Raw genomic sequence first — 57,671 nt, 5'->3', positions numbered from 1 at the left:
GAACCGTAAAGGTGCCGACGAGAGACACCGGGATCGCAATCACCGGAATGATCGCGGCTCGCCAACTCTGAAGAAAGAGGAAGACCACGCCCACAACCAATAGGATCGCAACGAAGATGGTCGTGATGACTTCGTCAACGGATTTGCCGACAAATATGGTCGGATCGTAGATAACTTTATGGGCGACGCCGGGCGGAAACTCCTTTGAAAGCGTCTCCATGCTCGACAGGACCTCGTGCTCCACCGTCAGAGAATTGGCGCCAGGCTGGGCGAAGATGAGCAGCGGCAGGCCCGGCCCGCGGTCCAAAAAAGCCGTCGAGCCATAGTCCGCCGCACCGACTTCAACACGACCTACGTCGCGGATGCGGGTAACGCGCCCCTCAGAATCAGCTTTGAGCACGATGGCGCCGAATTGCTCCGGCGTAGCGAGCCGCCCTAGCGTCTGTACGTTGAGCTGATACGCCTGATCCGAGGCGACCGGCGGCTGGTTGAGGATGCCGGCCGAGACCTGAACATTCTGCGCTCGCAGTGCCGCAAGGACTTCGCCCGCGCTCAATTTGTGGGCCGCGACCTTGTCCGGATCGAGCCAAATGCGCATCGCGTATTCGCGCGCGCCGTGGAATTGGACGTCGCCCACGCCGGGCAGCCGCGCCAGCACGTCCTTTACGTGCAGCGTCGCATAGTTCGATAAATACAGGGTGTCGCGCGAACTGTCCGGCGAATAGAGGTGGACCGCCAAAAGAATGTTGGGCGTCGCCTTTCTCACCTGCACCCCAAGGCGCTGGACGTCTTCCGGCAACCGAGGGAGGGCGTCCTGAACGCGATTTTGCGTCAGCATCTGCGCGACGTTGAGGTCGGTCCCGATCCGGAACGTCACGGTTACCGTGAGTTTGCCGTCACCGGTCGATTGGCTAGTCAAGTAGAGCATGTTCTCGACGCCATTGATTTGTTGCTCAAGCGGCGTCGCAACGGTCCGCGAGACCGTCTCCGCGGAAGCGCCCGGATAGGTGGTCGTCACCTGAACCGTGGGAGGCACGATTTCCGGATATTGAGCGACAGGCAAAATGGCGAGCGCGCCAAGCCCGATCAGAGTGACGAAGACGCTCAGTACGGTCGCGAATATAGGCCTATCGATGAAAATGTGTGCGAGGCGCATGGGATCGTTCCAGTCTCAGTTTTTACTCAGTCTTGGCCATCGGCGATTGCGTCGTAATGGATCGCACCATCCTGCGGCACGACTTTCGTGCCTGGCCTAGCGCGCACCAGTCCGTCGATGACGACCCGGTCGTTCGGTTCAAGCCCCGATCGGATCACCCGCAGGCCGCCTCTAAGATCTCCCGGTTGCACGACCTTCGGCACCACGGTCGCGTCCGGAGAAACCGTCATCACCAGATGTTGCGACTGATCGAGCACCAGCGCCGAATCGGGCAGCAGGAGAGCCGGCGTCGGCGCCGCAACAGCCACACGAAGCCGCGCGAATTGACCGGGCGCGAGAAACAGATCCGGATTTGGCACGGTAGCGCGGGCGTGGATCGTTCCGCTCGAGCGATCAAGAGCATTGTCGAGGAAATCGAGGGTTCCGTGCCGTTTGAAATTGGTCTCGTCGCTCAGGCCAAACGCGATCGTGTCGGCGAGCGGGCCTGCAATGGGTGCGCGTTCGCGTGAAAACGCCAGGTAGTCGGATTCACTCATGTCAAAGTCGAGATAGAGCGGATCGAGTGAAACCAGCGTTGCGAGCAAGGTGGTCGGGCTGACGGCCGCTCGGCTGCCGGCGATCAGGTCGCCGATCGAAACCTGGCGGGCGCCGATTCGTCCGGTAAAAGGCGCCGTGACCCGGCAATATTCGAGGTCGAGCTGGGCATCTCGGATGCGGGCTCTGGCGTCCTCCACCGCGGCCTGCGAGGCATGCTGCTCATTGGTGCGTTGGTCGACCGTTTCCTGGGTCGCAAAATCATCACGCCGGAGCGATTGTGAGCGTGAGAGCTGATTGTTTGCCAGCGCGAGACGCGCTACTGCGGTGTGGAGCTGGGCATTCGCCTGCGCAAGTTTGATCTCGTAGGGGCGCGGGTCAATCACGAAAAGCAGGTCGCCCTTGTGTACGATTTGCCCATCCTTGAAATGAATTTCGGTGAGGACACCTCCAACCTGGGCGCGCAACTCCACGCGGTCGATGGCCGAGAACTGTCCAAGGAATCCGAACCGGGAATCGACGTCTCGCCGCAAGGGTTCGCTTACTGTTACCGGAAGTGCTCCGGCTTGTCGCGGCGCCGCGTGATCATCTTTGTAGCGGGAGAATGGGAAGTAACTGAGCGCTAGGGCTACAAGAGCCGCGCCTGTGCTCAAGAACTTCCACCGTCGTTGCGGGGGCGAGGAGCCGAGTGACTTTTCGAGCTCCGAGCGATTGCTAATTTGATCCATTGACCGTCCATATCTCTCTGCATGACGTTTCTCGTTTTGGAGAACCCTTTCGGTAAGAGCCAATCCGATTCTCGGCAGGAGCGGCACCCGGAAACATCTCAACGCAGAGGCGCTATCAACGAAAGAGATGTGCCCCATCAGATCGTTTGACAGTACCAAGATCGGTGATTCTGATTGCACCGTACTGTGCTGCGGCGGCGCCGGTCGGATATCCGGACCCCCGTGAGCCCAAATGTTGTCTCCCTACTGAATAGAAAGTCCAACGTCTGGTCTCCGCAGGACCGAAGACAAGGGCTGACGTGAACGCGCGTTTGCCATGGTCGGGTTCGGCATCAATGTGAAACGAGCGCGCCAACGCCGCAGGCGCTGCGCAATGCGGTTAGGCGTGTCCTCGACACGCACAGCTATCGTGTGCGTGCACTGCCCATGTGCCGAAGGAGTTCGCGCGGATCGACACCCGCGCGGAGATTCTCAGCATTGTGAGCAGTCATCGCATAATGCAGTTGATGTTTCATCCGCTGCGATGAGGCAGCCAGCGTAGCTCTGCCGAACGATTTCACGCGCCCAATTTCGCGAGTTGCAAGCAACGATCTGGGCGTCGTCGTCGCATCTAGCGCTCTAGGGTTCACTCGATCAGCCTGCCAGCTGGCGGCTAGGAGGAGAGCGCCGCTGCCCGCCGCTCAGGGCAGCAGCAGGTCTTGGCCGGCCGGTCGGTGCGCTGGTGGTGAAGGGCTCGGAAAGAGCGAGTGAGAGATGCCAGACCCTTCCAGATCCACGGCGTCGGCTCGCCAAACACCCAGACCGCTTGCAACTTTATTCGTTCCCGACGCCAACGCCCTCAACGTCTCGATCATGTTGGAGGAGATTGGCCTGACGTACGAAGTGCATCTGGTCGACTCCAGCACGACTAGCAGCAGACGTGGGAATTTCCTCGTTGAATCCTGCCGTTAGAGTCCGGCGATCCGCGGCCCGACGCTGGGCCGCGGCGGCCGCGCCACAAAACGGTCGATGGGGAGCGCAGTCATAGCGCGATGGTACACGCACAATTGCAAATCTTGGTACTGCTTTATGGCTAGGACGATACGCATCTGCTCGCCATGACCAGCGGCCTGAGCGACTCCGATCCAACTTCAATCTCTTGTGTCAAGGTTGTCCAAAGCGGAAGGCGTCGCTCGCCAGAGCTTCGATGCTTGCTGAGGAGAATGCAGATGACGAACGACATTTTCGGCGTAAGGATTCCCGATAGCAAAATGGCGCGCGACGTAACGCGGCTCATTCGCAACGCAGAGGACGACCTTCTGTTTTACCATTCCACTCGGGTCTATTTTTGGGGCGCCCTGATTGGAACGCGGAAGCGCTTAACGTTTGATCCAGAACTTCTCTACACAGCAGCGATGTTCCATGACATCGGCCTTACCGACGGCTATCGGGAGAGCCAGCTTCCCTTTGAAGTGGACGGCGCGAATGCCGCGCGCGAATTTCTTGAGAACTATAGTATCTCTGAAAGAGATATCCAGAAAGTCTGGACCGCAGTGGCCCTTCACGCGACTCCGGACATCCCGGAATACATGCATCCAGAGATCGCCCTGGTTCAGGAGGGGTATGAAATGGATGTTGTGGGTCGGGGCTCTGACTATTTTCAAAGCGAACAACGCGAGGCAGTGATTGCCGCCTATCCGCGTAGCAAAGACTTCAATCGTGAGATCATCGAGGCATTCTATCAGGGGGTGAAGCGGAGACCCGACAGCACATTTGATATTGTTGCATTGAAGGAGCCGAACTTTCGGCGCGCGAGCTTATGCAGCATTTTTTTGGGCTCCCACTGGAAACACTGACTATTCGTCCAAACCTCTGAACTGTCCCGAGCATAACCGTTGCTATATGCAGCGCCGAGAAACATCGGTGCTGCGCCGGCACCCAGGCGCTAACAAACCAAGAAGGCCAATCATGGATCGTCGACTACTTGTTCTCGCCGTTGGAATGTTCGCTGTTGGAACGGATAATTTTGTGATCGCTGGTATATTACCGAGCATTTCGATGTCGCTGAATACTTCCGCCAGCGCTGCGGGACAAATGGTGTCGATTTATGCATTGTCATTCGCAATTCTGGCCCCAGTCATAGCCGCTCTCGCGGGCGGATGGTCACGCAAATTCTTGCTAATGTCCGCGCTCGGAATCTTCGTGGTCGGCAACGCGCTTAGCGCGGTTGCGACCGACCTCAATACCGTCCTTGTCAGCCGCGCCCTGGCCGGACTCGGCGCGGCGATGTTTGCTCCCACAGCGCTCGGCGCAGCAGCCTCGCTCGTTGCGCATGAAAAAAGGGGGCGCGCCCTTGCAATCGTCACAGCGGGACTTGCCGGTGCAACCGCACTGGGAGCGCCGATCGGCACGTTTATCGGAGGCTTGGGCGGGTGGCGTGGCACACTCTGGTCCGTCGCTGGGCTTGGCCTGATAGCGATGATCGGCGTCTCACTAATGCTTCGGACCATCCCGACACCTCCGCGTATCACCCTGCGTGAAAGGCTCCGTCCGCTCCACGATAGTCGCATCGCGCTGACATTGCTGACCACTTTATTTGCTTACGGCGGCTTGTTGATGGTCTACACGTATATTGGGCTGACGCTCGATCACATCACCAAGGGTAACATCGGTGTCCTGGCCGGAATACTGTTTCTTTGGGGCGTGGCGGCAACCGCTGGCAATCTTCTGTCAGGCAGGTTAGTCGACCGTTTTGGTAGTCGTGAGATCATCAATGGCGCGCTTATCGTCGCTGCGATCAACTTCGCGGCTCTGCCGTGGACCTCCGCGCATATAGGCACGGGTCTAGTGAGCGTCGCGATCTGGGGCATCTCCGGCTGGGGGCTGAACGTTCCGCAGCAACATCGGCTGGTGACGCTTGCGCCGCACGTCGCGCCCCTGTTGCTGGCCCTCAACAACACCGCACTATATGCGGGGCTTGCCTGCTCAGGCTTGCTGGGCGGCATCGTCATTCTCGTTATCGACGTGCACTATCTAAGTCTGGTCGGTTCAGCGTCAATATTCGTTGCGCTTGTTATGGCTGAGTTGGCACATATCCGGATCATCCGGCGAGCGTCGCTCGAGCCGCGCGAAACAGCGGATGCATAACCCGCCGCATCACGACGGAATGCTCCAAGGCGGTCATTTCAATGCGAATGAACGTGGATGCGAAGCAACCATCGCTCAATGGTACATCGAGATTTGCTAATCTTGGTTCTGTTCCAGATCAGGCGTCCCCCTATTTCTTCATCAGTAGCGCCGGTCGACGCTGATCCACCGTAACCATCGATCCTTGAACGTTCGATTGTCCACCGGGGAATGCGATCAAACGGATGTGGCCTGCAAAAATCATTTGATCGTGAAAGGCAAGGTGAATGGCGAGCTACGTGCTTATACATGGCGCTTGGCACACAGGTACCACCCTCCAGGGTGTGGCGTCCCTGATCCAGGCCATGGGACATGATGTCCACACCCCTACGATAAAAGGAAACCGACCTGGTGACTCGAAAGCGGTCGGCTTGTCAGAAGCCATAGAGTCGATCGTCGAATATTTGGAAGAAGCCGGCACCCAGGATGCAATACTTGTCGGACACAGTTACGGTGGAATGGTGATTACAGGAGTGGCCGATCGCATTCTGCACCGCATCCGGCGCCTGATCTATTGGAACGCCTACGTTCCCAATGATGGAGAGTCCATCCAAGATATGACCTCGCCACATCAAGTCGCCGCGATAGAGGCCCTCGCAGCAGAACGGAATGATGGCTCGGTCGTATTGCCGTTCCCTTTCTTTCGTGAAGCTTTCATCAATGATGGTGACCTTGAGACAGCGCAAAAAGCCTACGAAATGCTCAATCCGCACCCGATGCAGACATTCAGGGACAAGATCCGTCTATCCGCCAATCCGGCCGACATGAAAGTTGGAAAATCCTATATCAACTGCACCGAGGATACAGTGGCCCCGCATAGCCATCCCTGGCATCCGAGACTTTCGGAGAAGCTTGGGCTTTTCCGCCTCATCCAGATTCCGGGGTCTCATGAAATAAGCTTCACACATCCGGAGCGGATAGCGAGGGCCATCGTAGCGGCCGGCCGCGACTAAGTCAGATGTCAATGTCGGTAATCGAGTTTGTCGCTTCGGGGAGGACGCCGGCGGCTCGAGCCGCAACAGCTCGGCAGATCCTGTGACGAAAGACGATCCGGATGAACAAGAATCATGGGCCACCGACCAGCAGCGTGCCGCGCAAGGGCCACGATGGATCCCTCAATGGGCGCGTTCTTATTGCGGGAGGGGGAATCGGCGGACTGACGCTGGCATTGTCGCTGCATCAGTTGGGCGTTCCTTGCACCGTCTTTGAGGCCGCCACGGAAGTCCGGGAGCTCGGGGTGGGCATAAATATCCTCCCACACAGCGCCCGCGTGCTCATGTCACTCGGCCTGTTAAGGGAGCTCGACGATGTCGCCATCCGCACGCGCGAACTGCGGTATCTCAATCACCTCGGACAACAGATATGGGCTGGCGAGTGCGGCCTCTGGGGCGGGCACGATGTGCCCCAGCTCTCAATCCATCGTGGCAGGTTGCACGGCGTTCTGTGGCGAGCGGCGCAGGCGCGATTGCCGGTTGGCGGCTTGCGCAACGGTTATCGCCTGCACGGATTCACTCAGGGTAGCCATGGCGTCACGGCGCGCTTCACGCTAGCCGACGGCACGGAGGCGGAGGAGCGTGGCGATGTGCTGGTAGGTGCTGATGGCATCCACTCAGCGTTGCGGGCCCTGCTGCATCCTGGCGACGGCGGCATCCGCTGGCAAGGCAGTCAGCTGTGGCGAGGAGCAGTGGATTGGCCTGTTTTCGAGGGCGGCAATGTCATGCTGATTGCCGCCGACTCGATGGCTAAGCTGACCGTCTATCCGATCGCCGAGGGCAGATCGGCGGGAACGTGGCTGACCAATTGGGTGATGAACGGGAAGGTGGCGGACGGCGCATCGCCGCCGCCCCGGCGTGAGAACTGGTCTCGCCCCGGCAAGCTCGAGGAGGCGCTGCCGTTCGCAAGGCGCCTGCGGCTACCCTTCCTCGACATCGAGGCGCTGATCCGGGCCACGCCGCAGTTTTTTGAGTACCCGGAGTGTGATCGCGATCCGCTTCCCTGGTGGACGCGAGGTCGCGTGACGCTGCTGGGCGATGCGGCACATCCCATGTATCCCACTGGCTCGAACGGCTCAGCCCAGGCCATTCTCGATGCGACGTGCCTGGCGAGGCTTTTGTCCGAACTGGCGCCTGAGGCAGCGCTCAGCGCCTATGAGGCTGAGAGACGACCCAAGACTGCCGAGGTCGTATGCAACAATCGTAGAGGGGGGCCCGAGCGCGTGCTGGATCTGGTGGCCGAGCGGGCACCGAAAGGCTTCAACCGCTTGGAGGACGTGATCACGACCGCAGAGCTCGCTGACATAGTTGGCGGCTATGCGCGATTAACAGGGCTCGCCAGCCACTAGTAGCACTTGCAGGCAGCCTTATCGACGGCTTCGAGAAGACACGTGGTCTTCTGTCATGCCGCCGCGGCGCCCATAGCCTGCCATCGATTGGGCCCGACCTTTCAAGGGCGACCCAGACGGCTTGCACGAACACGACGCGCGGGTAGCGATTGCCACGCTTCGACATCTTGGCGAGATTTTGTGCGTCGCCGGTCGAGATCTGCATGGGAACCAGTTCAAGCCAAGCGGCGAAGCCGCGGCCATTGGCAAAGCTATCGCCGATTCCAATCGCCGCCACTATGGCACTCCAGATAATGGGTGCCCGGGATGCCCGTCAGTCGTTCACATCCGGCAGCTTGCCTGCTAAGCTCTCCGACCGATACTTGCTCGATCCGGACATCGAGTTGACGCCAATCCGAAGCCAGCCCTTACAAACGCACCATGCGCGGCGATAGCCTCGGGTGGCGCGGCCAGGACGGGCGGCAATTCCGTTCGCGAAAAGTGTTGTCCTTGTCAAACCGCAAATGCCGCGTTCCAGCATAAAGGCGCGGAGTGCTTGATGATGCCACTACGCTGCCTGACCATTCGCTCGCGGACCCGATGCAATGACTGCAGGTCGAGCACGGCGTTTATGAATGCGCCGGGCCACGCGATCGCGCGCCGACAACTCCGTCGGCCCACTCCAGTGTGCTGATGCTCGCAAATACAACTGGCACTAAAAGTTGGGCATATGCGTCAGATACTGATAGATCGCGGCCAGCTCGTCATCCTCCATTTTTCCGACAGAACGCCACGGCATTTGCTCGCTGATCTGGTGACCGTTGGGATCGATGCCGGTGCGCATGGCTGCAATGAAACCGGCCAGCGTCCAGTCCTTGACCAGATTGAGGTCCGGTCCGAGCGGCGCCAACTGCCCGGGCACGCCGCCGGTCAGGTTCTCGCCGTGGCATGCACGGCAGTCCTGATACGTCAGGATGTACTCGCCAAACTCAAAGGTCGGCCCTTTCAACGGCCCTGAGACATGTCCGGTGACGATCGGGTTGCCGCTTGGCAGCAGGTCTGCGCCGAGCATGGCAAGGCCGAGCAGATTCATGTGATCGGGCGGATCCGGCGTCGGATTTCCTGCCGCCGGCACACTACGGATATACGCGATCACAGCCTTGATGTCGTCGTCGCTCAGTCGGCCGGCCCTGACGTAGGACATCATTGTCAACCACCGGCCCTCCGCGTCAACGCCGTTGCGAATGGCGCGGAAGATCTCGCCATCCGACCAGTGCTTCAATGGCCCGGCCGGAGTAAGATTTGCAGCCACGAAGGACCCAATTGGAACCTGGAGTTCTACGGCGAGATCGTAGCCGCCGGTGAGCGTGCCAGTGTGTGAATGGCAGGCGCCACACAGACCGTCGGAGATATCCTTGCCACGCGCAACGAGTTCGGGGGTTACCGCAACCTTGATATCAGGGATGGGAGCCGAGCGGCTGTGCTGCTTGATCATCCCCAGCGACGTGAGCGCGCTGGCAGACAACACCGCAACGGACAGCAGCGCCAACAGGCTTGCGCCACCCCATTTGATGATGCGGTTTTTAACACGCCATGTGCGGAAACCAGACCAAGCCAATAACGCGGCGATGGCGATCAACGCCACCAGCGCAACGATGTTTTGCATTGCTACTCCTAGACAAATGATGCGCACGGGAAAGTGAACTGAGCAGAATGGAATCTGCCGGTCGTTCACGCTGACGACAAATCTCGCGACGCAGCCGTCGGCGTCGTGCCATCAAAGCTAGGCCACTGAGCAAGCGGCGTCGTGGGCCTAACGCGCCCTTTCGTGCCTTACGTCACGCACGGGGTTGAACGTTGTCGCCCTGCACATGAACGCCGGGTGCGTGACCGAAGCGTTGGCGGAATGCCCGGGCGAAGTTAGTGTAATCGCGATACCCGCAATCGTATGCGATCGTGCTCAGAGGCTGGCCCGACTTCGACCCCCGACGCCTAATAGCGCGGGCCGCTTGATCCAGGCGCACTGATTGAATGAAGCCGCTGCAGGTACAACCGTGGTTCGTGAACAGTTTTTGCAGGTAACGTAGCGAAATACCGACCTCGGCAGCAATCTCACTCGGACCGAAATCTGGGTCGGCAAAGCGATCCTTGATGACATCGCAGATGCGCTTAAACAACCGATCCGAATGAAGGGGGCCTGGTACTGGGTCCAGCGGCGCGAATACCGCTCCGAGCAGATCGTAAGCCGCTAACTGCATATAGTTGGCAGCCGAGGTTGGCATCGGTTGCTCGGCGTCGACGGCGTCCAGAACGAGTTGGAACAGCAGGCGTGATGCACGCGTTCCACAGTGGCCAGACTTTCGAACTTTGAAACTTTCGAACTTGGCCCAATCCGGACATTGCTTGTCGAGCGGTTCACTCCGTCTCGCGCGGCGCGGGTCGATCCTCCGGCGACTGCAAGCACAGGCCGAACGCGTCTGTCCAAATGCCGACCACCCAGCGCCGCAGTGAAGCCGTGATGAGAGCCGCACGTTTTGACGCGCTTCCTTGACGCGAACCAGTGCCGGTCGATGCGCGGCGGCAGCTTGATGCTGCCGTCATCTGTGCGCGGCCATCGAAGACGCGATTGTCGTGGCGTTTGATCACGACATCGTGCGTCCGGGCCGGCGCAACAGGGCATGGTGCAATTGGAATGATCAATCTTGGTACTGTTTCGATAAGCCGACAGCGCACATTTTTGCCTGATCGTCACCGGGATCGCGTCGGGTTACAGCGCTGTTGCGTCGTGTCGATGCGGGTCTCATGCAAACTCAAGCGGGGTAACAGTGGCCGAACTCGGGTCGCTGATCATCTGCGGCCAGTACAGCTTCCCGATTCAGCAGATGGCTTCGGCGTCCTGCCGTCTCCGTGATGGAGTTGGCGTTTGCTTTCACGATCGATGCGATCGAGCGCCGCTTCACACGCGCGCAACGTTGCAGGCACGACAACGTGAAAGTCGACATTGCGGCTCGATCTTGCACCACCATGCGCATTCACTGCACCCTCTCAACCCGGACGTTCTCGATGATTCAGGAGCAAGGAATGAACGACCCTCAGGCATCCTCAAGACCGGCTTCGCCCGATCTCAGTCGGCTCGCGCCGTTGTCGCGACGCAAGTTTGTCGGCTTCACAGGAGTGCTGGGTGCCGCTGCTCCGTTTGCTGTGTTGAAAGCGGCGAACGCGTTCCCCGGCTTTGGATCGACAGCCGCCGCAAACGGCATCGGCGACATCCCGATCTGCCGAGCATCCGAGAGCACTTACGCCGATCCAAAGGGGCCGCCACGACACATTCGCTTTGTGTACAATGGCACCGGGATCTGCACTGCGGCGGTGCCGGTCGCTTTGCATCACGGGTATTTTGGCAAGCATAACCTGGATGTCGAATTTATTCAGGTCGCCGGCGAGACCGACCAGATGCTGCAGGCGCTTGCGACGGACAAAGCCGACGCCGGTTCGAGCATGCTGCTGAATTGGCTCAAGCCGCTTGAGCAGGGCATCGATGTGAAGCTCACAGCGGGCCTGCACGGCGGCTGCACACGCCTGTTCGCCGGCAAGACATCGGGCATCACCGATATCACGAAACTCAAAGGCGGGACGATCGGCGTGTCCAGCATTTCCGGCTCGCCCCGCAATTTCTTCGCGATCTTGCTGTCCGACAATGGCATCAACCCGGAAAGCGACGTTCAATGGCGCGAGTTTCCGGCGGACCTGCTGCCGATCGCGCTAAAGCGCGGAGAAGTCCAGGCGATCGCCGACGCCGATCCGACAGCGTGGCTGATACAGCATCGCAGCAACGGCGAGCTGGTGGAGATCGCCTCGAATCTCTCCAGCGACTACGCCAACCTGTCCTGCTGCACGATGGGTGTCCGTGCCTCTCTATGGGCAAAAGATCCCGCGACTGTCACCGCCTTGACGAATGCCATCCACGATGCGGCCGTCTATGTCGCCACCAACCCCGATGACGCCGCTGAGGTCTTCGCACCATACACACCGAAAGTTCCGGTCGCAGACCTTGCGGCGATGCTGCGCAGCCACACGCATGGACACCATCCTGCGGGCGATGCGCTGCGTCGGGAAGTCGTCAGGATCACGAGCGACCTCAAACGGGCGTCGATCATCAAGCAGAGTACGGATCCCCAAAAGCTCGCCAACCGCGTGGTCGTCGACGTGACCGGTTGATCGAAGATGCCGAAAGACGCGACCACCGCATGGGCATCAATATGAGCTCACCGACCGACCAGCTTCTGGAGTGCATCGCTATGGGCAAGACCGATGCGAACGATCTAAAACGCGTCTCGGTCTTCAAGCCGGGCGCGGATACCGCGAAATTCGCCGAGCGGATTTATGTCGACGTATTCGACAGGGTCTAAGACGCCGGCACTGGCGCGATCTACCGGAGATAAAGCCGCCGCCGCGAGCCATTCGCTGTCGTTTCCGATATCGGTTGCGAAAAATGCGTCGGGTGCGTTGGCAGCCTTGGCGTGGACCGGCTTCGGACTTTCCTGCCTGCTGTGGCAAGACCTCGGCGATTGGTCGCGGACCCATGACGTGGCGGTCGCGTCATTCGTGTTCGCTGGTGGCATTCTCACCGCAACTCTGTTTGGCCGGTTTGGCAGCGGCCTACAGTCGCGGGCGCCATGGCTGCTGGCGTTTGGGCTGTTCCTGACCATATGGGAAATCGCGACCGCCAAGTTCGCATGGCTGCCATTGCCGTTCTTTCCGCCGCCGCAAGCCATTGTCGAAGTCTACACCGACGACTGGCCGAAGCTTCTGGCCAGCACCGTTGCATCGGTGAAGCTTCAGCTTGTCGGCTATGCGCTCGGGGCAGCGATCGGCTTTCTCGCCGGCGTATTGATTGGATGGTCGCGCGCCGTCGGCTATTGGGTACATCCTGCCCTGCGCTTCATCGGGCCGCTGCCCGCAACGGCATGGCTGCCATTTGCCTTGTTCACGTTTCCGTCGAGCTGGAGCGCGAGCACGTTCCTGATCGCACTGGCCACCGGGTTTCCGGTCACGGTGCTGACCTGGTCGGGCGTCGCAAGCGTCGGCAATGCCTATTACGATGTCGCGCGAACATTGGGGGCGAAGCCTTCCTTCCTGGTGCTCAAGGTCGCAATTCCAGCGGCGCTGCCGCACGTGTTCGTAGGCCTGTTTATGGGTCTTGGATCGTCCTTTGCCGTTCTGGTCGTTGCCGAAATGATGGGCGTCAAGGCCGGGCTCGGGTGGTATTTGCAATGGGCGCAGGGCTGGGCAGCTTACGCAAACATGTATGCGGCGCTGATCGTTATGTCGTTGTTGTGCTCCGGCGCGATCACCCTGCTGTTCAGGACGCGCGACCGGCTGCTGGTCTGGCAGAAAGGCGTCGTCAAATGGTAGCGGTTGCTATCGCTGAAACTGATCGGCCGGCTGCCGTCGGCGCGTCGCTGAATGTCGAGGGCGTCAGCCACGCCTTTGACATCGATGGCGCCGCGCTGCCGGTACTGAATGACGTTAGCTTCAACGTAAGACCGGGCGAATTCGTCGCGCTGCTCGGTCCCTCGGGATGCGGAAAGTCGACCTTGCTGCGTCTGGTGGCCGGGCTTGAACCGCCGCGATCGGGCGCGTTGTTCGAAGATAGTCGTCCGATCAATGGGCCGTTCCCGTCGCGGGTGGTGGTATTTCAGGATCCGACGCTGTTTCCGTGGCGAACCGTCTGGAAAAACGTTGCGCTCGGGCTCGAGGCCCAGGGTGTCTTAAAGAGCCAACGCCCCCGCGTCGATGCGGCGCTCGACCTCGTCGGGCTTTCTGCGTTTCGCAACGCCTACCCGCATCAGCTTTCGGGAGGAATGGCCCAGCGGGTCGCGCTGGCACGAGCGCTGGTGAACAACCCCAGGATACTTATTCTGGATGAGCCGCTCGGCAAGCTCGATTCGCTGACACGCATCTCCATGCAGGCGGAAATCGCCGCGCTCTGGCAGCGCAGCGGCTTCACCACGCTGATGGTGACGCACGACGTTGAAGAGGCGGTCTTCATGGCCAACCGCGTCATCGTATTCAGCGACCGCCCCGCGCGCGTCAAGGCCGACATGACGGTCGATCGTCCCTTCCCCAGGCACCGCGGCGATCCCAAGCTGGCGGAGTTACGGAGCAACATTCTGGGGCTGCTTGGATTGGATGCGAACTGGTGAGCAGCGGCCGGGCGTTGACGGCACGTGCGATGTCTCGTCGTGGGCGACAGCGCCTGCGCGAGGTACATCGAGACCGCGCTGGCGCGCCTGCGCGGTAACCGATAGGCGTCAGGTCGGACGATCGCGGACGACAGCATCGCATGGCAGAAGCCTATCGAGCTCATCGAGCTCCTTGGCGTGATGGGCTCCCCATTCTATGAGGGAATCCAATACGGGCCGCAGGCTTTCGCCGAGCGGGGTGAGCAGGTATTCGACCCCCTGACGATCGTCGGCGCTGGGCTGCCGGCTCACCGTTCCATGTTCCTCAAGCGCTCGCAGCTGCCCGATCAACACCTTCTGCGAGATGCCGGCAATGCGCTTTTCCAGCTCGCATGTGCGTTGCGGGCCGTCCAGCAACACGGAAAGGATGACCGCCTTCCAGCGTCCCGAAAAGACGCCTAGCGCGCGCTCGACCGGCAAGCCGGGTAGTCTCTTGATGATCTTCATCCGCCGACCACTGACCAATTCGTGTGTAGATCGGAACGACTACCGAAGAATAAACCTTCGGCAGAAATCTGATCGGAGGATGATCTATGGCCGACCTGTTCGAAACTCAACTGCTTGGCGGCACTGTTCCGCTGAAGAACCGCATCGTCATGCCACCCATGACCCGCACGCGAACGTCCGAAGGCGACCTCCCGACCGATGGTGACCTCCCGAACGAGATGATCGCCACCTATTACGGCCAGAGGGCCAGCGCCGGCCTGATCATTTCCGAGGTCAACGACGTGGATCAGTCCAGTCATGGTTACGCGAGGATACCCGGAATCCACTCGGAAGCCCAAATGCAGGGCTGGCGCCTGGTGACCGATGAGGTTCACCGGCATGGCGGCACGATCTTTATGCAGTTGTGGCACGTCGGCAGGTTGGCCCATTCCTCGCTTCTGCCGAACGGCCAGGCCCCGGTGGGCGTGACCGGCGAAAGGGCTGCGGGTTCAGAGGTGTTCGCCCATGGCCCGGACGGACGGTTGCGTTTTATGTCTGTGGAGACGCCGAGGCCTCTCAGCACGGATGAGGTGTCGGCCATGGTGGGCACCTTCGCCAAAGCCGCCGCCAATGCACGGGAGGTCGGATTCGATGGTGTCGAACTCCATGCGGCCAACGGCTATCTGATCGAGCAGTTCATGAACTCGGTGCTCAATACGCGCACCGACCGTTACGGCGGGGGCAGCATGGAAGATCGTACGCGCTTCCTGATGGAAGTCGTCGATGCGGTGGTGGCTGAATTCGGTCCGGGGCGCGTGGGTGTTCGCCTGTCTCCGTTCGGCAAGTACGGCTCCATGCCGGCGGACCCTCTTACGGAGGAAACGTTTCTGTACGTTGTCGAGCAGCTGGGGCGTCGCGGCGTGGCGTACATCCATCTGCTCTACGAGCTACTGCCCGAAGGAAACATGGAGGCGGCGGAGTTCAAGCCTCGGTACCTCGACCACGCGCTGCTTGCCAAGGCTCGGGCGGTGTTTCCTGGCGCCTTCATCTGGTGTGGCGGCTTCAATGACCGCGAGCGCGCCCAGGCTTCGCTCGACACCGGGTTGGTGGACCTGATCGCCTTCGGCAGACCATATATCGCAAACCCGGACCTTGTTGAGCGTCTCAAGCACGGCTGGCCGTTAGCCGTAGCGGACCGATCAACTTATTACACCCGACGCGGCGAGGTGGGTTTCACGGACTTCCCTGCTTATCCGATCGGTAGTGCTGCACGCGATGCAGCCTGACCGCGGCGGTGGGTCGAGGCGTCCGGTGCCGGGCGGTTTCTGCGGACGAACATTTCTCGTCACCGGTGCCAGCAAAGGCATTGGCGCGCACTCTCAACGCGGCTCGACGATGCCGATCATCATGTGGTCGGCATCGCCCGTGGCAGGCCAGTTGTATCACCGGGCAGACCCTATTCGTCGATGGCGGTGGATCGACCGGAAGGGTGGCCATCTGAACCGAAAGTACAGGGCGACAAGGACTACAATTCCGTCGTTCAGGCGCCCAGCACCCACACTTCAGCAAGGTGCTGTCGAGCTTGATCACTGAAAAGCAGGGCCAGCGCATCCAGCAGGCGCTTGCGACGCTGCAATAATCCAAACGTGAAGTCTAACCCAACCCAAGCAAAGGAGCCCCATGATGGGTGCACCAACGAAGACTGCCGACTCCACCGTCGTCAACGGCATCAATGTCGACGACCTGGTTGCGCTGATCGACGACGTCAAGCGCAAACCTGCCAAAGGCAAGACGAACTGGCACGCCGTCACGACCTGGCAGGGCCAGACGCGGAGCCGCGCCGAAATCGAGCGTTATGAGATGGGCGGAGAAAAGGTGCCGCGCCGGTTCTGCATCGACATCGACGAGCCTCGCGAACTCGGCGGAACGAACCGTTTCGCCAATCCGCAGGAGCATCTGATCGCGGCGCTCAACGCCTGCATGACCGTCGGATACGTGGCGCAGTGCGCGGTGCGTGGAATCACCCTCGAAAGCCTGTCGATCGAAACCGATGGCGAGATCGATCTTCGCGGCTTCCTCGGGATCGATCCTGCCGTGCCCCCAGGCTACGAGACCCTCAGATATACCGTCCGTATCAAGGGTAGCGGCACAAAAGAACAGTTCGTCGAGGTCCACGAGGCGGTCATGGCGACCTCGCCCAACTTCTACAATTTATCCGAGGCTGTGGCTCTCAAACCTGCCTTGATCGTCGAGTGATTGCACGCTGGTGCAACCCCGGACGAAATCTCGGCCGTACTGCAGCTGGCCGCCGCGCTCTCAAAGGCAAACTGGTCGATCCGATGCTCTTGACACGACCGCCGAACTGATCGCGGCGATCAAGGTGTCTTGGCTTCGGATATAGCAGTAACATCAGGATGTATGTCATGACTTTCAGCGATTCGTCCCTGCCGCCGGTATTGCCCGAGGATGCCGCGCCACTCGTGGCCACGGTCGCGGGGAAAATTTGACTGGCTCTGGATGGCACTCGTGGCCCAGGACAGACCATCTTCATACCATCCAGCAAAGAAATGAGCGTATGCCATCCAGGTTTGAATCAAAAACAAGCGAGGATCGAGAGGACTTAGGCGAATTGCCGCCGAAAATTGCTCAATCGCAGCGTCGTCATTTCCGAGATAAATATTTGTCCAGCCTTTCCAATTGCGCGCCAAAACCGAATTGGGATCGAGGGCAATGGCGCTTGCACAAAGAGCTTCCCCTTTCTCCGGCTCTTCGAGTACGTATGAGTACGCTTGTCCTGACAACGCAAGCACCAGAGGATCATCCTGGTCGAGCTGTATCGCTCGTTCGGCAAGCTGCCGGGTTTCAGCCCGCTCTTGGGCAGCATTCCTTGTCCACGCCCACGCTTTCTTCTGTCCAAAATTACTTGCTGCAAAAGCGTAGGCCCGGGCGAACGCAGATCGAGCGAGATTGCAATTTTCGTCAGCCTGAGAGCTTCAACATTTCCCTTTCGGGTTTGCTGGTAGGCGACAAACAGCGCGCGAAGATAGTAGTCATAAGCCTTCAGATTCTCCGTTGGCTTGCGCCGGACGCGCTCCATTTCGGCTCGCTCAAGCTGCGGAGAAATAGCGCCTATGACGCTGCTTGTTAAGCGATTCTGCAAATCAAAAATGTCTGCGAGATCTGTGTGTACCGAAAACCTTATCCGAGTTGATGAGGTGACGGAATCGCCTAAGCTGGAAGAATGATCGGGCTACTCTGTTTTGTTTTGGCGGTCTTGGCTTCGCCATTCAAGTCGAAGTTGCGGCTTGAAGCGGAGAACGCGGCGCTCCGACATCAATTGATTGCCTTAAGGCGTAAGCTGCATGGTCGCGTCCGGCTCACCAACGATGATCGCTGGTTCTTCATTCAGCTGTATCGCTGGTTTCCATCGATCTTGCAGGTCCTCACGATCATCCGGCCCGAGACGCTCGTGCGTTGGCATCGGGCCGGCTTTCGCCGCTACTGGCGTTGGAAGTCGTACCCACAGGGAGGGCGGCCGCAGATCGACGCCGAACTGCGCGCGCTGATCCGGCACATGAGCATGGAGAATCCGCTTTGGGGCGCGCCACGCATCCATGGCGAACTGCTCAAGCTCGGCTTTGAGCTGGCGCAGTCGAGTGTCGCCAAGTACATGGTTAAGCGGCGAGGCCCACCAAGCCAGGGATGGCGGACCTTCCTGCGTAACCACGCGCCGGACGTTGCCGCCATGGACTTGTTCGTTGTTCCCACCATCGGTTTCGACCTGCTCTATGCATTCGTCATCATCCGACTGGACCGCAGAGACTTGGTCTTGATCAACATCACAAGAAATCCGACGGCGGAATGGGTTGCACGTCAGATTACGGAGGCCTTTCCTTGGGATGAGGCCCTAAAATACCTCATTCGCGATCGCGATCGCATCTATGGCAGCCTCGTTACGCGCCGATTGCGCGCCATGGGCATCCGCGACAAGCCTGTTGCACCGGCCTCGCCGTGGCAGAATGGCCTTGCCGAACGGTTGATCGGATCGATCCGCCGCGAGTGTTTGGACCACATCATTGTCCTGGGCCAGGTGCATTTGCGTCGGGTTCTGCAATCCTACGCCGACTATTACAATCGTGTCAGAACGCATCGGTCGTTGGACAAAGATGCGCCGGTTTCTCGCCCGGTTCAGCGGACCGCAAGCATCAAATCGTTCCCCATTCTCCGCGGACTCCATCACCACTATGTCCGGCTTTAGGTTTTCGGTACACACAGGAGCTTAGCTCTGCTTCTATGGTCTCAACTCATCCCTCGCAACATAGTCTTCCGCTAAAATGCTAAGCTCTTTCGCACAGCCAAAGCATGAAGAAATCTCCAGCAACCATCTTTCGAAAAAGAATCGGGATTGCAGAATCGAACGCTGACGCACGTCGCTGTAGGTCCTTCAGCATGGCTCGCGTTCGTCGTCAGGATGCCCGTCTTGATCATCGCCCGCGCCTTGAGCTCCTCCGAGCGCGCCTTCGGTCCCCGCCTGAAAAGAAAATCGCCCGCCCGTAACTCCAGCGAGTCGCTCTGCCTTCGGCTCTCTATATTGATTTCAATACAGCACCGAGCAAGGCTTGGGCGGCCGCGCGGAATTATATCGAGCCCACCGAATTGAGAGTTCGTGTGACCGCCTATTCAGTAGCAGCTTCAGTAGCAGCCAAAATCGCCAGCTCGCCGTGATGCCGGGCGGCTTTGTCAAATCAGGTGGCCGGAATCACATTGTGGTTGAGCCGGAACATGTTGGCCGGGTCGTAGGTTTTCTTGATGGACGCCAAGCGCGCGTAGCGCTCCGGCCCGTAAATCGCCGCGCCGTCGGCCGCCTCATCCGGCGCGAGGTTGTTCACGAAACGCCGGTCGCCCTGCCAGGGCTTCATGCCGTCGAGCAGCTCGGCGACCGACCTCTTGAGTTGCTGCTCCTGCGACAGCGGACCGGCCGAGACGCCGAGCAGGCTGTACGGCAGGCCCCTTGTAGCTACGGCGTTGGGCATCGCCGGCTCCCGGTCCCACGCCCCGCCCAGGGCACGAAGCTCGGCGATCACCAGGGCGGTCTCGGAATCCGGACCGACCAGTTCGATCAGTTTGTCCTGCGCCTGCGCCGGAAACTCTCGCAGCATGATGCCCCGTTCGTAGTAGGGCAGCGGGTCGGTCGGCTCGCTGTGGATCGACGCGACTTCGGTGTACGGCATGTCCCGCACGGTGTCCAGGACTGCCGGAGCTACCGCCCGCAGCGGCGCTATCATCCGCTCGCCGTCCGCGGTCGTGCCGTTGTAGGCGATCCGCACGGACACCAGAAACTTCCCGCGTACAGGCTCGGGCACTCCGGGCACCGACGGCATCCGCATCACGGCGATCGACGTGACCATGCTCTCCGGGGTGCTCGGGTGCCAAGCGGTCCAGGCTCTCAGCACGTCCGCCGTACGCTCACCGGGGAAGTAGATGCCGCCGCCGTAAAGGCGGGTCACCGGGAACAAGTCGAATTCCAGCGCAGTGACCACTCCGAAGTTGCCCTTGCCGCCGCGCAGCGCCCAGAACAGGTCGGGCTCGGACTCGGCATCGACATGCCGCAGTTTGCCGTCCGCGGTCACCACGTCGAGCGAACGCACGTGGTCGGCGGCGTAGCCGTGGGAGCGGCCGAGGGTCGGGCTGAGGCCGCCGCCTAGCGTATAACCGGAGACTCCCACGGTGGGGTTTGACCCGTTCAGCGGGGCCAGCCCGGCTTTGGCCGCCTTTGCGATGACCTCCGACCATAGGGCTCCGGCGCCGACCCGAGCCGTGGGGCCGGCCACGTCGATCGTTATGTCGTTCATTCGATGAGTCGCGATCACGACGGCGCCGCGCGCCTGGCCGACAATCTGGTGGCCGGTTGTCTTCACCAGGACCGGCCGGTGCTGCTCCGCCGCGAAAGTAACGGCGGCCTGGACATCGCGCGCGCTCTCCGGCACCACGATCGCCGCAGGCACCAGCTCGTGATTCAGATTCCAGACGGCGCGTTCGTCATCGTATCCCGCCTCGCCCGGCAATAGAACCGAACCCGCGACCGCAGCCAGGAGGGGCGCGGCATCTTCCGGCAATACCGGCGGCAGCGACGCATCGTTAAAAGCCATGACATACATCCCTGTTTCTAGTGCCATACCCAAGCCAAGACGCGTGGACGGTCCGAAAAGCCTCTGTTGTTCTCCTCCGCCGTTCGTGATTACGGGTGTGTGGGTGGGGCCTGAATTAGTGCGGTTCCGAAACCAGACGCGCCTCACGTTAGGCCGCCGAGCGGGGCCGCGTCGTGGGTCGAACGCGCCCTTTCGTGCCTCGCGTCACGCACTGGCGTCGCCCGACGAATTCGACGATTGACTGGAGTATGCCAGCGGCATGCAAGTCGCCGGTGCAGAATGGTGTCGCTCGCGATCTCGGCGGCGAGGTCGAGGTCTCGGGGGGGCAAGCAGGACGAGAGCGTGATCCTCCGTCGATCTCGTCGAGGTGAAGGTCGCCGCGGACAAGACCGCGTAAGCCGCGGTGATCCGCTATCGGCGGGTTTGTAGAAGAACAGGGTGACGAAGAGCAGGGTGGTAAAGGAATCTGAAGGGATCACCAAGTCAACCCAGAACCAAACATACCAGGTGAGAACCGGACGTAGTAGGAATGTTGGATGCGGAGCATGTTGTCCGGCTCTGCCGGGAGATCAACGAATAAGTACGCGCTAACAACTAACCTATTGCCGGCGCCTCACAACCCGGTAGCCAGGGTTCGCGTTCCTGGTTGCGGTGCTGATCGGCCTCTCGGCGTGGCTTCATTTACCTGGGACCTGGGCCTTCATCTTTAAGCTGGCGACCCGATCGTCTCAGCGCTGCTCAGCTCATCACTGCCGGGTGTCACGATCGCGCGCTTCTCCAACATTTGATTGCGCGTGGCGTTGAAGAGTCGGATCGGAGCCCTCTTTTAGGAGCTTCAAACCACAGCCTTAAGGGATCTTGGTGACAATGCGGAGTGCTGACCGTCTGATGCGCAGTGCTGACCTTCTGCAGACGCCCGAGTTGAATTACGAACAGTGGAGGGATCTGTTGCGCCCGATTTGTGGGCTGCACACGATAGACAACCCTGAAGCCTTTGCCGGCCGAGTTCGACCCCGGGACATCTTCGGACTTAATGCGTCGGAGATTAGGAACAACAAATGCCGTTGCGAACGGACACAAAGGGATATTCGCCTTGACGGCCTTGATCACTGCTTTGCCGTATTTCAGGTCGCTGGACGATCAACGATCATTCAAGATGATCAGGCCGTAGCACTGGGGGTGGGAGATGTCGCGTTCGTAAATTGTGCCCGCCCGGTGACGTATCTTAATGATGGCCACGAACAGTGGATCACACTGCAGTTGCCTCGCCAGCGTCTGATTCGTGGCGTTGGATTCGAGCCGCGCGGCGGCCTTACTGGCTGCTCTGGAACGCCTGCATCACGCCTGCTATTCCAACTCGTTCTGGACGCCGTCAACGAAGAGGTATCTACGCCTACGTCGGCCGGCAACTATATGCAATTGGCGGTTTTTGATCTGCTCGGAGCGCTATTAGCGCCGGAAGATCCAGCACCGAGGTCCCTTCATTCGGATCGATTGTTCAGGCGCATCTGCTTTGTCGTCAAAGATCGCTTTGCCGATCCGGATTTCGGTCCATCTAAGATTGCGGCCGAGGTCGGTATTTCGCTACGTTATCTCCAAAAACTGTTCACGAACCGCGGTTGTAGCTGCAGCGGCTTCATTCAATCAGTGCGCCTGGATCAAGCTGCGCGCAGTATCAATCGTCGGGCATCGATGAAGTCGGGCCAGAGTCTGAACGAGATAGCCTACGCTTGTGGGTATCGCGACTACAACAATTTCGCCCGTGCGTTCCGCCAAAGGTTCGGTCACGCACCCAGCGTTCACCTACAGGGAACGACGCCAACCTAGTGCGTGGCGTAGCGGCCGCGGCGGCGCGTTAGACCCAGGACGCCGGCCGCGCGGTAGCCTGTCTGAGATGGCAGCTGGCGACGGCCGCGTCTCGAAATGTATCGTCAGCGTGGACCATCACAGATTCCATTCTGGTCAGTTCGCTTTTTCGCGCGCAGCATCAATTGGCGGCCTCTCAGTCTGGCGAGTACATCCCGACATATCAGGACTGCCGTGAGTCCTACGGCGAGAACCTAACGCCGTTGGTTGCGCCTTGACGGGCTATCAGCTTTTCGACTTAGGCGTCGACTCTTGGCCGAAACGATCTGGCTTCTGCAACGGTTTCTATGCGCAGCCCTTCGAGTTCTTGCATTGATGTCGCAGGACTTCGGCAGCCGGGCCAAGGACGTGCGGCAGAACAGCTGGCGCTGAACGAAGCAAGCTACACGGTCTCGCCGAAAGTTAATTGTCCTGCGCGCGAGCAGCCAGTTGCCGACGCCTCAGCATCCGCCGGTTGACCGCGGGAGAGCGTCGGCGTGAGCGGTCAATCGGCCGCGAACGTCAGTTCATTGATATCGAGGCTGCCAGTGCTAATGTTAGTGCGCCCTGTCGGAAACTGCTGGAAATCGTGCTAACAAGAAATATCGACGCTGGCTAAAGCTTGCGGAGAAAGCAGGGTACTCCCAACTCCTCGTTCGCGGTTGGATCGCCTACTGCATTGATAGCGTGAACCGCTTCCGTCCGACGACGCACGGAGAAGTCAAGCACCGCGTCGTGCGCAGCAGCAGCCCCTTAGGAGAACCAAGCATGGATTCCATTTCCCGTCGGCATCTATTGGCGGCAACCGCCGCCGGTGGTCTTCTTACGACTGCGGGTCTCGCGCATGCGCAAACCGGAGGCGCCGCTACTCCACAGCCACAGCGGCCTGGTCACGGCGGCACCGATCCCGGCCCGCGCAATCTGATGCGGGATCAGCAGAACCCGGATCTGTTGGTTCCGCCATCGACCGATCATGGCACGTTGCCGAACCTGCGCTTCTCGTTTTCCGATGCGCATGTGCGGCTCGAGCCGGGCGGCTGGACCCGCCAGGTCACGCGGCGCGAGCTCGGGGTTGCGACGTCCATCGCCGGCGTGAACATGCGTCTGAACGCCGGCGGCGTGCGCGAGCTGCATTGGCACAAGGCGTCGGAATGGGCCTACATGCTGTATGGCAAGGCGCGCGTGACGGCCGTCGATTCCGAGGGGCGCTATTTCGTCGACGATGTCGGTGTCGGCGACCTCTGGTTCTTCCCGGGCGGGACCCCGCACTCGATCCAGGGCCTCGGTCCCGACGGCTGCGAATTCCTTCTCGTCTTCGACGACGGCGACTTCGACGAAGACAACACTTTCCTGCTCAACGACTGGTTCCGGCGCGTGCCGCCCGACGTGCTGGGTAAGAATTTCGGCGTGCCTGCCGCGCTGTTCGGCCACACCCCCGAGGAAAGCGAACGCTATATTTTTCCCGCGCCGATACCGGGGCCGCTCGGCTCCGAAGCCATACCGGGCGCACAGGCGGCGGAGACGAACTACACGTGGCGGATGATGGAGCAGGTGCCGATCAAGACCAGAAGCGGATCGGTGCGGATCACCGATTCCCGTCTGTTCCCGATCAGCACCACGACCGCCGCGGCGCTCGTCGAAGTCGAGCCGGGCGGATTGCGCGAGGTGCACTGGCACCCCAATGGCGACGAGTGGCTCTACGTCATCGAGGGGCAGACGCGCATGGGCGTGTTCGCCGGCCAGGGGCAGGCCCGAACGTTCGATCTGCAGGCCGGCGATGTCGGGTACGTGCCGGTGGCGATGGGGCACTACCTCGAGAACACGGGGCCGAACACGCTGCGATTTCTCGAGACGTTCAAGAGCGACCGCTTTGTCGACTTTTCTCTAGACACCTGGATGGCAGCCACGCCGCCCGAACTGGTGCAGGCGCATCTGAACCTGGATCCACAAGTGATGAATGGGCTGCGCAAGGCCAAGGCTCTGGTCGTGCCCGAATAACGGCGTACGTCGGAGTGCGTCGCGGCGCACTCATCGGCCGCCGACGGTGAACCGGGGCTGGCGGGACCCGCCGCCAAGCTTGCGGTGGACAGAGGCTCCGTGGTTCGCCTCAGCGGCAAAGCCTCAGCCTCCTGCTCGCGAAAGCGGGCATGTAAGCAGGGGTAAGGGGCCGAATACCGCGGGTCACAGGAGCCACTCGAATGAACTGGAATTGTAGCGCGATCAGACAGGAGACGCTACGTCTCGGTACGTTTCCCACCCAGCAGTCAGCAGATCAGAGCCCGCATTCGCTTTCTGCTGTGACTTTGTTTGAACGCGAAGAGCTAACCCGAAAGCTGCACCCGATATCCTCGTCTTTCGATCCGACGCAAGCCGTGTATTTTGAAAAAACATTCGGATTATTGAAATACGACACGACCGGATGCTGCAACCTAATCGTGTTCGATGAAATGGATGAGGAAAAGGTCATGATCGGCTATCTCCGTTTCGTGCTTGAATGGATCGCGAACACCGACAAGGTAGGTATGCAGGTGATGCGCGTGGCGATTGCAATCGTCTTCCTGTGGATCGGCGCGCTCAAGTTCGCCCCCTACGAGGCCGACAGTATTACACTGTTCGTTGCAAACAGCCCGTTTTTGTCATTTTTTTACAAGCATCCCAATCAATACAAGGCCCACCTTACGAGGGAAGGAGAGTTGAAGCCGGCTGATAGAGCCTGGCAGACGGAAAACCATACCTATTCGTTCTCGGATGGATTGGGTTCAGTCGAGATCATAATCGGCCTGCTGACGTTGGTCGGGCTTTTCTCGCGTCGATACGGAATGTTGGGAGCGATACTGGCCTTTCTCACGCCATTCGTCACGTTGTCGTTCCTGATCACGACGCCCGAGGTTTGGGTCCCGGCGCTTGGCGATACGCCGCACGGCTTCCCTTGGCTCTCAGGCGCCGGTCGGCTGGTGATAAAGGACGTCATGCTGTTGGCCGGCGGCTGGCTCATCATGACCGACAGCGCCCGCGCCTTGCTCGAGGTCGGCCGGCAGCCTGCTTCTGATCTGGGAGGCGTCCGCCATTTTCTCGGCGTGGGGAAACTGTAAGTGGTGAAGCTCTGACTGGCGGAGCATCACTTGCTTCAAATCAACGCTTGCTCGTGGTGATCGGGCTGGTGCTCAGATTGATGGGGCTCGATGCCGGTTCACGCGGCGAGGCGACGAGGACACCTTTGGGCCCCAGCGGTGCGCCTCACCGGCTGATCACGCTGGTCTTCGGCTTCGTGCTATAGCCGATCGCGATGATCTGGCCTATCTCGATGTGCCCGCGAACTGGACGGCGGAGTCCCGGCCATGATGATCGCCCTCATGACGCTCAATCGGGCGCTGCCGTTCGCGCTGGTCTGGCTCGGCGCCATCCGCTTCGGGGCGTTTGCGAGGCTTCGCCCTTGATCACGAGCGCATTTGATGACCCTCTGGGCGACCAGCTGTCTACGCCGGTGAGCTGACGAGGCGATCTTCAATTCAGACTCTCAGGTCGGATCGACCAGTTTTCCACTTGATCGCGCCTTCTGCATTGAACAGTCAGCCCGACAAGAGCCTGAACTTATTCTCGGGAAGCTCACTCACTGAACTGTCGTGCCATGGCGGCCGGCGCCTCGGATCCTGCTCTTCCGGACGTTCACTGTCGGTTATATCGATCGCGAGGATGCCATCCGTGGCATCTTCGGTTAGCAATTGTTCCGTGAACGGCTGCATGACCAAGCATGAGTGACCTGGATTGGCTATAGCGACGCTCGCCAGTTTTTTGAGCGGCGATCGCAAGTGAGCCCAATGCTTGACAATCAGCGACCAATTGCAACCGTCCTTTAGCGCGCCGTTCAGAAGGCCGTTTGACAACGGATCGTGAGGTGCAAAGACACCCAGGCTGTTTGCGATGTCGATCACATGCAGGCCAGTGGGAAGAAGCACCAGGAGGCCGACTTTGTCCTTGCTCATCCTAACAAGTCTCATGACTTTCTCCGTTCGGCAGCAGTGCGGTTGCCGTACCGCTACCTCGTTCTAGCGAGTAAAGTTGTTCCGCCCCGAGCATAGAACAGTACCAAGATTAGTAATTCTGGCTGTACCATCGCGCGATGGCTGCCGTCATTGGCGGTTTTGACAGGTTTGGTCATCAGGGTTAAAGGCGGGAACAGACACGGCGCTGTCCGCCCGCGTCTTTCCGGCATCATAGGATTTTCTGGACATTGCACGGAAATCTTGGCCGATAGATTGACCGCCTTGATGAGGCGATCCCACGAAAGGGGGCGTCTGCTTGTCCTGCAACGTCCAAAGGCATCGGCCTCGAACACTTTCTCGAATTTCGCTTTTGGCATCGCGTTTCTACAAGACGTCGGTGAAGCCTTCGCCATACCAACCATCTAGTACCGAGCGCACCTCCGTCAGTGCGTCCGACGATCAATACAGAGCCATCAACCTGCTCGGCCCAGCATCTTTGGTGACCACAGACGTTGTCTGGATTGTCTGGAATGTCAGGTGGGTCGCAGATGACACGCGACCCCGACTCCAAACGTTGCAATAGAACCTGCGCAGGCGAAGGCCAAAGCCCGCGGCTACCGCCTGTCGCACAATCTGAGAGCTCGTGGCTTTCGAGATCGACGATCAGCGTAACAATCGGAAGTGAAGGAAAGCATACGCGATGGTCGCATATGCCCTTAGCACCGACGGAATGAGCCGATCCAAAGCGTGCGTTTCGACAAGGCTGCGTGCGGATCTAATAGCCAGTAGACCCATTCTCATCCACGCTGAATTAGTATGGGTCAGGGAAGGACATCATGCCGACAAACCTGCCTGCGATTCCATCGACCGCCGTATTCCTATGTTCGGCTCTTCTTGCTTTTGGATATGCTGCCGCCGCACTTGCCGCTGCGCCAGCACCCGTAAAAGGCGACTATTTCCATACCGGGGCCGGCGCGCGATATCTGGAGCGAGCCAAGGGCGACATCGTCACCGTGCCCTTGCGCGGCAATATCAATGTCCTGATGGGATCCGGGGCAAATATCGTGGTTCTGTCGGGAAGCGAGGGCAAGTTCCTCGTCGATGCCGGCATCAAGCCGTCGAAAGACAAGTTGGAGGCGGCTCTCAATAAGATCAGCCCGTCACCCTTGAAATATGTCGTAAACACCCATTGGCACTGGGATCATACCGACGGAAACGAGTGGATGCAGGCAGCCGGCGCCACGATCATTGCACAGAGAAATACGCTGAAGCATCTTTCCGATACCACTCGCATCGATGATTGGAATTGGACGTTCGCTCCCCTTCCGGCCGGCGCGCGCCCGACGATCATCGTGGAAAATGAGAGGGATTTCACCTTTGCGGGCGACTCCATAAAGGTGGAACATTTCGGCCCCGGCCATACTGACGGCGATGTGTTGGTGTACTTTGAAAAGGCCGATGTGATGGCCTTCGGCGACACGTTCTGGAACGGATACTATCCGTTCATCGACAACGAACACGGCGGCAGCGTCAATTCGGCCATCGCCTGGGCTAACAAGGCTATCGAACGCACCACGAATCAAACAATCCTGGTTCCTGGTCATGGGCCGGTCGGCAACCGCGCTCACTTGATCGAGTTTCGCGACATGCTGGTCGCGGTGCGCGATAAGATCGTTGCACTGAAGTCACAGGGGAAATCCCTCGAAGAAATCATTGCGGCGAAGCCGACCGCGGCCTTCGACGACAAATGGGGAAGATTTGTGATCGATCCGGAGTTCTTCACCAAACTTGTGTACGAAGGACTGTAGACGGTAGCCGTGGCCGTGCCGCCATCGACAAAAGGGCTGGGTTGGTGCCACGGCGCAATCCAGGCTGCAGTGATATTGAAACGCCGCCTCGCGAGCTGGAATATTGGCAAAGAGGCTTGGCCGGCCTCAGTGTGAACGTCTGAACCGCTGCAAGGGGTGACACATGACTGATAGCTTGATCGTCGTCGTTTCCTCCCGCCCTTTCGACGACACGCTGAATGCCCTGGTCGCCAGCGTGAAGCACAGGCAGGTAGAGGTGTTCGGCATTGTCGACCACGCCGCCAATGCGCGGGGCGCAGGCCTTACGCTTGGCCGCACCACGGTGGTGACGTTCGGCGGGGCGAACGCCGGCACGCCTCTGATGCAGGCGCACCAGACGCTGGGCCTTGACCTGCCGTTGCGCGTCTTAGTCTATGAGACCGCCGAAGGCCACGTCCGCATCGCGTATCGCGAACCCCGCGATATCCTGGCCGGACAGGGCGTGGCGCCGGACGCTTTCCCTTCGGTGGGCATCATGTCAGCCATGCTGGCGGCCGTCTCGGCCGAGGCCGCCGGTGGGAAACCCGAATAGACAGAGCGCCAGGGCAGTCATGAAATCGAAACGGATGAGGAGATCCGCCAACGGTTCGGTCACGCATCCGGTGTTCATGTGCGGGGCGACAACGCCAACTTGGTGCGTGACCTAAGGCACGAAAGGACGCGTTAGGCCTACGACGCCGCCGACTCGGTGGTCTAAGCCGATGACAGCGTGATGAAATATGCACGCCGCCATGCGTGATGAAGGTTTCGCTATCGCTTGATCTCAACCGACGATGTGGCTTTCGAACGGCAATCATCTTGCGGAACGCTTTGGCGCTTGCGGCGAGAGCTGAACGTCACTTGGACACAAGGCAACAGGAGGACCGCTGTGATCGACAGACGCACCTTTATACGCTCCGGAGTTATGCTTGCAGCATCCGGTGCCGTTCTGCCATTTTCATCAAATTCAGCTTTGGCTGAGACTGTGACGTTGCCGTTCGGCAATGGCGAGCGGCCGCTGGTCAGATACCCTCAGAAGCGTTTGATGATCGGCCTGACCAGCCGGCCCCCACAGTTGGAGACGCCGTTCTCGGTGTTCAATGAAGATGTGCTCACGCCGAACGATGCGTTCTTCGTGCGCTACCATCTCGCCGATATTCCTCTGGAGATCGATCCGGATACATTCTCCGTTGAGATCAAAGGAAAGGTCGCCAAGCCGTTGAAGCTGTCACTGGCCGAGATCAAGAAGATGCCGGCCATTGATCTCGTGGCAGTCAATCAATGTTCCGGCAATAGCCGGGGATTTTCGGATCCACGCGTCGCCGGTGGTCAGCTCGCCAACGGCGCCATGGGCAATGCACGTTGGCGCGGCGTGCCGCTGAAAGCGGTACTCGATAAGGCCGGCGTGCAGCAGGGCGCCAAGCAGGTGACGTTCGGCGGCCTCGATGGTCCGGTGAGCGATAGAACACCGGATTACGTCAAGGCGCTGGATATCGATCACGCCCGTGATGGCGAGGTGATGCTGGCCTATGCCATGAACGGGACTGACTTGCCGCTGCTGAACGGGTTCCCGCTGCGGCTCGTGGTGCCCGGCTATTTTGGGACCTATTGGGTCAAGCACCTGAACGAGATCACCGTGCTCGACTCGGTGTTCGATGGCTTCTGGATGAAAGGAGCATATCGGATCCCGGACAACAGCTGCGCCTGCGTCGATCCCGGCGCCGCACCGAAGTCGACAGTGCCGATCAATCGCCTCAACGTCCGTTCTTTCATCACCAACCTGACCAACGGCGCCAAGGTGAAGGCCGGGGGCCCCACAATAGTCAAAGGCATCGCCTTCGATGGCGGAACTGGTATCAAGGACGTCAGCCTGTCGCCCGACGGCGGCAAGACCTGGCAGGCGGCCAAGCTCGGCAAGGATCTTGGCAAGTATTCGTTCCGTGAATGGCAGCTCTCGGTCGGGTTGCCGCCCGGCGCGCATGACCTCAAGGTTCGCGCCACCAACCAGGCCGGGCAGACACAGCACGAAACTGCAACATGGAATCCGTCCGGCTACATGCGCAACGTGATTGAAACAACGTCTGTTACAGCAGCCTGAGGAGCCTAGTCATGACCTTGCACAGGACTGCGTTGAGAGCAGTATCGATGATGGCGAGTGTTGCTGCGATCGCCGGCATCAGCGTCGCAGTTCGGGCCAAACCGGTCTCTTACGAGCTCCCTCCGGAAACCGCCACGTTCAAGCCGGGGCCAAACCTTGAGGTGGCGCAAGGCAATTGCACCGCGTGTCATTCGTCCGACTACATAAAGACTCAGCCACAGGGCCCAAAGTTTAAGAAGGATTTCTGGCAGGCCGAGGTCATGAAGATGATCAAGGTGTACGGCGCACCGATCGACGAAGCGGACGTCGGCAAGATCGTCGAGTATCTGTCGCAGACGTATTAAAGCGACTGCCTGTCGATCCGGCCGAACTGGTCCCGCGCTGCCTCGGGGGCCTCACGGGTGGATCTCGGGACGGCTTCGAGGCGCTATATGGATCAGTCGGGCACCGGTGAAGATACTGGTCGACCAAATACTATCTGAAGTCAGGGAGCAGTTTGGCGCGTTCTCCGGGAAGGCGCTTGCCTTTTGCGGCAGCTCACGACGCGGGGAAGTCGCGCAGAAAAACGTAATGAGATGGTGAAAGTGGGTTCAGAGCCTCGCCCCTATCCCCTAAGTCGGGGCCGGCGGTTGGAAGAAATTCAGTCTTTGGAGCATGCCAAGCCGAGCGTAACATCGCTGCAGAGTGGCTTCGTTCGCGCATCGCGAACGGGCGTGGTGATCGGCTCGTGATCTGCCCGGGAACTCAGAACGCAATTTTCAATCTGCTTAAAACGCTGATGTCGCCGGGTGATGTGGTTCTCACTGAAGCGCTGACCTATCCCGGGATAAGGGCTGCGGCCGGATATGCGGGCGTTCGCCTGGTCGGGGTCCCGATGGACGAGCACGGCGTCGTTCCGACCGCGCTTGACGCGGCGTGTCGGCGACATGCCCCCAAGGCGGTGTATTTGGTTCCGACTATCCACAATCCGACGACGGCGACAATGCCGCCTTGTCGGCGTGAGGAGGTGGCCGAGATAGTGCGGAGAAACGACGTATTGCTGCTGGAAGACGACGCCTATGGCCCACTCGAGCCGGACGCGGTGCCGCTTGCTCATTGATTCCGGAGCGGACATACTTCATGGCGAGCCTATCAAAGTGTATCGCACCCGGCCTCCGTGTATCATTTGTCCTGACCCCCGGCCGCGCGTCCGCGGAGCTTCTGGCGACTGCGCTGCGCGCAAGCGTTCAGATGCCGACGCCACTAACCGTCGCGCTTGTCACGCGGTGGCTGCAGGACGGCAGCGCCAATGCGATCATCGGCGCCATTCGAGCCGAAGCGGCAGCAAGACAAAAGTTGGCCGCCAGCGTGCTCGCACCACACTGCTTTTTGGCACATCCCAACGGCCATCACATCTGGATCCCGTTGCCGGGTGACTGGACCAGCACCGAATGGGCGCCGCATGTTCAGAGACAAGGTCTTGCGGTCGCCAGCTCCGAGCCATTCACCGTCGATAGCGTTCCGCCTCACGCTGTTCGTATCTCGCTCGGCGCCGCCAGCAGTCGATCTGATCTCATCAGAGCATTGGATGTCGTCGCCACCGCATTAAATCATCGATTGACCAAATCCGTCTGAGCCAACGCAATCGAACCAACTGCGTTGCCGTTAACAGGGGCCGCTGAGTACCCATCCGGGTGACTGAAAATACCAGACGGCGGTTCTGATCTATCGAGGCAGTTTAACTGCGGTATGCCCAGGCCGAATCTAGCTTCCTTTCTGGCCTGTAGGTCCCCGGTCCATACAGCCTCATCGGGGCCAGGTTTATTTCCGGAAAGCGAGCGCTATTTCAGTCCGTGCAAACGCAAGAGGAAGAAAAAGGATGATAATTTCATTTTTACCTCTACTCCTGGCTTCGCAACTGATCGTCACGGTTGCGCATAACGTTCCAAACTTCGACATTGAACGGGGGTGCAAAATCGACAGTGCCTCCGTATTCGACCCAAATGTAGGTTTGAGCGCAGCGATCAAGAAATGTGTGGACGACGAGCAAAAGGCAAAGGATCAGCTTCAAAAGCAATGGACGCAATTTGCACCGTCCGAAAAGAAAATATGCATGGGGTTAACAGCTGACGACGCTTCGATCCCACCAAGCTACGTTGAGCTGGAGACGTGCTTTTATGGTCAACGGTTAGTACGACCGAAGGATTAGCAGGTAAGGCGAGTTTGTTATTCACATCAAGAGCGCAATAGAGCGCCCACTCGCGGACAAAAACCCGCAGCCTTCCGCCGGCGCCGTCTTGCCTTCGACAAGCTGCCGTTGGTGTCGAGGCGCGCTCCTGTCAATCGCACGCACGTTCATACAGGCGAGGCAATCCACTTCGTCTGATTCCATCCACTCCCGCGAATCATATCCATGCGCGCCGTCACTGCCTGCCTTGTTTGCCGCGCGATGGGTTTCACCGGCGGGCTCGCCGTCGCCCACCGGATATGGATTGAACGAAAGTTGAAAAAAGAAAAATGAAGCAATCGTCATTGCCGCGATGCCGTCGATCACGTCGGGTCTGCACGCCACGGCGGCGGACGCGCAGCTCATCATTTCCGGCTAGCCGCGGTCTATGCGGTCTTTCTCATCACCGGCGGACGGCTTGGCGATATTTATGGACGCAATTTATGGACGCAGGTCCGTCTTCCTGATCGGGCTTGCCGGCTTCGCCGTGGCTTCCGCCTTCTCCGGTCTCGCCTAGTCAGGGCGACGACGTTCAACCCCGTGCGTGGCGCAAGGCACGAACGGGCGCGTTAGGCCCACGACGCCACCCGCTCAGTGGCCTAGCTTTGACGGCACGCTGCCGACGGCTGCCTCGCGAGATTTGTCGTCGGCGTGAACGACCGGCAGATTCCATTCTGCTCAGTTCACGTCCGCGTGCGCAATCATTTGTCTAGGAGTAGCAATGCAAAACATCGTTGTGCTGGTGGTATTGATCGTCATTGCTGCGTTATTGGCCTGGTCTGGTTTCCGCACTTGGCGTGTTAAAAACCACATCGGCAAATGGGGCGGCGCAGGTCTGTTGGCGCTGCTGTCCGTCCCGGTGTTGTCTGCCAGCGCGCTCGCGTCGCTCGGGATGATCAAGCGGCACAGCCGCTCCGCGCCCATCCCCGATATCAAGGTTGCGGCTACGCCGGATCTCACTGCGCCTGGCAAGGATATAGCCGACCGTCTTTGTGGCGCCTGCCATTCACTCGCTGGCACGCTCACCGGCGGCTACGATCTCGCGGTAGAACTCCAGGTTCCAATCGGGTCCTTCGGGGCTGCAAATCTTACTCCGGCCGGGCCATTGAAGCACTGGTCCGATGGCGAGATTTTCCGCGCAATTCGTAACGGCGTCGACGCGGAGGGCCGGTGGCTGACATTGATGTCCTACGTCAGGGCCGGCCGACTGAGCGACGACGACATCAAGGCCGTGATCGCGTATATTCGTAGTGTACCGGCGGCAGGAAATCCGACGCCAAATCCACCCGATCACATGAATATGCTCGGCCTTGCCATGCTCGGTGCTGGCATGCTGCCAAGCGATCCGCTGCGCCGGCCGAGATCCGTGTGCTGCGGAAGGCGGTGCAGCGCAATTCCCGATAGCAGCATCGCGCACGCAGCCGCCGAACCCGTGCGAAAACGTGAAAGCCAGATGTTGTTCAACCACTCGGTTCGGGTGTTTGTGTTCGCTGCGATGAAAGGAATCCGCCAGAAGCTAAAATTCGAGGACGAGCTGCTCTACGTCTCCGCGTTGTTTCATGACTTGCATGACGCTCCGTGGAGCAGTTGAGCCATCGAGCTGGCGCGACAGGGCAGGGTGCAATCCGAATTACAAATCTCGGTACTATCTAATGAGCCGGATGAGCACATCGCTTCCGCGGAAGAAATGGAGCAGCGAGCAAATCCGGAGGCGCGATCAAGTTGATCGCGACCGGTACCGCGACGCCGACAGCTCAAAACCTTGTAAGGAATTCTCGGATGACGCAACGCATGAAGTACCGGAGCGTGACGCCGGCCGCTGGTCGCGAGAAGGATGTCATAGTCCGCGGCGGGTCCGCTATTTCACCGATCGAGATCGAAAGAGCGTTGCTGAGCCATCCGCTGGTGCGCGATGCGGCGGTCTTTGGCGCGCCGGATCCTGTGCTGGGCCAGCGCGTGGCGGCCGTTGTGCAGCTTGAGGGCGGTAGCGACGAGGCGGCAATCGATAACATTGTGGGCGCCACCAGGGAGCAGCTGGCGGATTACAAAGTGCCGGAGCTGCTGGTGGTCGTGGACGCTGTGCCGCGCAACCCGCTCGGGGAGATTGATCGCCAAACGTTGGCACAACTTATTCTCGGCATACCCGCTCACCAGCGTTTGCAGTGAGAACCGGCGCTAGAGCGGGGTGGGATTAGATTGAATCGATTGAGGATTCCGCGCTGGAAGCCGTGCGCCGCCAGTCTTGCGAAACAGCAGCAGCCGCCAGCACCTGTCCTCGCTGCCGCAGAGCCAGACTAGGTTTCTGAAGACCGCGGCTATTCGTCATGTCCCACGGTGAGTTCTTTGACTAATGCCAACATAAAAGTGGCAGTGGCAGGTTGCTGACGATACAGAACGGAAAATTGGCGAGAGAAGTTCAATGGGACGTTTTTCGAACCGTAGATTGGAGCAAATTCTCTCCACCAACTCTGCTCCACCAGGTCGCAGTGTCGTCGATCAATATAATTGCTGCATCCTAGAGATCCGCGCCAACTCGCCTATAATCCCCAGTCGATCCGCGCCGGTCGGACCATCTATGGAGATCAAGTCGATAAACTGCTGTTGGCTGGGAAAATTACCGGCGTACCCTACTAGACCCCACGCGAGCGCTAATTATCCTAACCTAGCGATCGGAGTAGATTGGAGGCTGACCACCAATTGACCACCGAAACACCGTGAATAAACGGCGATAATGGTGGCCAATCGCGAGCAAACTGCACTGTTTTTGTTGATCTTTCCGATTGCTACTTACGTTCGGGACGCAAGGGACGCCCACAGTCAGATCGCTACTTGAACCGAATGTCGGTATCGGTGGTTGCCCCGCAACCAACCAATACGGCCTTCATCACCACTACCCAGGGTTTAGTCTAGCTTCGGTACACACAGCTCGAACTCACGAGGCCGTCGCGTCGACGGGGCTGATCGCATTGCCAATCAATCTCATTGTCGTGAAACGGTAATATTCGCTCGTTAGCTTCCGCGGCATCGTCGGCGACGGGGCGGTTGCCGACGCATTATCTCGAGGCCGTCAGCAAGTGGATCGTCGAACACGTCGTGGACGGCAGTTGTTGTCCTGTCTACACGACGGACAGTCTATGCTTCAATAAGTCGAAGCGATAGCCAGGCCGGATCGAAGCGGGTTTCAAGTTGTTTTGTCTTGGGCATGGTCCCGTGCGGACTTGGGCGGCCGCGCTAGCGTTGACGGGAATTATTTCGACGACCGGATTGGGGTTGGCCCAGACCGCATCAATGGACGGGCCGATCGAATTCAGCATTCCGACGCAGCCCTTAGCTTCCTCGCTCGATCGTTATGGAGACGTGACCGGACGGGAGGCCTTTTACGATACGAGTCTTGCGCAAGGCCGTGTGTCCGGCGATGTCCATGGTGTATTCACACCACGCGAGGCCTTGCAGAAGCTGCTGACCGGAACGGGGCTGTCGGCGCGGTTCATGGCCGACAATTCGTTCGTGCTATTGCCGGCGTCGCAAATCGGCAAGCCAGCATCACGCCCGTCGGGCTCGGCGGCGTTGGATCGGCAGTACTATGGTCTCATTCAGGACCGACTTCGAGACGCATTCTGTCGAAGCAGCGACGCCCCTCCGGGCAACTATCGCTTTGTCGCAGTGTTCTGGATCGGTCCAAACGGCGCAAACGAACGGTCGCAACGTCTTGGCTCATCTGGCAATGTTGGCGTCGATCAGCGCATAGACGCAATCCTGCGCGATGTCAGATTTGATGAGCCGCCCGCAGGATTCCGGCAACCGGTCCTCATTATGGTCGTACCGCAAGCGGCCGGCGTGACCATGGGCTGCGACGCCCCGCTCCCGGTCGCGCGACAGACGAGAGGCGCACCTTGACGGACGCAGCTCTTTCGACCTTACGACGACTGTTCATCGATCGGTATGATGACCTCAAGGCACGACTGACGAAGCGGTTGGGCTCCGCGGACCTCGCTGGAGACGCGTTGCACGATACATGGGTACGACTGTCCCGTGCGGATTCCGTCGGCGTCGTCCAAAGCCCCGACAGCTATCTTTTCCGCGCCGTTCTCAATGCGGCAGAAGACCAGCGCCGTGCCGACAAACGCCATCTGACAGCCATCGAGATCGACAGCCTGTTCGATCTGGCTGACGAGACGCCTGGCCCCGAACAGGCTTTGCAGGCGCGCTCCGATCTGCAGACATTCGAGTCGGTGCTCGCTGAGCTTCCTCCGCGTCGCCGGGCCATCCTGCTGGCCCGGCGCCTCGACGGCCTGTCGCGGGAGGAGATCGCCGCCCGGCTTGGCGTTTCGATCCGCCTGGTGACAAAGGAATTGCGGCTCGCCCACGAGCATTGTGTTGCACGTTTCAGGAATTTGCAGGATTGATCGTGTCCATTTGGCCGTCGAGAATCGTCCTTGAAGCCAAAGGGCCATTGATGGCCGATAGCAGCAACGCGCCGGGCGGCGCGGGACCGAGATGACCACAATGCGCGACCATTCCGCCGAACTTAGGCCGGTGGAACGTGAGGCTGTCGCCTGGGCGCAGAAATTGCTGTCCGGGGACGTAACGTCGGACGATGCAGAGGCGTTGAAGCGCTGGTTGGCGCAAGGCCCCGATCGCGCCGCGGCATTTGCAGCGGCGCGTCGCGCTTGGCGCGACGTCGGACCGATCGGTGAAGTCCTGCGCCATCGCGGGGGCGAACTGGCCGTCGATCTCTCTGAACTGAGCTTGCGCCGTCAGGTCATGAACCGGCGCGTCCTGCTCGGCGGCGGATTGGCTGCAGCCGCCGGGGCGACGTATCTCGCTATCGATCCGCCGTTAGGCTTATGGCCGTCGCTATCCGAGGTGCGCGCTGATTTTCGCACCGGAACCGGTGAGCAGCGGGTCGTGACCTTTGCAGAGAATGTCTCGATCAACATGAATACGCAGACGAGTCTTGCGATTCGCCATCCCCAGGATGGTGTCGATCGAATCGAACTGATCGCGGGTGAGGCGTCGTTTGCGACGTCGTCCCACACGCGCGGAGCATTGGCGGTGCTGGCCGGAGGCGGCTCGGCCATCGCGAACACTGCCCGCTTTGACGTCCGCCACATAACGTCCGACCAGAAGGGGGCCGTGTGCGTCACCTGTTTCGATGGATCGGTTCACATTGTACACGGGGCAAACGCGGCGGAACTTCAGCGGGGGCAACAGATCCGCTACGACTTGAGCGGACTTAGCCAAATTGCGACGGTCGACATGGAGAGTGCGTCTGACTGGCAACGTGGCATTGTCGTCTTTCGCGCGACGCCGCTGGCGGAGGTGGTCGCGGAAATCAACCGTTATCGGCCGGGCCGCATCATCCTAACCAATGCAGTCCTTGGGAAGCGCGAGGTCAATGGCCGTTTCCGAATCAATCAGATGGACGATGTTCTGACGCGGTTGGAGCAGGCCTTCAACGCCAGGATCCGGAGGTTGCCCGGCGGCATCATGCTGTTGGGCTGATGGCAAAAAAAGACTCAAAAAAATTCTGGATTCTGTGCCCGTTTGCGATCGGGATTCCGTCTTGCTTCTGACATCACCCTGGAGACCGCCAGCCGGCGCGGCGAAGGTCGCACTGGTCGCGAGGGATTGCAAGGAGCCCCTGCGTGCCCCTCCATCACTTCGACTGCCGCTCATCCCATGCCCGTCGGTCGTTACTCCGCACCGTCAGCGTGCTTGCGCTCACATTAGTGGGCGTCCACAGCGCGCAGGCAAGGCCGCTCGGCGGCTCGTCGGGCGTTGCGGCGACGACGGCTGCGATCAACGCGGCCAGTGCGGCCTCGCAGCAGGCGCAGGAGGCGGCGAAGCAGAGCCAGGGCGCGCTGTCGCGGGCCGTCCAATCCATGCAGGCGGTGCAGGCGGCCGCGCGGGCCGCCGCGATGGTCTCGCAGCGCTCGACGACGTTGCCGCAGGTGAGCGTGCCGAACGGCCTTGCGGCCGGCGGGCTGCAGGTGGCGCCGGGCGGCGCCTGGCAGGGCGCCAATGCCCCGACGCAGTCGGTCAGTGGCAGCCAGACCAATGTCGGCATCCAGCAGACGGCCGCACAGGCCATCCTGGAGTGGAACAGCTTCAACGTGGGTGCCCAGACCACCTTGACGTTCAATCAGCGCGGCAATGCCAACTGGGTGGCGCTGAACCGCGTCACCGGCAGCAACAGCCCGAGCCAGATCCTCGGCAACGTCAAGGCCGACGGCCAAGTCTACATCATCAACCAGAACGGCATCATCTTCGGCGGCGCCAGCCAGATCAACGTCGGCTCGCTGATCGCATCAACCGCTGACATCACCAACGCCCAGTTCCAGACGAACGGGATCTACGCGACGCAGAGCGGCACCGACAGCAACAACCACCCCAACTACGTGCCGAGCTTCACCGGCGCCGGTGGCGTGGTCAGCGTGGAGGCCGGGGCGCAGATCACGACCCATGCGCCGGCCTCGGCGACCTCGGGCGGCGGCTATGTGCTGCTGATGGGCACACAGGTCAGCAACGCCGGCCTGATCCAGACCCCGAACGGGCAGGCCGCGCTCGCCGCCGGCGACAGCTTCGTGCTCCGCCCCGGCTACAGCACGATCGGCAACCCCAGCTCGACCACCCGCGGCACCGAGATCGCGCCGCTGTTCGGCAGCGGCAGCTTGAGCGGTGCGGTCGGTAACAGCGGCCTGATCTACAGCCAGCAGGGCGATATCACGCTGGCGGGCCATGCCGTGACCCAGGACGGCGTCTTGCTGTCGACCACCTCGGTGAACCAGCGCGGCACCATCCATCTTCTGAATTCCGCCAGCGACGGCACCGGCCGCGTCACCCTGACCGGCAATGCCTTCACCGCAATCGTGCCCGAGACCGACAGCGGCGCCATCGCGCTCAATTCCAAGCGCGACGCGCTGATCGCGGATTCGGCGACGCAGAACATCGCGCGGCCCGCTGCCGCCGCGGGGCAGTTCGACAACCTCTCGCTGCTGGCCGACCGCGAGGACCAGTCGCGGATCGAGATCGTCAGCGGCGGGATCGTCGATGTCCGGAACGGCTCGCTGACCCAGGCGCAGGGTGGCCAGATCGCGGTCGGCGCCGGCCAGCGGGTGTTCGTCGCAAATGGCGCCACGCTCGACGTCTCCGGCACCACCGGCACCGTGCTGCCGATGAGCGCCAACAACATCCAGGTCAACGTCCAGGGCAACGAGCTGCGCGACAGCCCGCAGAACCGCGACAGCCGCAATCTGTTCAACGCCAATGTCTGGATCGACGCCCGCGACCTGACGCTGGTGCCGGCCGGCACCGGCGGCTACGCCACCGATCGCTATTATACCGCGGGCGGCCTCCTGGAGGTCTCGGGCTATCTCAACAACACCGGGCACCGGATCGGCGAATGGACCGCGGTCGGCGGCAGCATCACGCTGGCGGCGCCGGAGGTGATCGCGCAGCCGGGCTCGACCTTCAACATCTCCGGCGGCTCGGTGAGCTATGCGCCGGGCTACATCATGACCAGCAATCTGCTTGGCGCCGATGGCCGCCTCTACAACATCGGCAATGCGCCGGCGGACGTAAAGTTCGCGGCGCTCGGCGGCAGCTTTAGGCGCCCGCATCGCGTCGAGGGCAAGGTTGACGATCGGCTGACCGAGATCTGGGCCTCGCCGTTCGGCAAGGGCGCCGTCAACCTGCGCTGGGAGGACGGCTACACCGCGGGCCGTGACGCCGGCAGCCTGATCCTGTCGACGCCGACCTCGCTCTTCGAAGGCCAGATCGTGGCCGGCGTGATCGACGGCGAGCGCCAGCGCAACGCCCGCCCGGCCGGCGTCACCGATGGCTACAAATTGACCCAGGACGTGGCGCCGCTCGCCGGCACCTTGGCGCTCGGCCAGTACACGGCCCTCGGGCTGGCCGGCGCCTACGGCACCGATGTGGTGTTCGGCAACGTGGCCGCCAATGTGGCCAGTTCGATGTCGGCGGCGAGCTCAGTGCCGACCGAGCGCGCCAACACCGCCTGGTTCGATGCGCCGACGCTCGACAGCTTCGGCCTAGGCGGCCTCAACATCAACACGACCAACAAAATTGCCGTCAACGCGCCGCTGAGCTTCGCGCCGGGCGCGCAGGTCAAGCTGGTCGCACCGACTGTCGACGTCGCGGCCGACATCACGGCGCGCTCCGGCACCGTCACCGTCAGCAACATGCTTACCAGCGCTGCTGTGGGCACCAAGACGCTGACGACCCCAGCCGGCGGCGTCGACCTCACGCTGAGGAGCGGCGTTACGATCGACGCCCGCGGATTGTGGGTCAACGAGTCGACCGATCCTGACAGCGCCGCCAACCTCGGCTTCCTGAACGGCGGCAGCGTCACCTTCGATTCGTCGCAGAATGTCGCCTTGGCGGCGGGCAGCACCATCGACGTGTCGTCTGGCGGCGCCGTCCTTGCCGACGGCAAGACCCAGGGCGGCAAGGGCGGCAATGTCACGATCATGGCCGGCCACGCACAGCAGGACGCCGGGACGCCCGGCGATGGGACTCTCGTTCTCGACGGCACCATCCGCGCCTATGGCGTCACCGGCGGCGGCACGCTGACGATCTCTTCGCCTGGCAACCTCCTGATCGGCGACAACGCAGCGCTGGCGGGCGGCGTGCTGCCAGCCGGCGCGCCGGCGCCCGTCGCGCTGAAGTTCAATCAGGCGCTGACCATTCCGGCGGGCCAGCCATTGCCCGTGGCGCTGACGCTGACCTTTACCTCAATCGCTTATGACGCGCCGCTCCCGGTTGACGTCCGGTCGGCGGGTGCGCCGAGCACGCCGACCGGCGCGGAATGGATTATTCCGACTGGGATATTGGTGCAGACACGGGTAAACGGCAGCACAGAGTATTACGAGGCAGGTCGCGTGTTGCCGGCGGGGTCGGTCATCTCTGGCTTTAGCCTGGGCGGATACACCGGTGATGTCTTTCCGGCCGGCACCGTCTTCCCTTCGAGCGTTTTTCTCAACGGCATTCCCGTCAAGCCCTATCAGATCACGTACGCCGCTGGATCGGTTCAATCCACGCCGATGACCTATCCGGTCGGCGCGATCATTCCGGCGGGAGCGGTGCTGCCCGTGACCGTGGCGATCACGCCGGCGCCCGCGCTCACTCCGTCGTTCTTCACCGCAGGATTCTCCAGCTACGACATCAATGGCGGGCAGGGGGTTCTCGTCGCGAACAACACCGTTCTTACGCCCTCGATGCCGGTCTACCGGTTTACCGCTGACAGCTATACGGCGCGCAGCGGCAGCGATCCGTCGTCGGCGATGTCGCTATGGCTGCCGCCGCTGTTCACCGAAAGCCCGACGAGCGCGACGCTGACGCAGCGCGCCGGCGCCAGCGTGACCTTGCGGTCGCTGATCAGATCCGGGGGCGGGGGGCTCGTCGATGGCGGCGCGATCGTCGTCAGCGACGGCGCGTCGATCAGCGTCGATCCCGGGCAGAGCATCAAGCTCGATGCCTTCGGCCAGATCACCGTGCTCGGCAATCTCACCGCGCGCGGCGGCAGCATCAACCTCGTCAACGACGCTGATGGCAGTTCCTTTGACCAGGGGCGCAACTTCGATGCGGCGGGTAACGGCCGCGGGGTTTCGATATGGATCGATGCCAATGCCAGGCTCGACGTGTCCGGGCTGGCTTACCGCGCGTTCGATTCAGCCGGTCACCCTTACGGCCAGGCAACCAATGGCGGCGCGATCGCCATCAACGGCGGCGGCGCCTTCGTGATCGTCCGTCCGGGCGCCGAACTCAATGCTGACGGGACGCAGGCCGCGATCGATCTCGCGGCGGGCGGCAATCCGCAGACAGCCAGCCAGCCGCTGACGCTTGCCAGCAACGGCGGCTCCATCAGGCTGTCCTCGCAGAGCGGGCTCTACCTCGACGGCGACATGCGCGCGTTCGCCGGTGGCGCGGGCGCCGCGGGCGGCAACCTCTCGATCGCGCTCACCACGCCGGTCTTCCAAACGCAGTCGTTCCCCTTTGACCTGACTACTAAGTCCGCCTCTATTCCAGCGACCGCAGTCCTCCCCAGCGTGATGACCGTGGTGCAGGAGCGCCAGCCGTCGTTGTTGCCGTCCGACATCGCGCCCGGCACCAAGGCCGCCTCCCTCATGTTCGGACGGACCACGGTGAGCGCCGACATGGTCAAAGCCGGCGGGTTCGACAGCCTGACCCTGATCTCCGGCGACTACATGCACTTCTCCGGCAACGTGTCGCTGGCGCTCGGCCGCAGCCTGACGCTGACCGCGGCGGCCTTCACGTCAGGGGCGCCCGTGTCCGGACCGATCGATTCCTCGATGCAGCCGACGACCGGCAGTGTGAAGCTGTCGGCGCCCTACATCCTCTTCAGTGAACCTGCGTCCGAGGTCAAGGATGGGTTCACCAGCGGCAGCATTCGCAATCCCGGCGGCGCGGCGGTGCCGACCATCGCGACCTTCGAAGCTGACGCTAACCAGATCGACATCCAGGGCCTCGTCCAGTTCTCGGCGCGCGTGCCGAACAACATGTTTGCGCCGGGGTTCCTGACGACGAAGCTGGTCAGCCAGGGCGACATCCGCTTCCTGTCGATGGCTGAGGTCATCACGACGCAGCTCGCCACCAGCGGCAATCTCGATCTCCTCGCCGCACAGCTCTATCCGGCGACCAACACCCTTGCCGCCGTGATCGCGGGCAGCGGCAATTCCGATCCCACCGTGACGCTAGCCATCGGGCGCACCACCGACACCATTCCGGACGCGCCGCTGTCGGTGTTCGGCAGCCTCGCATTCCAGGCACCGATCGTCGAACAGGGCGGCATCGTCCGCGCACCGTTCGGCTCGCTGACTTTCGGCATGGGCTATCCTGTCTTCACGCCACGCGTCGATCTGCTGCCCGGCAGCCTGACCTCGGTCTCCATGGCGGGCCTGACCATCCCCTATGGCGGCACCATCGACGGAGTCACCTACAGTTACAACGGGGCCAGCGTGCGCTCCGTCGCTCTGACCAACTATGGCAACACGGGGAATTGGTCCGGCATCACGCTGGATGGGCAATCGGTCAATGTCGCGAGCGGCGCAATATTGGACATGTCCGGCGGCGGTACGCTCAGCGGCGCGGGCTTCGTCTCCGGACGCGGCGGCTCGGTCAACGTGCTCGGCACCCCGCTCGCCAACGCCAATCCCGCGACCCCGGTCAGCAAGGCCAGCGACAAGGTCTACGCCATCGTGCCCGGCTATGCGTCCAGCTACGCACCGATCGCGCCCGAGAACGGCGCGGGCGATCCGGTGGTCGGCCAGCAGGTCACCATTCCGGCGGGCGTTCCGGGCCTGCCGGCCGGCACTTACACCTTGCTGCCGTCGAATTATGCGCTCTTGCCCGGCGCGTACCGCGTCGAGCTTGGCGGCAGCAGTACCAACTCGATCACGAGCCCTGCATCGGTGGGCAATGGCACCTACGTCGCATCGGTGTCGACGGGCATCGCCAACACCGCGATCAAAAGCAGCCTCCCGGTGACGGCCCTGATCACTTCAGGCGCTTCGGTTCGCAACTATTCGCAATACAACGAGCAGAGCTACAGCGATTTCCAGATTGCGAACGTGACGCAGTTCGGCGGCGTGCGTCCGCTGCTGCCGGCCGACGGCAAGGCGCTGCAGGTGAAAGTCGAGGCGCCGTCATCGCCGGCGACGCGATCGGCACTGACGTTCGACGGCACGGCCTTGTTCCAGGGCGCGCAGGGCGGCATTGCGGGACAAGCGTTGCTGCAGGGCGTCGGTGAAATCTATGCCGATGCGCCGACAGCCGGGTTCACCAGCGGCTCGGTGCGCGCAGCCGATCTCAATGCGCTCGGTGCACCGCGCCTGATGGTCAATGGCTACGATGGGATCGTCAACGGCGCGATCGTGTTCCAGGGGGGAAGCGACATCGTCATCCGTGACGGGGTCACGCTCAGAGCAGGTGAGATATTCCTGGTCGGCGGCAACATCAGCGTCGGCAACAATGTGACCTTGACCACGGTCGGGCGGGGCACCGCGCCGTTCGATTCAGACTCGATCGGCATGCGTTACAACACCGCCTACGGCGTCTCACTGCTGGCGTTGTCCAACGGCAACCTCAATTTCCTCGGTTCGCAGGGCAACGGCGCCATCACGATCGGAGCAGGAGCGCAGCTTTATTCCGAAGGCACGCTGGCGTTTGCGACCAACGGCGCGTCGAGCATCGACACCAGCGCTCATTTCGGATCGCGCAACATCGCGCTCGCGGTCGGCACCATCAATATCGGCGACGCCGCGACCGTCGCCGCGGCCGGCGCACCGACCGGGTTGCTGTTTGACCAGACGCTGTTCAACACGCTGGTCAACGGCGATCCGCTCCATGGGGCGCCAGCACTCAAGACCTTCACACTTAGCGCAGCCAGTGCCGTCAACCTGTTCGGCAGCGCCGCGCTCGACGCCACCGGCAGCGGCGTCGATCTCGTGCTCAACGCGTCAGCGATCTACGGATACGGTGCGGCAGGCGACCGCAACGTGATTGCCGCCAACAGGATCACCTGGAACGGGATCGCCGGCGCCACGCCGCCGGCCATCGCCGCGGGCGGGCCGGGCACCGGCACGGGCACGCTTGATCTCGTCGCCGACGTGGTCGATTTCGGCCGCTTCGTCTCGCTCGATACCAGCTCGGTGCGCCGCGTCGTCTACGGCTTCGACAACGTCAACATCACCGGTCGATCGCAGATCGTTTCGGCGGGCGACGGCAAGCTGTATGTCTACCAGTCCCCGAGTTCCGATCCTGCGGCCGTGTTCGGCCGGAGCGGAACAGGCGGCAACCTGGCGCTGACGACCCCCTTGCTGACCGGCGTGCAGAAGTCGGTCATGGCCTATGCTGCCGGCGGCGCGCTCAACGTCGTCGCACCCGCAGGTGCTAGCCCGAGCGCGGCAAAGACCACGGTGTCGGGCGCCGAGATCGATCTTACCGGCGACAGCGTCGCCATCGGCAGCACCATCCTGCTGCCGAGCGGCAAGCTCGTGGTCAACGCCACCAACAACATCGCGCTCAATGACGGCAGCCGCATCGATCTGAGCGGCCAGCCGTCTCAGATCCAGAAGGCCACGGTCTACGGCTTCGGCGGCACGGCGATCTTCAACAGCGCGCAGGGAGGCCTGACGCAGGCCGCGAGCGCGACGATCGACGTCTCCGCCACCAACGCCGATGCCGGATCGATCAGCATCAGCGCGGTCAATGGACCGGTCGCGCTCCACGGTGCGCTGAACGGCACGGCGGCGGGTGGCTACACCAGCGGCGACTTCAGCGTCACCACCGCCACGCTCTCCAACGCCGACTTCGCCGCGCTCAACGCGCTGTTGACCCAGGGCGGCTTCTTCGACGCGCGCAGCTTCGACATCCGGACCGGCGATCTTGTTATCACCGACGGCGTGAAAGCCCGCAGCGTCACGGTTTCCGTCGACGGCGGCAGCCTCACCGTCGCCGGCACCATCGATGCCTCCGGCGCCGCGCCGGGTACGATCCGGCTCTCCGCCGGCAACGGGTTGACGCTGGCCTCGAGCGCGGTGCTCGATGCTCACGGCACGGTGCTGCAGGCCGACAGCTACGGCCACGCCATCGAGGCGAAGAACCGCGGCCATATCGAATTGACCGCCGCGGGCAGCACGCTCACCCTGTCGCCGGGTGCAACGATGAACCTCACCACGCCGGATGGCGTGGCTTATGGTGACGTCCAACTGAACGCGCAGCGCACCGGCGAGACCTCGGGCGACATCGCCATCGCCGCCGCCGGTCCGCTCACCATCAAGGGCGCGTACAGCATCGCGCTCAACGCATTCTGGACCTATGACCTGCCGGGTGGCAGCGCCATCAGCCAGGCAACGCTTGACGGCTACGACGCCGCGAGCACAGCCTTCATCAATGCCGCGCTGACGAACGGCGCGCTGCAGGGCAGGATCGCAGGTTTGTCGTCCTACGGCCGCACCTTCCATTTGCGCCCGGGCGTCCAGATCACCTCGAGCGGGGACCTGTCGACCTCGGGCGATATCGACCTCGCGAAATATCGTTACGGCGCGAGCGCCGATCGTGACCCCAACTCCGCCACTTACGGGGCAGGCGAACCGATGGCGCTCGTGGTGCGCGCGGCAGGCGGCCTCACCGTCAAGGGAAGCATCTCGGACGGGTTCAAGTCAGCTCCGGGAACGCCAGCGGTCTACACTCCGATCGATATCCCGAACGATCCCAACGCGCAGTTGTGGTCGCCCAGCGACACCAGCCTGAACAATTCCAGTTACGTTTATTCCCGCAGCGTAACGCTGATGAATGACTGGACGATACCAGACGACCAGTTCTACCAGGATATGGTCTCGATCTATGGGGTCCCATTTGTCGATATCAATGGCCGTCAATATTGGCCGGGTAACACCATCCCGGCCGGCACCACGCTGGATCCCGGACCTTCGTTAGGGGGGAACAACTTCTTAGTCTTCGATATCGCCAATTTACCTCCCCTCGGAGCGGTGGTCACGCCCGGAATTCCCGGCGCGACCGGAACATCGGCGACAGCGCCAATGCTCGCGCCCGGTTCGCTCTCCGCGTCGGTTCGCCTCGTGGCAGGTGCAGATCTCGCCGCCGCCGATCAGCGCGCGCTGCAGACGGCACGGGCGCTCAACGGTCGCGGCAATCTCACGCTGAACGATCCCGCTTACGAATCCTCGCGCATGTTCAGTGTGGTCCGCACCGGTACCGGCAATCTCGACCTGCTCGCCGGTGGAAGCTTCAGCGAGGCCACGCCTTACGGCGTCTACACCGCCGGCACACAATCCGCGCCGGTCCTCGCGGCTGACGGCAGCAACCCTTACGACGTCGTTGGAGCCGCGAGCAGCGGCACTTGGCACGCATGGTATCCGGAGCATGGCGGCGACCTCCTGCTCACGGCTCAGCAGGATGTCACCGGCAACATCCAGATATCCAACAACAACAATCGCTGGGTCGACTCCGATCTCACCGGCAACTGGTTCGGCCGGCAGGGAGGCGGAGGCTTGTCCGCCGATCCGACCGCGTGGTGGGTCAACTTCGGCTCCTACGCAAAGACCTCTCCAGATCCCGACAAGAAGCAGTTCGTTGGTTTCCAGGGTATCGGCACCCTCGGCGGTGGCAACCTGACTGTGATTGCGGGCGGCAACGCCGGCGTGACAGGCAACGGCTCGACCGGTCTCGATCTCGCGGTGGCTTCGACCGGACGGGTGCTGGCGGACGGCACACTGCTGCAGACCGGCGGCGGCGATCTCACACTGAAAGTCGGCGGCAAGCTCAACTTCGTAATGCCGATCTTATCTTCGCAAGTGCCCGACTATTACGGCTCTATCACCGATCTGCGCGGCGATATTGTCGTGAAGGCTGGTTCTATCGGCGCGTTCGCGGTGAACAACAGCGGTGCCGCCTTCACCTCTGTCGATCCGCGCGCAACCGATCCCAATATCTTCAAACGCTCGCTGAAGACGCCTGGCCCGATCTTCACTCCGGGTGACGGCACCGTCAGCATCATGACGCGCGGCGACCTGGTGTTCGGCGGCGCCGGTGATGCCGGCATGGGAGCCCTGGTCGATCTCAACGGCATTCCCTACACGCTGCGCAATGCGGATGGCACGACCACGCTCGTCGCCAGCGGCGGACAATCGAGCTTCACGCTATGGAGGCCGGCGACTGCGATCAATCTGTATTCAGCCGGCGGCGACGTCGCACCGTTGACGGGGACCGCCTTCAACGCCGTCGAAAACAGCAACAGCTTCTATCCTGGTACGTTGATCGTCGCGGCGGCCGATGGCGATATCCGCTTTGCGGAGCCCGTGTCCGCCAATCAGACCTTCCCGGTTCTCGAACTGATCCCATCGCCCTCAGGCCAGCTCGAACTGCTCGCCGCAGGCTCGATCTACGGCTCGACCCAGGTGGTCGCAATGTCAGGGGCCGATATGAGCACGCTGGCAACGCCGTTCCGTCCCGTGTTTACCATGCCGGTAAGCAACGGCAGCATCACGCACGCCAGCCCGACCTCGGCCTACATGCTCAATCCGTTCAATCCGATCGCCTTCGGTGAGGACACGCCCATCTCCAATCTGCATGCCGGCGATACTCGGCCTGCGCTGGTCTATGCCGGCGTCGATATCGACGACCTGATCCTCGGGCAGCAGCAGAACGCCAGCAGCAACTTCCGAACCGCTCCGAACCGCGACACCTGGTACATCGCAGCCAAGCCGTTCGAGGTGATCGCCGGGCGCGATATCGTCGGCACTGGCACGACGCCAAGCGTGTTCCTGAACACGAGCGAAAACGATATCTCGCTCGTGCTGGCCGGCCGCGATATCATCTACCAGTCGGTCACCATCGCAGGCCCCGGCCTGCTTCAGGTGCAGGCCGGCCGCAACCTGTACCAGGGCTATTACGGGTCGCTGGTCAGTGTCGGCGATATCGTCAACCCGTTGAACAAAGCGGGTGGCGCCGGCATCACGGTGCTGGCGGGCGTCGGCCCGAGCGGTCCCGATTATGCTGCTTTCGCCAAGCTGTATTTCGATGCCGCCAACCAGTTGCCCAAGGACACGCCGCTCGCCGGCAGCGGCAAGGTGGTCCACAGCTATCACCAGGAGTTGCTGGCCTGGCTGCAGAAGCGCTTTGGCTACACCGGCACCGCAGCGGACGCGCTCGCCTTCTTCCTCGCTCTGCCCACGGCGCAGCAAGGCGTCTTCGTGCGTGACGTCTATTACAAGGAGCTCACCCAGAGCGGCCGCGAATACAGCGGTGCGATCACGAGCCCGCGCCTTGGCTCCTATTTGCGCGGCCGCGGCGCGATCGCGACGCTGTTCCCGGATCAGGATGCCAACGGCAAGCCGAGCGCCTATTCAGGCACGCTCACGATGTTCAGCGGCTTTACAAAGGATGTCTTGGGCAATCCCCACCTCGCCGATGCCGGCATCCAGACCCAGTTCGGCGGTGGCATCCAGATCCTCAATCCGGGCGGAAGGACGCTTATCGGCGTCGAAGGCGTGTCGCCGGGCGCCGGCGCGGGCCTGATCACGCAGGGCTCGGGCGACATCGACGTCTATTCGCTCGGCAGCGTGCTGCTCGGCCAAAGCCGCATCATGACGACCTACGGCGGCAACATCCTGGTGTGGTCGGCCACCGGCGACATCAACGCCGGCCGCGGCTCGAAGACGACGACGATCTTCACCCCGCCCAAACGCACCTACGACCCCTACGGCAACGTTTCGCTGTCGCCGGCCGTGCCGTCGGCCGGCGCCGGCATCGCAACGCTCAACCCGATCGCGGAAGTGCTGCCAGGCGACATCGATCTGATCGCGCCGCTCGGCACCATCGACGCGGGCGAGGCCGGCATCCGCCATTCCGGCAACGTCAACCTGGCCGCGCTTCAGGTCGTCAATGCCGCCAACATCTCCGGGCAGGGCACGGTCACGGGCGTGCCGACTGTGCAGGCGCCGAACATCAATGCCGCGCTGGCGGCGAACAGCACCGCCGGAGCAGCGCAAAAGACTACGGCGCCGACGCAGTCCACCACCAGTGACCAGCCGTCGATCATCATGGTCGAATTCCTGGGCTTCGGCGGAGGGAATGGCACGGAGCCTGATGCCAACAGGGAACCCGCGCGCAAGAAACAGAGCCAGAACTACGACTCCAACGGCATGTTCCGGGTGCTCGGCAACGGCACCTTTACGGCGGAGCAGACCAAGGATCTGACAGAGCAGGAGAAGCGCAAGCTCGACGACGAAGTGAGGAACAGAGCGTTGTAAAGGCAATGCGGCTGCAACGAGTCGTCGGAGGTTGTCGCTGAATTGCCGGCTGTTCCGGCTGACCAGTCCGCTTGCCCGTGGCGGACGACGCGAACCCGACCCCGATCTCGAGCGGCAAGCCGTCGTCCAAACTGGTTTGCGTCGGGGTGTTAGACGCCGTGAATAGACTCGCCGTCGCGCGTCGTCGTGGTCACGGCCATATTGAAAGCCTCAGTGGCAGAGAGGTTGGCAGGATCGGTAGCCGACACCTGGACGCCAGCGGTGCCGATATTTGCCGATGTCGGCGTGCCGTTGAAAGTTTGCATCGTCGCATTGAACGTCAGCCATATGGTACGCGCCGCGTCGTTCAGGCCGGTTGCCGAATAGGGGAGAGGGCTGCCATCGGGATCATTGAAGGTGCCGCCGGGCGGCATCAGCGACAAGGCCGAGCCGACGACCGCATTCTGGTTGGGGGTCTGGGTCGCGAACACCAGTGGCGTGTCGGTTGTCGAGCCGGTATCGTTAAAGACGACACCAACCCGGTAATTGTCGCCCACGGCTCGAAAAGTGGCGGTCTCATTGGTGGATGTGGCGGTCGCCAGCAGCGTGCCGCTCCAACGATCGACCACATGGGCACTGGTATTTAAGTGCCATTATAAAAGCGGATCATCGTATCGGTTCGAGCACTCCTCCGGATTATGGCAGCCTTGCATTGGGGCCGCTACGGCCGAGCGATCTCCTGACCGTGCGACGAATGCCCATTTTCGGCCGGATAAGCCCAGGGGTGCGACGAGCAAGTCATTGATTGTTCTCACCCCGCGGCTGTCTCTTAACCATGAGCCACCGACCAGCAGCGTGCCGCCTAGGACTCCTCAATCGGCGCGTTCTTATTGCGGGAGGAGGAATCGGCGGACTGACGCTGGCATTGTTGGTGCATCAGCTGGGCGTTCCTTGCACCGTCTTCGAGGCCGCCACGGAAGTCGGGGAGCGCGGCGTGGGCATGATATCCCCCCACACAGCGCCCGCGTGCTAATGTTGCTCGGCTTTTCCGATGTCGGAGGTGGGGGTGCCCAAGGGCTGCACAGTCGCCGGCATCATGTCGATTCCAAAAGTCGGCAGCGCGGACAAAAGTCCGAGCAGCCAACTAAAGGCATAGGAGCCAGGGCTGATGCGCATGGGTGATCACTGCCGCTCGGTTTTCGGGAGGCGATAAGGGGGCTTAGGCTGCGCGATGGCGGGGCTGGATTGCGACAACAGCCTCCATCTCCTGGACCAGTCCGGCGGTGCCGATGTCAGTTGCTATGGCGTCACCGAGCCGGCGCGCAGCTAGGCGAAATTGCGGCTTCAGGATCAGCTGCGCAGCTGCCGAAGCGATCTCCTCTACCGAAGCAGTCGGCGGCAGCCGTAGGCCGGCGCCCTTGGCCTCCACGCGGATGGCATTGTCGCCCTGATCGCGACCCATCGGGAGCACTAGGAGGGGAACGCCGTTAAGGAGCGCGCGGTTGACGGTGCCGTGACCTCCCTGGCTGATGACGAGCGAAACCTCCTGCATCACCGCATCGTGCGGTGCGCTTCGAAGCAAATGCACATTGTCCGGGGCCTCAAGGCTATTGACGTCCAGGTTCGGACCGGCAGTCGCAACGGCCTCGACGTCAAGCTGACCCATCGCATGGATGATCTTCTGCACCAGTTCGCCCTGTCCCTGAGCGCCGGTGCTGCCGGCGATCAGCACACGCGGCCGATCCGTCGACCACGGCGCGCGCCACGACCCGCACCAACTCGGCTGATCGAGCAGTGGGCCGACATAGCGCAGATTGGCGGGCAACCAGTCGGCCGGGAAATCGAATGCGCGGCTCATCGCGAGCAACACGCGCGCCGCCCTGTCGAACAGGTCGAGCACATGGGAAACGCCTGGCACGCCCATCCGCGCACAGACGGCGTTGAAGCTCGGCAGGAAGCTGTCGAAAAGCGCCACCATCTCCTGAGCGGCGGCGTCGACGTCAGTTCGCTGCTGCGCCGTCTTCGGCGCCGCGAGGCCGCTGGCGGCGGGCGGCACCCCGGCCAGCGGCCGAAGGCTGACATGCGGCGAGAGCAGGGCGATGGGCACGCCTGCGGCTTCTGCGCCGAGCACTGCGCCAAGCAACAAATCAATGCTGAGCACGGCATCTGTTGCAGCTCTGCTTATTTCTTCCTTTATGTCAGCCGCATAGTCGTGCGCTGGATCCGCCATGATGCGGCGAAACGCATCGCGCAAGCCGGAGACGTCCGCGGGGTCCGCTGCTCGTCCGGTCGGCGCACGGCGCCAGGTGGCAAAGTCAAAGTCAGCGGCCAAGACTTCGTCACGCATCGCCGGATCCGCCATCACCCTGACGTGATGTCCGCACTGCCGCAACTGGCGACCGGCGGTCAGCAGCGGATTGAGATTGCCGGAAGTACCCCACGATACCAGAAGAAAATCATACGACACGGTGCATCGTCTCCTTCTTCATTGCCAGACCATTCCGAGGCCATAGAGCGGTGGTGGGCGGCCATTTGACCCCGCGGACTCGCGTGGACCGAAACCGCTAAGCTCGTAATCTCGGCGGGCTTCGCTACCGCAGCATTTCGAAGGTGAAGGGAATGGTTACGCCTGTAATGGCGCACTTGCTGCCATAACCGGAACGCACTGGAAGCGTCCAATTCGGTCATTCCGAACCACCTCACGATCGACGTGGTTCTGACCAACCTGGTGCCGACCTCACCCGTACGCGGCGCGCACCGGCAAAGCTTCAAGCGAAATAGTAATCGCTACTTCCAGGAATGACTTTGGCCGCGACTCCAATAAGGGGTCGCGGCCTTTTTTTGTGCCCTATAAATCGTCCAAAACAGCCCTGAGTCTCGGGTTGCGCGACCTGGTCGAAAATTCCCGTGTCCCGTCGACGCGGACGGTTTTCAGGTGGACCGGACATTCGGCCGGACCGGACATTCGGCCGGACCGGCAGGTCGCAAATGGGCCAGAAGCAGATAAAGCGATCGAAACTTTCCGACCCGGGCGACGACGACCGCTTCTATAAGGAAGCGGACACGCCTTCGTAGGCCCCTCCAGCGATCAGCTCACCGCTCCGGCTATTCGCTCGCAGGTAGCGCTGAGTTCGCGCCCAAGCTGCGACAGCTCCGCGTTCTGGTATCGCGCGAAGTGGCACTCTGGATCCTGCCACCGCACGAATACTTGGCCCCCTGATCCGGCGATCACCGAGAACTTCAGAGGCACCTCGAGCAGCGCGGACGGATCCGCCGCTAGAAGTCGAGCCATGAAGCGCGGATGGAAGAATAGGATCTGCCTTGTCGGTCCGATCTGATAGTTGCTACGTTGAACCACAGCCTGAGCGTCAATCTCGTGCAACACGAGGATGTCCGCGGCTTCAATAGCCAATCGCAGGCCTTCCAGCACGTCATCGAACGCCAGTGAAGTAGTCCGGAGGCGTTGAAATGGCTCGTGGCGTTTTCCATTGTCCAGATAGTCGACGACGATCATTTGCGTCTCTTCGCTCATCGATCCTTTTCGGCTTCCTGCTCCACAAGAGCCTCATAGGCGTCGAAGGCGCGAGTGGTGTAAACGAGCGCGGCGGCAGCATTTACTGAGATGGCGATGCCCAGTACCTCCGCGATCTCCCCTTTCGTCGCGCCGGCTTTTTGGGCCGCGGCGGTATGGACGGTGAGACAGCCATCGCATCGAAGAGTGATCGATACAGCCAGGCTAATGAGTTCCCGCATCTTGGCGTCCAACTTGCCGGTCTTGGCATTCGCGGCACCGAGCTGCACATAGCCGTTCACCGTGTCGGGGCTGAGTTTTCCGACGGCGTTGACGCCTAAGAAGATTTGCGCGCGATATTCAGTCCAATCAATCATGTGCATCGTACGTCTCCTAGGATTTCGTGTATCCGTCCGGTGAAGGCCGCCTTGCCGAATGAGGTGTGTTGTTGAGAACTGTCCTTATGGACAGTGATAGGCGCAGTGCCCAAGTCGAACGGCTTGAGGTGGTGGACACGGGCCGGCGGGGCGCTGGTCCGAGGACGAGAAGTTCAAGATCGTCCTGGAGAGCTTACAGGCGCCGCGCCAGGTCGCGGCAACGGCGCGGCGGTATGGCGTTTCCCGCTCATTGCTGCTGCGATGGCGGCGGTCGTTTCGGCCTGAGCCGAAGGATGTCGCCCAACCTGGCTTCGTACCGGCGATGGTGGTCGCGGAATCAGGGCCGACGCCTGGTCCGGTCGCGCCGGCCAGCAGCGGCGGGTCGATCGAGATCGAGTTTGCGGCCGGGGCTCGGATGCGGATCACGGGTACGGTCGACGCGGCGACGCTGAAGGCCGCCGTGGCGGCGCTGGCAGATGGACGCCTACGGTGATCCCGATTGCGTCGGGCGTACGGGTGTGGATTGCGACCGGCCACACCGATATGCGTCGCGGCATGAACTCGCTGGCCTTGCTGGTGCAGGAAGCATTCACGCGAGACCCGCACGGCGGCGACCTCTATGTGTTCCGTGGCAAAAGCGGCAAGCTGATCAAGATCCTTTGGCACGATGGACTGGGCATGTCGCTTTATGCCAAGCGGCTGGAGCGCGGCCGCTTCCTGTGGCCGTCGTCGACTGATGGCGTGGTGACAATCACCCCAGCCCAGCTTGGCTACCTGCTGGAGGGCATCGACTGGCGGATGCCACAACATACCTGGCGACCGCAGGCGGCTGGCTGATCGCTGGGATTTGAATCGGTGGCACGATCAGCGCTCCGGACAGAGACCGCGCCTTGTGATTCTCTGGTCGGCGATGGGCGCTCATGATTCTCTTCCCGACGATGTGACGACGCTGCATGCTGCGCGCCGAGCGAGCGGCCCGGTTGGCCGCGGAGGCGGAAGCACAGGCGGGGACGTTGCTGATCGAGAAGCTCAAGCTCACGATCAAGAAGCTGCGGCATGAGCAGTTCGGACAGTCCTCCGAGCGCGGCGCATTGCTAGACCAGCTCGAGCTACAGCTCGCCGACCTGGAGGAGAACGCGGCGCAAGCTGAGACCGCGGCACAGATGGCAGCCGAGAAGATTGCGGTGCCATCGTTCGAGCGCCGCAAGCCAGCCCGCCGACCGCTACCGGCGCATCTGCCGCGGGAGCCCATCGTCTATCCGACACCTGCAATCTGCCCATGCTGTGGCGACAGCCGATTGCGCAAGATTGGCGAGGACGTGACCGAGACGCTGGAGCTCGTTCCGCGCCAGTGGAAGGTGATCCAGCACGTGCGCGAGAAGCTCGTCTGCCGGGCCTGCGAAGCGATCACCCAGCCGCCGGCTCCCTCGCATCCGATTGCGCGCGGGCGTGCAGGGCCCCAGCTGCTGGCTCATGTTCTGTTTGGCAAGTACGGCCTGCATCTGCCGCTCAATCGTCAGAGCGATGTCTACCAGCGTGAAGGCATCGACCTCGACGTATCGACGCTCGCGGACTGGGTAGGTGCCGCCGCGGCAACCCTGATGCCTTTGGTCGACGCAATCCGGAGCCTCGTCTTCGCAGCCGAGCGCATCCACGCGGATGACACCACGGTGCCGGTCCTGGCCAAGGGCAAGACCCGGATCGGCCGGCTCTGGACCTACGTGCGCGACGATCGCCCGTTTGGCGGCCCAGATCCGCCAGCGGCTGTGTTCTTCTACTCGCCCGATCGTGGCGGTGCGCATCCGGAGCAGCATCTGGCGGGCTATGCCGGACTGATGCAGGCTGACGCCTACGCCGGCTTTGGGAGGCTCTACGAGGCCAATCGCAAGGGCGGCCCGATCATCGAGGCCGCGTGCTGGGCCCACGGCAGACGCAAGTTCTTTGATCTGGCACGGCTCACCAAGGCGCCGATCGCGGCCGAGGCGGTCAAGCGCATCGATGTCCTGTTCGCCATCGAGCGCGAGATCAACGGTCTTGCTACGAAGGAGCGCCTGCGTGTGCGCCAGGAGCGTAGCCGCTCACTGATCGTCGAGCTGGAGGCGTGGTTGCGCGAGCAGCGCGCCAAGCTCTCGAGGAACAACGACACGACCAAGGCGATCAATTACTGGCTCAGCCGCTGGGATGCATTTAGCCGCTTCCTTGATGACGGACGGCTTTTGCATGTCGAACAATGCTGCCGAGCGTGAGCTACGGGCTGTCGCCGTGGGACGAAAAAATTGGACCTTCGCTGGGTCCGACGAGGGCGGCCGGCGTGCGGCTGCCATCTACACCCTCATCGCCACCGCCAAGCTCAATGACGTCGACCCGCAGGCTTGGCTTGCCGACGTGCTGGCGCGCCTACCGGATCATCCCGCCAAGCGCATCAACGAACTGCTGCCTTGGAATTGGAAAGTGCGAGGTGCCACATTAGCGGCTGCATGATCCATCGATCGCTCAGAGCCGCACGGGCAGCGAGTTGCCCACCGGCATCAGTTCATACGGCAGCTTCCACCCTGGTAACGACGCCACACGCTCGCGCCATTTGTTGAGTGCGGGAAACGCCGCAGCAATATCGAAGCCAGTCTCCTCTGTGGGATAGTATACGTATCCAGCCAAAGAAAAATCCACAATAGTCGGGCGGTCGCCCAGCATGAAGCCGCGATTAGTAAGATGTTTGTCAACGATCGAGAAAGCGCCTTCGACCCTCGATCTCATATAGGCAAGCACAGTTGGATGCGCGGGCTCCGGCATCATTGACTGGAGAATCCGGTGCGCTGCAAAGTTGCCCGTAAATCTGTGGTTGTCGAACAGCAGCCAGCGCAAGGTCTCAAACTTTTCCTCCGCGCCAACAGGGCAGAACATGCCGTGAGTCTCCGCGAGCCATGTTAGGATCGCCCCCGACTGGCTCATCCGTCTACCGTCAAACTCGAGAACCGGAACTTCACCCATTCCGTTCATTGCGGTACGCCAAGCAGGGTCACGAGTCTGGCCGCCAGCGAAATCGACACCGATCGGCTCCCAGTCGAGCCCCGCACAATTAAGAAATAATGCGACTTTGAACGAATTGCCCGAAGCGCCGACGCAGTGCAGCCTATAAGCCATCCATCGCCTCGCGCGGCCCGCAGCGTAGTCGCCGGCTGCTGACAGCGTCATGTCAGCAGCTTTGTTACGTGAAACGGAATGATGGTGGCCTAGGTCGCGTGGACAGTTATGTTAGCCAGAGCAGAGTTGCGGCGATAGCGACGACAGCGAAGTAATTTCGTGCGGT

At 61.4% G+C, this 57,671-nt stretch carries 44 protein-coding genes and 2 pseudogenes (1 of these 46 running past the window's edge); 31 read left to right on the top strand and 15 right to left on the bottom strand.

What is annotated here, in order from left to right:
• Together AC5ZG5_RS30285 and AC5ZG5_RS30280 are read right to left on the bottom strand one after the other, a co-directional pair.
• On the bottom strand, positions 1 to 1,156 hold the beginning of the coding sequence (locus AC5ZG5_RS30285; RefSeq protein WP_456644989.1) for an efflux RND transporter permease subunit. The gene continues 2,009 nt to the left of window position 1, outside the view; the window shows 1,156 of its 3,165 coding nt (coding positions 1–1,156); the start codon lies at positions 1,154 to 1,156; its stop codon lies off the left edge, out of view.
• Between the two features lie 26 nt (positions 1,157 to 1,182).
• A complete protein-coding gene (locus tag AC5ZG5_RS30280) occupies positions 1,183 to 2,481 on the bottom strand; it encodes an efflux RND transporter periplasmic adaptor subunit (RefSeq protein WP_456644990.1) in 1,299 nt (432 codons plus the stop codon).
• 1,145 nt (positions 2,482 to 3,626) lie between these two features.
• Between AC5ZG5_RS30280 and AC5ZG5_RS30275 the strand changes: the two genes are divergently transcribed.
• The 4 genes from AC5ZG5_RS30275 to AC5ZG5_RS30260 all read left to right on the top strand — a co-directional run bounded on the left by AC5ZG5_RS30275 (position 3,627) and on the right by AC5ZG5_RS30260 (position 7,924).
• On the top strand, positions 3,627 to 4,253 hold the full coding sequence (locus AC5ZG5_RS30275) for an HD domain-containing protein (protein WP_130227199.1): 627 nt from the start codon (positions 3,627 to 3,629) through the stop codon (positions 4,251 to 4,253).
• 112 nt (positions 4,254 to 4,365) lie between these two features.
• A complete protein-coding gene (locus AC5ZG5_RS30270) occupies positions 4,366 to 5,544 on the top strand; it encodes an MFS transporter (RefSeq protein ID WP_456644991.1) in 1,179 nt (392 codons plus the stop codon).
• A 266-nt stretch (positions 5,545 to 5,810) separates the two neighbouring features.
• The gene (locus AC5ZG5_RS30265; RefSeq protein ID WP_456644992.1) at positions 5,811 to 6,536 is read left to right on the top strand and encodes an alpha/beta hydrolase; all 726 of its coding nucleotides are present in this window, start codon (positions 5,811 to 5,813) and stop codon (positions 6,534 to 6,536) included.
• A 101-nt stretch (positions 6,537 to 6,637) separates the two neighbouring features.
• Positions 6,638 to 7,924, top strand: a complete 1,287-nt coding sequence (locus AC5ZG5_RS30260; protein WP_456644993.1) for a flavin-dependent oxidoreductase — start codon at positions 6,638 to 6,640, stop codon at positions 7,922 to 7,924.
• Positions 7,925 to 8,021: 97 nt separating this feature from the next.
• Here AC5ZG5_RS30260 and AC5ZG5_RS30255 read toward each other — a convergent pair.
• The 3 genes and pseudogenes from AC5ZG5_RS30255 to AC5ZG5_RS30245 form a co-directional block, all read right to left on the bottom strand.
• Positions 8,022 to 8,524 (bottom strand): annotated as a pseudogene (locus AC5ZG5_RS30255) (transposase); the annotation flags it as partial.
• A gap of 94 nt (positions 8,525 to 8,618) precedes the next feature.
• Positions 8,619 to 9,569, bottom strand: a complete 951-nt coding sequence (locus AC5ZG5_RS30250) for a c-type cytochrome (RefSeq protein ID WP_456644994.1) — start codon at positions 9,567 to 9,569, stop codon at positions 8,619 to 8,621.
• A 172-nt stretch (positions 9,570 to 9,741) separates the two neighbouring features.
• Positions 9,742 to 10,185: a helix-turn-helix transcriptional regulator gene (locus tag AC5ZG5_RS30245; RefSeq protein WP_456644995.1), complete on the bottom strand. Its 444-nt coding sequence runs from the start codon at positions 10,183 to 10,185 to the stop codon at positions 9,742 to 9,744.
• A gap of 799 nt (positions 10,186 to 10,984) precedes the next feature.
• Between AC5ZG5_RS30245 and AC5ZG5_RS30240 the strand changes: the two genes are divergently transcribed.
• From AC5ZG5_RS30240 to AC5ZG5_RS30225, 4 genes are read left to right on the top strand one after another with little or no spacing between them, the layout of a single operon-like run.
• Entirely contained in the window at positions 10,985 to 12,121 is a 1,137-nt protein-coding gene (locus AC5ZG5_RS30240; protein ID WP_165435307.1) for an ABC transporter substrate-binding protein, read from the top strand.
• The gene (locus AC5ZG5_RS30235) at positions 12,118 to 12,312 is read left to right on the top strand and encodes a hypothetical protein (protein WP_456644996.1); all 195 of its coding nucleotides are present in this window, start codon (positions 12,118 to 12,120) and stop codon (positions 12,310 to 12,312) included. The genes AC5ZG5_RS30240 and AC5ZG5_RS30235 overlap by 4 nt, the downstream gene beginning before the upstream one ends.
• Positions 12,287 to 13,318 carry an ABC transporter permease gene (locus AC5ZG5_RS30230; RefSeq protein ID WP_456644997.1) on the top strand — a complete coding sequence of 344 codons (1,032 nt, stop codon included), beginning with the start codon at positions 12,287 to 12,289 and terminating at the stop codon, positions 13,316 to 13,318. The genes AC5ZG5_RS30235 and AC5ZG5_RS30230 overlap by 26 nt, the downstream gene beginning before the upstream one ends.
• The gene (locus AC5ZG5_RS30225) at positions 13,312 to 14,109 is read left to right on the top strand and encodes an ABC transporter ATP-binding protein (RefSeq protein WP_456645017.1); all 798 of its coding nucleotides are present in this window, start codon (positions 13,312 to 13,314) and stop codon (positions 14,107 to 14,109) included. Before AC5ZG5_RS30230 ends, AC5ZG5_RS30225 begins: the two co-directional genes overlap by 7 nt.
• 108 nt (positions 14,110 to 14,217) lie before the next feature.
• Here the strand turns inward: AC5ZG5_RS30225 and AC5ZG5_RS30220 are convergent, their stop codons facing one another.
• Entirely contained in the window at positions 14,218 to 14,595 is a 378-nt protein-coding gene (locus tag AC5ZG5_RS30220; protein WP_130227207.1) for a winged helix-turn-helix transcriptional regulator, read from the bottom strand.
• Positions 14,596 to 14,681: 86 nt separating this feature from the next.
• On the opposite strand from AC5ZG5_RS30220, the gene AC5ZG5_RS30215 reads away from it, so the two are divergent.
• Both AC5ZG5_RS30215 and AC5ZG5_RS30210 read left to right on the top strand, forming a co-directional pair.
• Positions 14,682 to 15,860, top strand: a complete 1,179-nt coding sequence (locus tag AC5ZG5_RS30215; protein WP_456644998.1) for an alkene reductase — start codon at positions 14,682 to 14,684, stop codon at positions 15,858 to 15,860.
• A 397-nt stretch (positions 15,861 to 16,257) separates the two neighbouring features.
• Entirely contained in the window at positions 16,258 to 16,830 is a 573-nt protein-coding gene (locus tag AC5ZG5_RS30210; RefSeq protein WP_130227209.1) for an OsmC family protein, read from the top strand.
• Between the two features lie 119 nt (positions 16,831 to 16,949).
• On the opposite strand, the gene AC5ZG5_RS30205 is transcribed toward AC5ZG5_RS30210, so the two are convergent.
• Positions 16,950 to 17,384: a tetratricopeptide repeat protein gene (locus AC5ZG5_RS30205; RefSeq protein WP_130227210.1), complete on the bottom strand. Its 435-nt coding sequence runs from the start codon at positions 17,382 to 17,384 to the stop codon at positions 16,950 to 16,952.
• Positions 17,385 to 17,848: 464 nt separating this feature from the next.
• Here AC5ZG5_RS30205 and AC5ZG5_RS30200 point away from each other — a divergent pair, with 464 nt between their 5' ends.
• On the top strand, positions 17,849 to 18,832 hold the full coding sequence (locus AC5ZG5_RS30200; RefSeq protein WP_456671226.1) for an integrase core domain-containing protein: 984 nt from the start codon (positions 17,849 to 17,851) through the stop codon (positions 18,830 to 18,832).
• A 487-nt stretch (positions 18,833 to 19,319) separates the two neighbouring features.
• Here AC5ZG5_RS30200 and AC5ZG5_RS30195 read toward each other — a convergent pair whose 3' ends face one another.
• Positions 19,320 to 20,723 (bottom strand): FAD-binding oxidoreductase, encoded by a 1,404-nt coding sequence (locus AC5ZG5_RS30195; RefSeq protein ID WP_456645000.1) that lies wholly within the window; start codon positions 20,721 to 20,723, stop codon positions 19,320 to 19,322.
• Positions 20,724 to 21,611: 888 nt separating this feature from the next.
• Between AC5ZG5_RS30195 and AC5ZG5_RS30190 the strand changes: the two genes are divergently transcribed.
• The 3 genes from AC5ZG5_RS30190 (at position 21,612) to rclC (ending at position 25,660) form a co-directional block, all read left to right on the top strand.
• Positions 21,612 to 22,550 carry a helix-turn-helix domain-containing protein gene (locus AC5ZG5_RS30190; RefSeq protein WP_456645001.1) on the top strand — a complete coding sequence of 313 codons (939 nt, stop codon included), beginning with the start codon at positions 21,612 to 21,614 and terminating at the stop codon, positions 22,548 to 22,550.
• A gap of 786 nt (positions 22,551 to 23,336) precedes the next feature.
• Positions 23,337 to 24,566, top strand: coding sequence for a cupin domain-containing protein (locus AC5ZG5_RS30185; RefSeq protein ID WP_456645002.1), 1,230 nt, complete (start codon positions 23,337 to 23,339; stop codon positions 24,564 to 24,566).
• A gap of 200 nt (positions 24,567 to 24,766) precedes the next feature.
• A complete protein-coding gene (gene rclC, locus AC5ZG5_RS30180) occupies positions 24,767 to 25,660 on the top strand; it encodes a reactive chlorine resistance membrane protein RclC (protein WP_283813290.1) in 894 nt (297 codons plus the stop codon).
• 477 nt (positions 25,661 to 26,137) lie between these two features.
• On the opposite strand, the gene AC5ZG5_RS30175 is transcribed toward rclC, so the two are convergent.
• Positions 26,138 to 26,551, bottom strand: a complete 414-nt coding sequence (locus AC5ZG5_RS30175) for a hypothetical protein (RefSeq protein WP_130227833.1) — start codon at positions 26,549 to 26,551, stop codon at positions 26,138 to 26,140.
• Positions 26,552 to 27,387: 836 nt separating this feature from the next.
• Between AC5ZG5_RS30175 and AC5ZG5_RS30170 the strand changes: the two genes are divergently transcribed.
• The 7 genes from AC5ZG5_RS30170 (at position 27,388) to AC5ZG5_RS30140 (ending at position 32,663) form a co-directional block, all read left to right on the top strand.
• Entirely contained in the window at positions 27,388 to 28,359 is a 972-nt protein-coding gene (locus tag AC5ZG5_RS30170; RefSeq protein WP_130227834.1) for an MBL fold metallo-hydrolase, read from the top strand.
• Positions 28,360 to 28,522: 163 nt separating this feature from the next.
• Positions 28,523 to 28,930, top strand: a complete 408-nt coding sequence (locus tag AC5ZG5_RS30165) for a DUF302 domain-containing protein (RefSeq protein WP_130227835.1) — start codon at positions 28,523 to 28,525, stop codon at positions 28,928 to 28,930.
• Positions 28,931 to 29,266: 336 nt separating this feature from the next.
• Positions 29,267 to 30,475, top strand: coding sequence for a SorA family sulfite dehydrogenase catalytic subunit (sorA, locus tag AC5ZG5_RS30160; protein ID WP_456645003.1), 1,209 nt, complete (start codon positions 29,267 to 29,269; stop codon positions 30,473 to 30,475).
• An 11-nt stretch (positions 30,476 to 30,486) separates the two neighbouring features.
• Positions 30,487 to 30,819 (top strand): SorB family sulfite dehydrogenase c-type cytochrome subunit, encoded by a 333-nt coding sequence (gene sorB / locus AC5ZG5_RS30155; protein WP_130227837.1) that lies wholly within the window; start codon positions 30,487 to 30,489, stop codon positions 30,817 to 30,819.
• Between the two features lie 329 nt (positions 30,820 to 31,148).
• Positions 31,149 to 31,574 (top strand): aminotransferase class I/II-fold pyridoxal phosphate-dependent enzyme, encoded by a 426-nt coding sequence (locus tag AC5ZG5_RS30150; protein ID WP_130227838.1) that lies wholly within the window; start codon positions 31,149 to 31,151, stop codon positions 31,572 to 31,574.
• Entirely contained in the window at positions 31,571 to 32,089 is a 519-nt protein-coding gene (locus AC5ZG5_RS30145) for an aminotransferase-like domain-containing protein (RefSeq protein ID WP_456645004.1), read from the top strand. The genes AC5ZG5_RS30150 and AC5ZG5_RS30145 overlap by 4 nt, the downstream gene beginning before the upstream one ends.
• A 244-nt stretch (positions 32,090 to 32,333) precedes the next feature.
• Entirely contained in the window at positions 32,334 to 32,663 is a 330-nt protein-coding gene (locus tag AC5ZG5_RS30140) for a hypothetical protein (RefSeq protein WP_130227840.1), read from the top strand.
• A 21-nt stretch (positions 32,664 to 32,684) separates the two neighbouring features.
• Here the strand turns inward: AC5ZG5_RS30140 and AC5ZG5_RS30135 are convergent, their stop codons facing one another.
• Positions 32,685 to 33,008, bottom strand: a complete 324-nt coding sequence (locus AC5ZG5_RS30135) for a hypothetical protein (RefSeq protein ID WP_456645005.1) — start codon at positions 33,006 to 33,008, stop codon at positions 32,685 to 32,687.
• Positions 33,009 to 33,402: 394 nt separating this feature from the next.
• Between AC5ZG5_RS30135 and AC5ZG5_RS30130 the strand changes: the two genes are divergently transcribed.
• The 7 genes and pseudogenes from AC5ZG5_RS30130 (at position 33,403) to AC5ZG5_RS30100 (ending at position 50,497) form a co-directional block, all read left to right on the top strand.
• A complete protein-coding gene (locus tag AC5ZG5_RS30130; protein WP_456645006.1) occupies positions 33,403 to 34,272 on the top strand; it encodes a c-type cytochrome in 870 nt (289 codons plus the stop codon).
• Between the two features lie 188 nt (positions 34,273 to 34,460).
• Positions 34,461 to 34,847, top strand: coding sequence for an AMP-binding enzyme (locus AC5ZG5_RS30125; RefSeq protein WP_130227842.1), 387 nt, complete (start codon positions 34,461 to 34,463; stop codon positions 34,845 to 34,847).
• 1,104 nt (positions 34,848 to 35,951) lie between these two features.
• Positions 35,952 to 36,578, top strand: a complete 627-nt coding sequence (locus tag AC5ZG5_RS30120) for a secretin and TonB N-terminal domain-containing protein (RefSeq protein WP_456645007.1) — start codon at positions 35,952 to 35,954, stop codon at positions 36,576 to 36,578.
• Entirely contained in the window at positions 36,575 to 37,087 is a 513-nt protein-coding gene (locus AC5ZG5_RS30115) for an RNA polymerase sigma factor (RefSeq protein WP_130227844.1), read from the top strand. Before AC5ZG5_RS30120 ends, AC5ZG5_RS30115 begins: the two co-directional genes overlap by 4 nt.
• Before the next feature lie 91 nt (positions 37,088 to 37,178).
• A pseudogene (locus AC5ZG5_RS30110) lies at positions 37,179 to 37,337 on the top strand (FecR/PupR family sigma factor regulator); the annotation flags it as partial.
• Positions 37,338 to 37,445: 108 nt separating this feature from the next.
• Complete coding sequence (locus AC5ZG5_RS30105) at positions 37,446 to 38,186, top strand: FecR family protein (RefSeq protein ID WP_456645018.1); 741 nt, start codon at positions 37,446 to 37,448, stop codon at positions 38,184 to 38,186.
• Positions 38,187 to 38,329: 143 nt separating this feature from the next.
• Positions 38,330 to 50,497, top strand: coding sequence for a filamentous hemagglutinin family protein (locus AC5ZG5_RS30100; RefSeq protein WP_456645008.1), 12,168 nt, complete (start codon positions 38,330 to 38,332; stop codon positions 50,495 to 50,497).
• A gap of 149 nt (positions 50,498 to 50,646) precedes the next feature.
• On the opposite strand, the gene AC5ZG5_RS30095 is transcribed toward AC5ZG5_RS30100, so the two are convergent.
• From AC5ZG5_RS30095 to AC5ZG5_RS30080, 4 genes are all read right to left on the bottom strand, one after another.
• Complete coding sequence (locus AC5ZG5_RS30095) at positions 50,647 to 51,105, bottom strand: putative Ig domain-containing protein (protein ID WP_130227847.1); 459 nt, start codon at positions 51,103 to 51,105, stop codon at positions 50,647 to 50,649.
• Between the two features lie 590 nt (positions 51,106 to 51,695).
• Entirely contained in the window at positions 51,696 to 52,943 is a 1,248-nt protein-coding gene (locus AC5ZG5_RS30090) for a glycosyltransferase (protein ID WP_456645009.1), read from the bottom strand.
• 621 nt (positions 52,944 to 53,564) lie between these two features.
• A complete protein-coding gene (locus tag AC5ZG5_RS30085; protein ID WP_165435642.1) occupies positions 53,565 to 53,990 on the bottom strand; it encodes a DUF302 domain-containing protein in 426 nt (141 codons plus the stop codon).
• A 14-nt stretch (positions 53,991 to 54,004) separates the two neighbouring features.
• A complete protein-coding gene (locus tag AC5ZG5_RS30080) occupies positions 54,005 to 54,370 on the bottom strand; it encodes a carboxymuconolactone decarboxylase family protein (protein ID WP_456645010.1) in 366 nt (121 codons plus the stop codon).
• Between the two features lie 172 nt (positions 54,371 to 54,542).
• Between AC5ZG5_RS30080 and tnpA the strand changes: the two genes are divergently transcribed.
• The 3 genes from tnpA (at position 54,543) to tnpC (ending at position 56,845) form a co-directional block, all read left to right on the top strand.
• A complete protein-coding gene (tnpA, locus tag AC5ZG5_RS30075; protein ID WP_456671227.1) occupies positions 54,543 to 54,857 on the top strand; it encodes an IS66-like element accessory protein TnpA in 315 nt (104 codons plus the stop codon).
• Positions 54,854 to 55,201 carry an IS66 family insertion sequence element accessory protein TnpB gene (gene tnpB, locus AC5ZG5_RS30070; RefSeq protein WP_456645011.1) on the top strand — a complete coding sequence of 116 codons (348 nt, stop codon included), beginning with the start codon at positions 54,854 to 54,856 and terminating at the stop codon, positions 55,199 to 55,201. Before tnpA ends, tnpB begins: the two co-directional genes overlap by 4 nt.
• Positions 55,202 to 55,317: 116 nt before the next feature.
• A protein-coding gene (gene tnpC / locus AC5ZG5_RS30065; protein WP_456645012.1) for an IS66 family transposase occupies positions 55,318 to 56,845 on the top strand; the annotation gives its coding sequence in 2 pieces (ribosomal slippage) (positions 55,318 to 56,580 and positions 56,582 to 56,845; 1,527 coding nt in all).
• A gap of 12 nt (positions 56,846 to 56,857) precedes the next feature.
• On the opposite strand, the gene AC5ZG5_RS30060 is transcribed toward tnpC, so the two are convergent.
• On the bottom strand, positions 56,858 to 57,505 hold the full coding sequence (locus AC5ZG5_RS30060; protein WP_456645013.1) for a glutathione S-transferase family protein: 648 nt from the start codon (positions 57,503 to 57,505) through the stop codon (positions 56,858 to 56,860).
• Positions 57,506 to 57,671 lie beyond the last annotated feature (166 nt).

It is taken from the genome of Bradyrhizobium sp. Ses1, assembly GCF_059512365.1.
Note: the sequence above shows the minus strand (reverse complement) of the source record. Positions and strands in the feature narration are given on the sequence as shown.

Coding starts and splice junctions, on each gene's coding strand:
- AC5ZG5_RS30275 (WP_130227199.1), top strand. CDS start 3,627: ATGACGAACGACATTTTCGGCGTAAGGATTCCCGATAGCAAAATGGCG.
- AC5ZG5_RS30270 (WP_456644991.1), top strand. CDS start 4,366: ATGGATCGTCGACTACTTGTTCTCGCCGTTGGAATGTTCGCTGTTGGA.
- AC5ZG5_RS30265 (WP_456644992.1), top strand. CDS start 5,811: ATGGCGAGCTACGTGCTTATACATGGCGCTTGGCACACAGGTACCACC.
- AC5ZG5_RS30260 (WP_456644993.1), top strand. CDS start 6,638: ATGAACAAGAATCATGGGCCACCGACCAGCAGCGTGCCGCGCAAGGGC.
- AC5ZG5_RS30250 (WP_456644994.1), bottom strand. CDS start 9,569: ATGCAAAACATCGTTGCGCTGGTGGCGTTGATCGCCATCGCCGCGTTA.
- AC5ZG5_RS30245 (WP_456644995.1), bottom strand. CDS start 10,185: ATGCCAACCTCGGCTGCCAACTATATGCAGTTAGCGGCTTACGATCTG.
- AC5ZG5_RS30240 (WP_165435307.1), top strand. CDS start 10,985: ATGAACGACCCTCAGGCATCCTCAAGACCGGCTTCGCCCGATCTCAGT.
- AC5ZG5_RS30230 (WP_456644997.1), top strand. CDS start 12,287: ATGTCGACGTATTCGACAGGGTCTAAGACGCCGGCACTGGCGCGATCT.
- AC5ZG5_RS30225 (WP_456645017.1), top strand. CDS start 13,312: ATGGTAGCGGTTGCTATCGCTGAAACTGATCGGCCGGCTGCCGTCGGC.
- AC5ZG5_RS30220 (WP_130227207.1), bottom strand. CDS start 14,595: ATGAAGATCATCAAGAGACTACCCGGCTTGCCGGTCGAGCGCGCGCTA.
- AC5ZG5_RS30215 (WP_456644998.1), top strand. CDS start 14,682: ATGGCCGACCTGTTCGAAACTCAACTGCTTGGCGGCACTGTTCCGCTG.
- AC5ZG5_RS30210 (WP_130227209.1), top strand. CDS start 16,258: ATGGGTGCACCAACGAAGACTGCCGACTCCACCGTCGTCAACGGCATC.
- AC5ZG5_RS30195 (WP_456645000.1), bottom strand. CDS start 20,723: ATGGCTTTTAACGATGCGTCGCTGCCGCCGGTATTGCCGGAAGATGCC.
- AC5ZG5_RS30190 (WP_456645001.1), top strand. CDS start 21,612: ATGCGCAGTGCTGACCTTCTGCAGACGCCCGAGTTGAATTACGAACAG.
- AC5ZG5_RS30185 (WP_456645002.1), top strand. CDS start 23,337: ATGGATTCCATTTCCCGTCGGCATCTATTGGCGGCAACCGCCGCCGGT.
- rclC (WP_283813290.1), top strand. CDS start 24,767: ATGAACTGGAATTGTAGCGCGATCAGACAGGAGACGCTACGTCTCGGT.
- AC5ZG5_RS30175 (WP_130227833.1), bottom strand. CDS start 26,551: ATGAGCAAGGACAAAGTCGGCCTCCTGGTGCTTCTTCCCACTGGCCTG.
- AC5ZG5_RS30170 (WP_130227834.1), top strand. CDS start 27,388: ATGCCGACAAACCTGCCTGCGATTCCATCGACCGCCGTATTCCTATGT.
- AC5ZG5_RS30165 (WP_130227835.1), top strand. CDS start 28,523: ATGACTGATAGCTTGATCGTCGTCGTTTCCTCCCGCCCTTTCGACGAC.
- sorB (WP_130227837.1), top strand. CDS start 30,487: ATGACCTTGCACAGGACTGCGTTGAGAGCAGTATCGATGATGGCGAGT.
- AC5ZG5_RS30140 (WP_130227840.1), top strand. CDS start 32,334: ATGATAATTTCATTTTTACCTCTACTCCTGGCTTCGCAACTGATCGTC.
- AC5ZG5_RS30130 (WP_456645006.1), top strand. CDS start 33,403: ATGCAAAACATCGTTGTGCTGGTGGTATTGATCGTCATTGCTGCGTTA.
- AC5ZG5_RS30125 (WP_130227842.1), top strand. CDS start 34,461: ATGACGCAACGCATGAAGTACCGGAGCGTGACGCCGGCCGCTGGTCGC.
- AC5ZG5_RS30105 (WP_456645018.1), top strand. CDS start 37,446: ATGAACCGGCGCGTCCTGCTCGGCGGCGGATTGGCTGCAGCCGCCGGG.
- AC5ZG5_RS30085 (WP_165435642.1), bottom strand. CDS start 53,990: ATGATCGTCGTCGACTATCTGGACAATGGAAAACGCCACGAGCCATTT.
- AC5ZG5_RS30080 (WP_456645010.1), bottom strand. CDS start 54,370: ATGCACATGATTGATTGGACTGAATATCGCGCGCAAATCTTCTTAGGC.
- AC5ZG5_RS30060 (WP_456645013.1), bottom strand. CDS start 57,505: ATGGCTTATAGGCTGCACTGCGTCGGCGCTTCGGGCAATTCGTTCAAA.